Source organism: Erythrobacter sp. SCSIO 43205 (assembly GCF_019904235.1).
In the GTDB taxonomy this organism is placed as follows: domain Bacteria; phylum Pseudomonadota; class Alphaproteobacteria; order Sphingomonadales; family Sphingomonadaceae; genus Erythrobacter.
The window spans coordinates 2628693-2686363 of sequence record NZ_CP063202.1; the positions used below are offsets into that span (position 1 = coordinate 2628693).

A 57671-nucleotide genomic window follows, 5' to 3' on the forward strand; every position below is an offset into this window, starting at 1 on the left:
AGGCGCATCGACCAATACACAAACGCTAAGGGATTTTGCGCGTTGAGAGAGGCGAAAGCTTACATCGCTGGCGCTCGGTCGAGTTCGGCAAGGACTGCCATGATCGCTTTGGGATCATAGGTGAAGCCGGCATGGGTGCACCGCAGCGCTATAGCGCGGTCGCGTTCGCCCGGTTTGCCAGCCGCGCTGCGCGGGCCGATGGCGCCATCATTGGGGCTCCAGAAAGCGATGGTTTCAACCGCCGGCTTTTCCGAGGCGTCGGTATCGATCCCCGGCTCATCAACGCTCTCACCCGTGATGACCGAATAGAGCCGCCAGATATTGTTGCTGCGCCGGGAACCGGAAAAAGGCGAGCCCAGTGTAATGACTTTTGAAATGCAGTCAGGGTGCAGCTTGGCAAGCTCACGCGCGTAAAGCCCACCAAGGCTCCACCCGACGAGCGCGACCTGGCCGCCGCTTTTTTTACACACATCAAGCAGCCTTGCCTCAAGGCCCTGCAACGTTTCTTCCGCAACGCCCCAATTGCGCCCCTGCCCCCAATCCTTGGCCGTGTGCCCCGCCTCTTCAAGCAATTGCGCCATATAGCGCATTCGCGAGGGGCCATGGCCAAAGCCGGGGAAAAGGATCACGGTCTGAGGGCGTTCAGCTTTGGGCAAATCGAACTTGCGCAACCACCGGCGCGCAGGTTCGATCAAAAGGTCCGCCTCGCCCATGAACTTCAAGAAGCTGGGCTTGCCCATCTCCTCTTGCGTGTAGTCGCCAGAGGCCAATTGGATACGGCGCGCAAGCTCAGTCTGCGTGAGAGCCGCCTTGGATGAAGCCAGAAAATGTTCGATCTTCGACATGGCCGCTCAAACTTACAGGCGAGGCGTGAATAGGGTGTGAAGCCTATTCAGGGCAGTCACCCACACGTTTGCCCGCCGCTTTTGCATTGATTTTCATCGGGCCCATTTCCGATCCGTCCATGGAAATCTTCATCTCCATCGAATAGCTCGTCTCATCGTAAGACCCGGTGTTGGTGATGGTTGCTGTGCCCGACTGAGGATCTTTGCACACCATCGCCATGTCAATCGAGCCACCGCCAAATTCGAACTTGGAATATTCGCAGTCCGCCGCATCGCTGCCGGAGAACATTTCTGCAGCCGGCTCTTTGGCTTCGTCCTCGCTGATACATCTGTCGGTTGTCGTCTTTTGCCCGCGCATCGCATCAAGCATAGGCCCGACCATGCCGCGCGCTTCTGGTGGCAATTGGCTGTCATCAAATTCGATATCGACAAATTCGACCGTATTTTCCCATTGGCCCGGAGAGAGCGTCAGGTCAGAATTGGCGAGCACGCTTTCCACCTCGTCCTGCGTGATGGTGCCATCACCATCGGCATCGGCTTCCGGTTCGGTGCTGCACGCGGCAAGTGCGATTGCTGATGCAAGCGCGCCTGCGCCCACGAATTTGATGATCGACATTTCGAGTAATTCCTTCCCTCATTGCGTTGAAGAGGGGAATAGAGTGCGCAAGCGCGCTTCACAACAGCCATATTGGGCACCATATCTGTGCCTATGAGTGAGTTAGTCATCAGACGCGGGCTGGAAGAGCCTGAAACAGGCGAAGATTTCACCCCGCACCGCCCGGCGCGGCCTGAAAAGTCGATGCCGGGCAAGCCGTTCAAGCTTGTCTCCGATTACCAGCCCGCTGGCGACCAACCCACCGCTATCGCTGAACTCGTGGCGGGCGCGCGTGAGGGTGAGCAGACACAGACGCTTTTGGGTGTGACGGGTTCAGGCAAGACCTTCACCATGGCCAAAGTAATCGAGGAATTGCAGCGCCCTGCCCTGATCCTTGCGCCAAACAAGATCCTTGCCGCGCAATTGTATGGAGAGATGAAAAGCTTCTTTCCCGAGAATGCGGTCGAGTATTTCGTCAGCTATTATGACTATTACCAACCCGAAGCCTACGTCCCGCGCTCGGACACCTATATCGAAAAAGAGTCGAGCGTAAACGAGGCCATCGACCGGATGCGCCACTCGGCAACGCGCGCACTGCTTGAGCGCGATGATGTGGTGATCGTTGCCTCTGTTTCGTGCCTTTATGGTATCGGCTCGGTTGAGACATATTCGGCGATGATCTTCGACATCAAGAAAGACGAGAGCGTCGACCAGCGCGAGCTTATCCGAAAGCTCGTCGCGCTTCAGTACAAGCGCAATGATGCTGCTTTCACACGCGGGTGCTTCCGCGTTCGCGGCGACAATCTTGAGCTCTTCCCAAGCCACTATGAAGACATGGCATGGCGCATCAGCTTTTTTGGCGATGAGATTGAAGAGATTGCCGAATTTGATCCGCTAACGGGCAAAACCGGCGCAAAGCTGGACAAGGTTCGGGTCTATGCAAACTCGCACTATGTGACGCCGGGTCCGACCATGAAACAGGCGAGCGAGGCGATCAAATTCGAGCTTGCCGAGCGTTTGAAGGAGCTTGAGGCCGAGGGTAAATTGCTCGAACATCAACGCCTTGAACAACGCACCCATTTCGACCTGGAAATGATTGCCGCAACCGGCTCGTGCAACGGGATTGAGAATTATTCGAGGTTCCTGACCGGACGCCTTCCGGGGGAGCCGCCGCCAACGCTGTTCGAATATCTACCCGAAAATGCCCTCCTCTTCGTCGATGAAAGCCACCAAACCGTGCCGCAGATCGGCGCGATGGCGCGCGGGGACCACCGCCGGAAAATAACGCTCGCCGAATATGGTTTCCGCCTGCCAAGCTGCATCGACAACCGCCCGCTTCGTTTCAACGAATGGGACGCGATGCGCCCGCAAACTTTCTGTGTCTCGGCCACTCCGGGTCCGTGGGAGATGGAGCAAACGGGCGGCGTGTTCGCAGAACAGGTCATCCGCCCCACTGGCCTGATCGATCCGCCGGTCGAAATTCGCCCGGTCGAAGATCAGGTGCAGGACTGCATCCAGGAATGCCTTGCGACCGCCAAACAGGGCTATCGCACTCTCGTCACTACACTCACCAAGCGCATGGCCGAAGACCTCACCGAGTTCATGCACGAGGCGGGCGTGAAGGTCCGCTATATGCACTCCGACGTTGAGACGCTGGAGCGCATCGAGCTTATCCGCGATCTTCGGATGGGGGTTTACGACGTCCTCATCGGCATCAACCTGCTGCGCGAAGGCCTCGACATTCCCGAATGCGGCCTCGTGTGCATTCTGGACGCCGACAAAGAGGGCTTCCTGCGTTCTGAAACCAGCCTTGTCCAAACCATCGGGCGCGCCGCGCGTAACGTTGATGGCCGCGTGATCCTTTATGCCGACCGCATCACGGGTAGCATGGAGCGCGCGATGGCCGAAACCGACCGCCGCCGCGAAAAGCAAAAGGCCTATAACGAAGAACACGGCATCACCCCGCAAACGATCAAACGCGACATCGCCGACATCGTGGCGCACACCGCGTCTCAGGATGGGGTCACGGTCGAGACGGGCGATGATGAGGTCAACAATCTCGTCGGCCATAATTTGCGAAGTTATATCGAAGACCTCGAAAAACGGATGCGCGATGCGGCGGCCAACCTTGAATTTGAGGAAGCGGGACGCCTGCGCGACGAAATCCGGCGGCTCGAAAACGACGAGCTGGGCCTCCCCGACGACCAGAAGAAAGCGCCGCGCGTGGGCCGCAGCAACGAAGGCAAACCGGGCACGCGTAAAACCCGCTATGGCAAAACGCGATACAAGCGGATGGGTGGTAAACCTTGAGAAAAATCATCTTCGTAACCGCGTTAGCCGCTACCGCTTGCAAACCGCCTCCTACTGATGCGGATATGCTGCGCGAGGTGCCAGAGGCTAAAGATTTTGCCTCCGCCCCGCTGCCCTCTCCGGATGTGACGGGCGCATTATGGGCAGTTAGTCAGACAACGGAAAACCGGCTGATCTACGGCGTTCCTGGTGAAGCTTCGCTGATCGCGCTTGAGTGCACGGGCTCCTCAATCCAGATCACCCGCAATTCGCCTGCTGATGAGGGCGCGGGTGCGATGCTGGCATTGGTCGGGAATGGCCATATCGGGCGGCTTCCCGTCGATGCGACACGGATGGGCGGCAGATATTTCTGGGTCGGCGAAGTGCCGGCGATGAGTGATGTGTGGGAGCCGCTCGCAGGCCCGCGCGAGCTGATTGCAACGGTTCCAGGCGCTGGCACGGTGGAGCTTCACCCCAGCCCTCTTCCCGGCGCGCTCATTGAGGCTTGCCGCGCGGGCGAGCCTTTTGATCCTGCTTCGCTTGGCGAACCTGAAGAACCTGAAGACGAGCCCTCAACGGCTCCTTGAAGCCCGCTCGGTCAGCATTTCAGGGGTCAGAACCTGCGGCAATTGCTCCGCCTCTGCGCCCGGTTCGTACCACAGGTAGAGCGGCACTCCCGCCGCGCCTTGCTCGGTCAGAAATTGCGTAATCTCTTCATCACGCACGGTCCAATCACCGACAATTGCGACGACGCCCGCCTCATCGAAGGCCTCTGCGGTCGCCTCGCGCTCAATCGCGACGCTTTCGTTGACCTTGCAGGTGACGCACCAATCGGCGGTGAACCATACGAAGACGGGCTGGCCGGTGCTGCGCGCCTCGGCGAGAGTTTCTCGGCTGAAGGCTTGGGGTTCGAGCAAAGATGCGGAGAGGTCGCGGGCCTCAGGCGCATAGCTTGAGGGAAGCGCGAAGGCTCCGAAAATCAGGAAGGGCGCCGCGACAAGACCAAAGGCTGGCCACGCCATCTTGCCCGCCTGTTGCAGCCGTCCGACCACGAACAGCGCCAGCACGATGCCGAAGAGCATCACCAGCGCGAACAGGCCAAAGCCGCGTCCGCCAAGCTGAACCGTGAGCCAAAGCAAAGCCATTGCGGTCAAACCCATCGGGATTGCCATGGCGCGGCGGAAGGTGTCCATCCATGCGCCGGGTTTGGGCAGGCGCTCGCGGATCGCGGGGACGAAACCGATAGCAAGAAACGGCAGTGCAAGCCCCAACCCCAACATCGCAAACAACAATAGCGCCAGCGGCGTTGGCAAGAGAAGCGCGGCTCCCAATGCAGCTGCCATAAAAGGTCCGGTGCACGGCGTTGCTGCGATAGCGGCAAGGAGCCCCGAGGCAAAGGCGCTGCGGCCCTGCCCGCTGCCGGTGTCGACGCTGGGCAGCTCGAAAATGCCTGCAAAATTCATGGTGATGACCGTGGCCAGCACGAGAAGCAACACCACCACCGATGGGCTCTGCAATTGAAACGCCCAGCCCACTTGCTCTCCCGCCGCGCGCAATGCGAGCATAATGCCGCCAAGCGCAACGCAAGCCAAAACCACGCCAGCGGTATATGCCAACCCTTCCGCCTTGGCCTCTTTTTCGCTCCCACCAGCGCGAGCCAGCGAAAGCGCTTTGAGGCTCAGGATCGGGAAGACACAGGGCATTATGTTGAGGATGAGCCCGCCCACGAGCGCGCCCAAGATTAGCGTCCACAAAGGGGGCGTTACCCCATCGGAGCTGTTCATGGTGATGATCCGTTCACCGCTAACGGCGACCTCTCCTGCCTCCGCGACAAAGCGCACGCCTGTCTCATCGCCAAAGGAGAGAATGCCTTCAACCCGCTCCACTTCGCGCGAGCCAAACTCATTCAACGCAATTTCGACCACCAGTCTATCGCCATCGCGCCAAAAGCTTTGAAACGGTGCGTAATCGACCAGCTGTGTGTTAGCGATGAAGACGTAAGGATCGGACAGTTCCACACTTTCGGGAAGCGGAATACCAAGGCGCAAAACCTCGCCATCAATCGAAAAACGCGCAGCCGCATCCAGTAGAGGGGCGACTTGCGCGCGCCATTTGGCAAAATCGCCGCCAGATGCCCCCGCTTGCCCCGCGCTCAAAACCGCGCCTTGGGGCACGCAAATCTCGTCGGTGCAGGCGAGATATTCAACAAGGCCGGTCACGCTCGGTACGCCCTCAATCACCGCGTCTGCGGGCACTTCCACTGGCACGAGGACTGTATATTCGCCCTCGTAAATATGGTTCATCAGGTCAGCGATGAGCAGTCGCTTGGGAACAGAATAGAGCGGCTCACCCGCCTCCCAGCCTTGCGGAAGATCAAGGGTCAGCTGCATCCCCAGCCCCGCATCACCGGGGTTTTCCCAATAGCCATGCCATTCCGGCGCGCTTGGGGTGAAGCGCAGCGCCAGCATCCATGTCTTACCCGCTTTGGGTACGCCATCGGCGAAAAGATCGACTGAAATCCGATCATCGCCAGCCCGTTCGATCCGGGTGAGCGCACGCTCACGTTCGGCCTGCGCATCTTGCGCGAAAGCCGCCACGGGAAACGCGAGCAACGCCGCAATCGCGAGCATCAACACGCGAACCCATGCATGGCGCACAAGATGAGATGCAGCGAATGTCACGGAGTTTGGCTTGCCTCTGCGGTTTTGGTGTACCAAGTGAGTGCTCTAGCGAGCTAAATAGTCTTCGCAAAGAGCAGTTAAAGAGTTACACGAGCGACCATGAGCACATCAGCCGAAACCGAAACCCGCGATCTCCTCATTCTGGGCGGGGGCCTTGTCGGGATGGCTCTTGCGCTTGCGGCGGCAAAGCAGGGTATTTCCAGCCATGTGATTGACCGCGCGGATCCGGCTGAGCTTACCAAGGAAGGCTTTGACGACCGCGCGACCGCGATTTCAACCGCAAGCTGGCACTTGTTCGAAAACATCGGAATTGCCGATTATCTGGAACCCTTCGCCTGTGACATTGCAAGCATTGCGGTGACCGATCAGAATAAACCGGGTCGCCTCGATTTCACGCCTGAACCGCATAAGGGCACATTGGGACGCATGTTCCCCAATCGCCGGTTGCGCTTGGCGCTGTTCGAGGCTGCGGCTGAGGAACCGCTAATCCATTGGGTGGCCAAGGCCGAAATAGCGGAGCGGGAACGCAGCGAATTTGGCGTTGCCGCCGTGCTTGAAGATGGGCGTAAACTCAAAGGCCGCTTGATGATCGCTGCTGAAGGGCGTCAGTCGCCCACGCGTGACGGCGCAGGGATCACTATCGCCAAATGGGATTATAAACACCGCGCGATTATCGCCGGGCTCACCCATTCAAAGCCGCATAACAATGTCGCGTGGGAAATCTTCTACCCCGCTGGGCCATTTGCCCTTCTGCCGATGAACGATGACGCCGATGGCACTCACCGATCCAGCCTCGTGTGGACAGTGTCGGAGGAAGACGGCAGGGGCGTCACCAAGCTTGGCGACAGAGCCTTCATGGCCGAGGTGCAAAAACGCATGGGCGATTGCCTTGGCGAAGTGACCAGCGTTGGCGCGCGGTCAAGCTATCCGCTGGGCTTCCACCACACGGCAAAGATTACCGCAGAGCGCCTCGCTCTGATTGGCGATGCAGCGCACGGTATTCACCCGATTGCGGGGCAAGGCTTGAACCTCGGCCTTCGCGATGTGGGTGCGCTTGTGCAAGTCCTGGTCGAAGGCGCGCGCATCGGGCTTGATCCGGGCGATGCGGAAGTCCTCAAACGCTATGAGAACTGGCGCGGGCTCGACAGTTTTATGGTGGCGCTGGCAACCGATGGCCTCACCCGACTGTTTGGGGTTCCCACAGGGGCGGCAAGTGCGGTGCGGCGCCTTGGCATGGCAGCGGTTCAGCGCACGCCCATGCTCAAGACATTTTTCATGGATGAAGCGCGCGGCGTCTCAGGTGATCTGCCGGAATTGCTAAAGGCTTGAAAGCCTATTCCTCGCGGTCAATCGGGCTTGGTTGATTGACCACATTGCCCGCCCCATCACGCAGCCCGCTCTGGTCGAGCACGGCAGCGGTTTCGATCACTTCAAGCGCTTCCATCGCGGCCTTGTACCGTTCCGCATCGGCGATCCACGCCTCAGCCTGCGCTGCGCCGGGCATTCCTTTGATCTCATCAATCGCGTTTTGATAACGGCCCTGTTCCAAGGCAATGCGCGCGCGTTCAAGCCTGAGTTCAGGTTGCGGCGAAGGAGTGCTTTCGCGCCGCACGACAAAAAGCTCGCCCAGCTCACGCTGGATCCGCTCCCAGCTGATCCCCTCGTCCTGCTTGACCAATTGCGGAGCCAATCCGTCAAGCCGCGCAGTGAGATTGTCAATGCGCAGGGGATCGCGGCTAAAGGCAATGATTGTGCTCACCGCATTGGGCCATTGGTCAGAAAACCTGAGGCGCAATTGGTCGGCGAGATAGCCAAGTTCCGCCCCGCGTTCGACCGCGCGCCTTGTGGCAAAGGCAATCAGCAAGCCTTCCGCTCGCGCCGCATTTCCTGCAGCCGCCTGCGCTTGAAGGTCAAGACGCGCCAAACGCTGTTCAGCGGCAGCAAGTCGCTGGTCTATGCCGCCTTGCTGATCGACAACACCGCGCACAACCTCGGCTGCGCCTTCGGTGTCGCCTTCTTCCAATGCGGCAACAGCTTGCGCCAGTGGCGTAGGTGATGCTGAGGCAGCGGGGCTTTCCGGTAACTCACCGTCAACCGGCTGTGCAACGGGCAATTCAGGCGCAACAGGTGCGGCGACAGCGGCCGGTTCATCCGGTTGCAGATTATACCACACAATATAACCAACAAGCGCCCCGCCAAATCCGAAAGAGGCCATAGCGGCGAACAAAAACCGCCCCGTCGAGGCTGGCTTTCTGCGGCTGCCAAATTTTGAGTCCATACCAAGATTACCTTGCCTGCCCGTTCTTACGATTTCTCCGATCCTTATGGAGAAAATGCGGGTTCGTTACATCTATATGCACACCGAACGCGCCAATTCCAACATTGCGAGGTCATTTGGGGTAGGAGAGACGTGGATATTCGCCCATCCTTGCCCGGCAGCTTGAGCCACTCTCGGGCCGATCACGACCAGTTGGATGCGATCACGGTGAAGCGCCAAACGACGAGCTTCGGCATCAAACTGGCGCGCAGCGGCGGCAGAATGGAGAAGCACGGTGAGCCCCAATTCCTGGAGCGCGCGCAAGGGTTCAGGAAGTTCCAGCGGTACAGCTTCATAAGTGATGGCAGTTTGAATGGTGATCCCATCAGGAGCCTCAAGCGGCACGTGTTCGGCCCCCGCGAGCCGCAAAAGACGCGTGTCAGCGGGCACATTATTCAAGACATTCTGCAAGCCGCCTGCGCCGCTGTCTGCCACTTCGAAGCCAGCTTCGCGTGCAGCGCTCGCTGTGGTGGTTCCGACGGCATAGACAGGCTTATCAGTGAGCTTCGCCAGAGCCTCGCCTGCGTGACGAAAGACATTGGCGCTGCCGATCAGGAGAGCGTCCAATTGAGCCGGATCAGGGCAGTGCCAAGGGACAGGGCGAATTTCAAACAAGGGATAGCCGACCGCGTTCAGCCCCATGTCTTCAGCCGCCCCAAGCGTCGCACCAAGGCCCGGCTCCGGGCGAACCACAAGGATCATTGAGCCCACCAGCAAGCGCCCTAGGACGCGCCGCCAAAATGCTCAGCGATGCCGGGGGTTGCGCGGCTGAGGAGGTCTTTGGCAAGCGCTCTGACGGGTACAAGGTCCAATGGATCGAACATCGCCTCCCCTTCAATGCGCTCGCTGCCATCGGGGCTAAACAAGGCTGCGCGCATCGTCAGCCCCTCGCTGCCCGGTCGGCACAGTACCGCGACCGGCGAATGACACGTGCCGCCAAGCTCAGCCAATAGCGCGCGCTCTGCCTCAAGCTCTGCGCGCGTTCCATGGTCATCAATCGCCGCGAGCGCCGCTTTGGTGCTTGCATCATCCGCGCGGCATTCAAGCGTAATCGCGCCCTGCGCCGCAGCGGGTATCCATTCGTCAACTTCCAAAGGCGCGCCCACCTCGCTTTGGCCCAATCGTTCCAGCCCGGCAGCGGCCAGAAACGTCACATCCGCCTCGCCCGCTTCAAGCTTTCCAAGCCGGGTTGCGACATTTCCTCTGAAAGTCACAACGCTGCAATCGGGGCGAAGGTTCAAAAGCTGCGACGCGCGGCGCGGAGCCGAGGTACCGACAACTGCGCCTTTTGGAATATCAGCAATGCTCGCTGCGCCCACCAGACAATCGCGGCGATCAGCGCGCGGCAATACCGCGCCAAATTCAAACACATCGGGCCGGATCGTCTCCACGTCCTTTGCCGAATGGACCGACACATCAATACGCCCCTCGGCAAGCCACACATCCAATTCCTTGGTCCACAGCGCCTTGCCGCCAATCTCTGCCAGTGGCCGGTCGAGAACCTTGTCCCCGCTTGCCAGAACAGGCACCAATTCAACTTGCGTCTCAGCCCATCCATGCGCTGCGCACAGGCGTTCGCGCGTCTCATAAGCTTGCGCCATGGCAAGCGGTGAATTGCGTGTGCCAAGGCGCAGCTTCACCGCGCCTTCATCTTGAATACTCACCAATCATATCTCCCGTCATGCTTGCTCTAGCGGGCACACACACTAGATGGAAGCGCCATGAGCTCACGCCCGCATATAGTATTGGGGATCGAATCCTCCTGCGATGAAACCGCAGTGGCGCTGGTTACGTCTGATCGCCGTATTCTGGCAGAACGGATTGCGAGCCAGGAAGAAGAGCACGCGCCTTATGGCGGGGTCGTGCCCGAAATAGCCGCGCGCGCTCATGCCGAGCGGCTTGCCCCCATGCTCGAAGCGGTATTGAATGACGCCGGGATAAAATTGGCCGATGTGGACGCGATTGCTGCAACCGCCGGGCCCGGGCTGATCGGCGGGGTGATGGTGGGTCTTGTCAGCGGCAAGGCTCTGGCGATGGCATCGGGGAAACCGCTGATTGCGGTCAACCACCTTGAGGGCCATGCGCTGTCGCCGCGTCTCGCGGATGAAAGCCTTGGGCTTCCCTATCTCCTGCTGCTGGTTTCAGGCGGGCATTGCCAAATTCTGAGCGTCGAGGGCGTTGGCACATACCGCCGCCTTGCCACCACGATTGACGATGCTTTGGGCGAAGCGTTTGACAAGAGTGCAAAGATACTGGGCCTTGGCTATCCCGGCGGGCCCAAGGTCGAGGCGCTGGCATTGGAAGGCAATGCCAAGGCGGTGCCCCTACCCCGGCCTTTGAAGGGCTCAAAGGAACCGCACTTCTCCTTTGCCGGGCTTAAAAGCGCCGTGCTTCGTGCGCATGAAAGCGGCGAACACGCACCCGCCGACATCGCCGCCAGCTTCCAACAGGCCGCGATCGACTGCCTTATCGATCGCCTTCAAAAAGCGCTCTCCACCGCAGGCCCTCACCCCGCCCTTGTGGTCGCAGGGGGCGTTGCTGCGAACAAGGCCGTGCGCGGCGCATTGGAAGAGCTTGCCAGCCGCCACGCCATGCAATTTGTCGCACCGCCGATGAAACTATGCACCGATAATGCAGCGATGATTGCCTGGGCGGGTTGCGAGCGCCTTAGTGCCGAGCCTAGTTTTGCAGGCGATCCGCTGGACTTGAAAGCAAGGCCGCGCTGGCCGCTTGATCCAGAAGCAGAGCCGGTGCGCGGGGCAGGAGTGAAGGCATGACAACACAGCCAGCCATTGGCGTTATCGGCGCAGGAGCATGGGGCACGGCGCTTGCGCAAATGCTGAGCAGTGATGGGCGCAAGGTGTTGCTGTGGGCGTATGAAGCCGAGGTCGTCGATGCGATCAATAATCAACATGGCAACCCGCAATATCTGCCCAGCGCCAAGCTCTCACCCAGCATCCGCGCAACTGGTGATCTATCTGACTTTGATGATATTGACATCGTGCTCGCCGTAACGCCAGCGCAAGTGCTTGGCCGCGTGCTCGAAGGGCTCACCATGCCGCCCCAAGACTTGGTGCTTTGCTCCAAAGGAATTGAGGCGGGCACCGGCCGTTTAATGAATGATGTCGCACGCGCAGCGTCACCGGGAAGCCAGATTGCGGTGCTGTCCGGTCCCACATTTGCGCATGAGGTCGCAAGCGGCCTTCCCACCGCTGTCACACTGGCTTGCGAAGGGGGCCGCGCACAATGGGAACGGCTTTCGCCTGCCATCGCGCGCCCTGCTTTTCGCCCCTATTATTCCGACGATGTAACAGGCGCAGAGATTGGCGGCTCGATCAAGAACGTGCTCGCCATCGCTTGCGGGGTGGTCGATGGGCTTGGCCTTGGCCAGAACGCACGCGCCTCGCTGATCGCGCGCGGCTATGCTGAAATGCTGCGTTTTGGCGAGGCGTTGGGCGCGCAAGGAGAGACGCTTGCTGGCCTGTGCGGGCTTGGCGATTTGGTGCTCACCTGCTCTTCCACCTCAAGCCGCAATTTTTCGCTGGGCAAGGCGCTTGGCGAAGGAAAAAGCGCTGCTGAATTGATGGCCGACCGCACCACGGTGGCCGAAGGCGCGCATACAGCGCCCGTTCTCGCCTCACTTGCGAGCGAGCGAGAGATTGCCATGCCGATCGTAACAGCCGTGAACGCCATCCTCGACGGCGAAGCGCCGCGCGATATCGTGGCTCAGCTTCTCGCGCGGCCCCTCACCGCTGAAACCATCGGCGACCAGGCGGACCTGGACTAGGCAGACAGGGATTGAGCACGCTACCGCCTTCGAGCGCATCGGCACCTGCCGCGCCCCCTCCGCCGCCTGATAAGGGCGGGGATGATATGGCGACGCTTGCCAAAGGCGGGCGCACCAATACGCTTGGCTTTATCCTGCGCTTGCTTGGCGGGCTGCCGTTTCTGTTCGTGGGGTTTCGCCTTTACGGCGTGGATGAGATGGGCAAATTCGCCGCCGCTTTTGTGGTGGTCGAAATTTTCGCGCTGATTTGCGCGCTGGGTGAGAAACGCGGGCTTGCACAGCGCCTCACCGAAGGCATTCAGGACGAGGAGGACACGCCAGCAAACCTTGTGTTTGACGCTATGCTCGTCTCGCTGGTGTTTTCAGGGCTCGCCTGCCTTCTCCTGATCGCTTTTCCGGTCATTATATTCCCCAGTGGGGTGAGCAGCCCCTTCGATATGTGGATGATCGCGGCCATCCCTGCCTTTGCGCTCACCGAAATTCTTCTGGCTGCTCAAGCCTATAAATACGACATCGCAACCACGGTAAGAGCTCGCGCGCTGGTCGAGCCATGGGTGAAATCCATTCTCGTCGCCGCGCTTTTCTTCGTGCCAGCGCTTTCAAGCGGCGGGATTGCGCTTGCCTTTATCGGCGCGATTTACGCTGCATTCTTCACCGCGCTGTGGTCTTTCTTAAGGACGTACGGCCTGCCCAAATCATGGCGTCCGCGACCGCGTTATCTGGCCAAGATGACATCGCGCGCCTTCCCGCTGATCGGGGCCGATGTGATTGAGCGCGGCACGCGGCTCCTCGATGTGTTCCTGCTTGGCCAGTTCACATCCTCTGGCACAGTCGGCATCTACTGGTTTGCCAAGGAAGTCGTGAGCCTGCCGCAAAAGCTCAAAACCAGTTTCGAGCCGATCCTTGCGCCTGTCATCACCAAGAACCTGAAGACCGGCAATATGGAAGCGATTGCTGCACAAGTGCGCCAGGTTGGCTTTTGGATTATCGCCTTGCAATTTGGCATCGCATTGACGCTGGCGATCCCGGGTGAAGGGGTGATGGGGCTTGGCGGGCCAGCGATTGTCGGTGGCACGGGCGCGCTGGCGATATTGCTCGCCGCCGAAGTGATCGCTTCTATGGCGGTCGTCTCGGAAAGCGTGCTGGTTTATATTGCACGCAAAAGGAACCTTGCGATTTCCGTGGTCGTGATCACCTTGCAAGGCGCGCTAACGGTGGGGTTCATCCTCTTGGCGCAGCACCTCGGCTATCCCGAAGGATTTCAGGCAGCGGGCGCAGCAGCCGCCCTGTTTGTTTCGCTTGGCGCGGCAAGTTTCATCAAGGCAGCTGTTCTCAAAACGCTTTTGAAAGCACCGGTTTCGAACCTTCGCTGGGCGCTTGTCTGGGCGGCGGCTCCTGCGGTGATCGTGGGTTTCCTCTTCACCCGCTACACGCCTGAATGGGTCGAGCTTTTGATCGGTGGCCCGGCTATCATGGCGACTTATATGTGGGTCATATGGAAGCGCGGTTTCGACGAAGCGGACAAGGTGCTTTTTCGCAAGAAAGTGGTGCCTGATGAAGCACCTGAAAGCCTCGTGCCTTAAGGTGTAACGATCCGCTCGTCGGCACAGATTTCACTCCCCAAACACAATGTTCAGTCAACATTCACGGCCAATCGATGAACTTCACCACGGGTTATCCAAGGGGAGTTTTTATGCGTTTGGCGAAGTTGAGTGGACTGGCTGCTCTTAGCCTTCTGGTGGTTGGATGCGCGCAGCAAAGCGGCGATCTGACAAGCTCTGGCAATTCTGCTGGTGACAGGGTGGCCGATGCGCCGCCTCCTCCGCCACCGCCCCCTCCCCCGCCTCCTCCGCCACCGCCACCTTCGCCGACGTCCAGTTCCGACACGGTCGTTGTCACCGGTTCGCGTATCCGATCTGGCAAGCAGGAAAGCGCCGTTCCGATTACAGTCGCACCGCAGGCCTCCCCCAGCTATGGGACATCTGACCTGATGCGGGTTGGCCCGGTGGTCGTGCCTGGCGATCCGGGCCGCGAGCGCTATGACGGCGAGGAAGTCTCTCCTGTCAAACTGACCAATGCAGAACCTGTCAGCACCTTTAGTGTGGATGTCGACACCGGCGCCTATGCCAACACGCGGCGCTTCCTTCGCCAAGGCAATTTGCCGCCGCGCGATGCAGTGCGCACAGAGGAATTGGTCAATTACTTCCGCTATGATTACGAGCGGCCCACGGACACATCCGTGCCCTTCACCACCAATATCGATGTTGCCAAGACACCGTGGAATGATGACACTTACCTCATGCGCGTCGGGCTTCGCGGCTATGACATTGCGCGCGAGGAACGCCCGGCAGCTAACCTTGTCTTCCTGATGGATGTGTCCGGCTCAATGGGCCGCCCGGACAAGCTTCCGCTCGTTAAAACCGCATTGTCTGGTCTTGCAGGAGAACTCGGCGAAAACGACCGCGTCTCTATCGTGGTCTATGCGGGCGCTGCCGGCCTCGTGCTTGAGCCTACCAATGACACCGCCAAAATCCGCCGCGCACTCGACACCCTCAATGCAGGCGGATCAACCGCAGGCGGGGCAGGGATCGAGCTTGCCTATAACATTGCCGAAGACAACTTCATCGAAGGCGGCGTAAACCGCGTGATCCTCGCGACCGATGGCGATTTCAATGTCGGCGTTTCCAACCGCGATGCTCTGGTCGAAATGGTCGAGAAAAACCGCGACCGAGGCATCACGCTCACGACACTCGGCTTTGGCACGGGCAATTATAACGAAGCCCTGATGGAACAGATCGCCAATCACGGGAACGGCAATTACGCCTACATCGACAGCGCTCTGGAAGCGAAGAAGGTGCTGGGCGATGAGATGAGTTCAACCCTTTTCACCATCGCCAAGGATGTGAAGATCCAGGTCGAGTTCAACCCTGCTGTCATCAGCCAGTACCGCCTCGTCGGCTATGAAAACCGCGCGCTTCGCGAAGAGGATTTCGACAATGACAAGGTTGATGCAGGCGATATTGGCGCTGGCCACCAAGTGACTGCAATCTATGAAGTCGTGCCTACGGGCGCTAAGGGCTGGATTGCACCGCGCCGTTATGAGGATCAGCCAGCGCGCGCTGCGAATGACCGCGTTGCCGAGGCTGCGAACGTCAAGCTGCGTTATAAGCTGCCCAAGGGCACGACCTCGCGCCTCATTGAAAAACAGGTGATGGCGAACGCCTTCACTACCGCACGCGCACCAATGGGCGATTTCGCCTTCGCCGCAGCGGTCGCCGCCTATGGGCAATTGCTTCGCGGCGATGAGTTGATGATGGACTTTTCCCATGATGATGTGGGCAAGCTTGCCGGGCGTCAGAACAATTTCTGGCGGCAGGAATTCCTAGAGCTCAACGCCCTTGCAGGCGCCGCAAATCCAAGCGCGCGCGGCGGGGGATAAGCTCGCTCTACAGCTAGGGGCTACCCCTTGCCCCGTTCATCCTGCTAAGGCGCTGGAAATTCAATTTTCCACGCCTTACAGGAATGAACATCCATGACGATGCCTGCGACTTTTCAAGAAGCTCTCCCCCTAATTCTGCTCGGCCTTGCGCTTTTGGTCGTGCTGTTTGTCATTGTGCGTTCTTCGCGCAAGACGAAGATCATCGACAAGGTGGAAGGCGATGTCCTTGACGAAGGTGCGAGCCCGGCGGCCCGCAATCAGGCGCTGATCGATGCGCCGCGTTCGGTTGAGAATACGCTTGGCGAAAGCTCCGCTGCCGCCAATGCCGATACGCTTGCCGCAGCGACCGCTTCCGCCGATGCGGAAGCCGGCCCGCCAATCGCGCCAACCAAAGCAGCACCAGATGAGCTCAAAGAAACCGCTTCATCCGCAGGCGAAGCAGATGACCTGAAACGCATCAAAGGCGTAGGGCCCAAGCTTGTGAGCCTGCTCAATGAACAAGGCATCACAACCTTTGCGCAGATCGCTGCGTGGAGCGATGAAGATGTGAAACGTATCGATGCGACTCTGGGCCGTTTCAGCGGGCGCATTGAACGCGATCAATGGGTTAAACAGGCAAAACTCCTTAGCGCAGGCGACGAGGATGGCTTCGCTAAAACGTTTGGAAACAATGGCTAACAAGGAATATCGGATTTGATTTAGGTCAAGCGCCGATATTCTGATATAGTCATCACCTACGGGGTCAGAATCGAACGGGGAGGCGCGCTATGGGCCAAAGGATTTTGATTGCCGAAGACGAGGCCATTTTGGCCTATGATCTTGCTGAAACCGTCGAAGCTGCTGGTTACCGCGTCGAAGGCCCTCACCCGGGCATTTCGGATGCAATGTACGCGTTTCAAAAGGAAAAGCCCGATCTTGCCATCCTCGATGTGGAACTGAGCGATGGCAATGTCTTTTCCTTTGCCCGCAAGCTAAAGGCTGAAGATGTGCCGGTGATCTTTCACACTGGCAGTCTCTCCCAACGGGAGATCACGGACCGTTTTCCTGATGCGATTGTTCGCATAAAGCCGTGCCCTCCTACCAGTATACTTGACGCTGTTGGCGAGGCGTTGGAAGCGCAATAACGCTGGGCACCGCCAGTAAGTTTCAATTGAAACCATTGCTTTGCTGTCCTACATAAGGGCCTGCGCCTTATGGGGACACGATGAGCTTTACCGACCGCCTTTTCCCCTGCATTCAAAGGCGTTTTGCAGGTCCAAGGGTATTCCGCCTCTGGACAGTGTCTCAAGTGTCTCAAACTGGCGCTGGAAGAGAGGGAAACGGGTGAAACTTCACGGCTATTTTCGCAGTTCGACAAGCTACCGATTGCGCATCGCATTGGAGCTTAAAGGCATCGAATATGAGAATGTGCCGGTCAATCTCCTCAAATCTGAGCAGAAGGACAAAAGCTTCACCTCGCAAAACCCGTTTGGCAGCGTGCCCTTGCTTCAAGCCGATGGCCGCGACCGTGCACAAAGCATGGCGCAGATTGAATGGCTTGATGAAGCCTATCCTGAGCGTCCCCTCCTCCCTGCTAATATAGAAGATCGCTTCACCGCGCGCGAGCTTGCCTATGCAATAGCGACAGAGCTTCACGCGCCTTTGAACCTGCCTGTCTTGAAGTATCTCAAGGACGAATACGGCAAGTCGCAAGACGAGATCGCGTCATGGTATCGCCATTGGCTCACCCGAACTCTTGTGCCCGTTGAGGCGCGGCTTGCACAGCTTGGCACAGGCGATTTCCTGTTCGATGCGCCCGGCTTTTTTGAAGTCGTCCTGCTCCCGCAGATCGCCAATGCACGGCGGTTCGACTTCGACTTTAGCGATAGCCCGCATATAACCCGCATCGAGGCCGCCTGCCTTGCTCTGCCAGAGTTTCAGCGCGCTCACCCTGACAATCAAATCGACAATCCTGAGAGGACCGCTCAATGAAGCTTGCAACCCTGAATGATGGCACACGCGACGGCAAATTGGTGGTGGTTTCCAAAGACCTCACCCGGTGCTGCGCGGCAGGCTATATCGCGCCGACCATGCAGGCCGCTCTCGACAATTGGGAACGGGTTGCACCTGAACTTCAATTGCTGGCCACCGATGTCGAACACGAGGCGGTGCCGTGTGAACGGTTTCACGAACGGCAAGCGCACTCGCCGCTTCCGCGCGCCTATCAATGGGCCGACGGCAGCGCCTATATCAATCACGTTGAATTGGTGAGGAAAGCCCGGAACGCGGAGGTGCCTGAAAGCTTTTATCACGACCCGTTGATGTATCAGGGCGGCTCGGACAGCTTCCTGCCGCCGCGCGCCGACATCCCACTGGGCGACACCGCATGGGGCTGCGATATGGAAGGCGAAGTGGCTGTGATCGTCGATGACGTTCCGATGGGCGTCTCGGTTGAGGATGCGGCCTCTCACATCAAGCTGATTATGTTGGTGAACGATGTGAGCCTTCGCGGCCTTATCCCGGGCGAGCTTGCCAAGGGCTTTGGCTTTTTCCAGTCGAAGCCATCGAGCGCGTTCAGCCCGGTTGCGGTGACGCCTGATGAGTTGGGCGATGCGTGGCGCGACAATCTCGTGCACTTGCCGTTGATGGTGGATTACCGGGGCGAACCGTTTGGGCGCGCTGAGGCGGGCGTGGATGCGACCTTCAACATGGCGCAGCTTGTGGCGCACGCGGCGAAGACGCGGCCCCTTTGTGCAGGCTCGATCATCGGCTCTGGAACCGTATCGAACAAGGGTAGCGATGGCGGTCCGGGCAAACCCGTTGCCGAAGGCGGCCTTGGCTATTCCTGCATCGCCGAAATCCGCATGATTGAGACGATTGCCAATGGCGAGCCGTCAACACCGTTTATGTCACCGGGTGACACGGTGAAGGTCGAAATGCGCGATAAGGACAACCACTCCATCTTCGGCGCGATCGAGCAGACGGTTGTTCAGAGTTAGGGTCTTAGCCTTACGCCTTCAGCCGCTCTGCGTGCCATGCGATATGATCGGCCATGAATGTCGAGATGAAGAAATAGGAGTGGTCATAGCCCTCCTGCATCCGAATTTCGGCACTGATGCCAGCCGATGAGCACACGTCTTTCAAACGATGGGTTTGCAACTGTTCTTCAAGGAAATTGTCAGCCAGCCCCTGATCCACAAGGATTTCGTGCACCCGCTCACCGTCTTCAATAAGAGTGACTGCATCATATTCGCGCCATGCGGCCTTATCCTCGCCCAAATAACGCCCGAGCGCTTTCTCTCCCCAAGGAACTTGGGATGGGGCAACAATCGGCGCGAACGCGCTGACTGATCGAAAGCGATCTGGATTACGCAATGCAATCGTCAGCGCCCCATGCCCTCCCATCGAATGGCCAGTGATCCCTTGGCGCGCGATGTCGATTGGGAAATTCGCAGCGATGAGCGAGGGCAGTTCATCCTCGATATAGCTGCGCATCTGGTAATGCTGCGCCCAAGGCTCCTCTGTCGCGTTGACGTAAAACCCGGCACCTTTGCCAAAGTCATACTCATCCTCAGCGTCCGGCACATCGTCGCCGCGCGGACTTGTATCAGGAGCGACGAGAATAATCCCGTGCTCGGCACAAGCTGCACGATATTCGCCCTTTTCCATGACATTGGCATGGGTGCAGGTGAGACCCGAAAGATAGGTCAGCACAGGCAGCCGCTCGTCCGGCTCATGGTCCGGCACGAAGACCGCGAAGGTCATAGTCGTGCCCGTCGCTTCAGAAGCGTGCGAGCAAACCCATTGCGTTCCCCCATGTGAGCGCGTTTGAGAAAGCGTCTCCATCAAAAGACAACAACGCTGCGAATGCTTTCGCCTGCGTGCATCAAATCAAAGCCCTTGTTGATCTCTTCAAGAGACAGGCGGTGGGTAATCATCGGATCGATCTCGATCTTGCCGTTCATGTACCAGTCGACAATCTTGGGCACATCACTGCGGCCCTTTGCCCCACCAAACGCGGTCCCGCGCCAATTGCGTCCGGTCACTAGTTGGAATGGACGGGTCGAGATTTCCTTGCCCGCCTCGGCGACGCCAATGATGATGCTGGTGCCCCACCCTTTGTGACAGCACTCCAGAGCATCGCGCATGACATCGGTGTTGCCGGTGCAATCGAACGAATAATCCGCCCCGCCATCGAGCATCTCGACCAGATGCGCGACGACATCGGAGGTTTCTTTCGGGTTCACGAAATCGGTCATGCCGAATTTCTCACCCCACTCGCGTTTCGACGGATTGATATCGACGCCAACAATGCGGTTTGCGCCTGCCATTTTCGCACCTTGGATGACATTAAGGCCAATCCCGCCAAGACCGAAGACCACCACATTGTCGCCTGGCTGAACCTTTGCGGTGTTGGTCACCGCGCCAACGCCGGTCGTGACCCCGCACCCGACATAGCAAGTTGTGTCAAAGGGGGCGTCCTCACGGATTTTCGCAACAGCAATCTCTGGCAAAACGATAAAGTTCGAGAAAGTCGAGCAACCCATGTAGTGGTAAATAGTCTCGCCCTTATAACTCATGCGTGATGTTCCATCAGGCATCAGCCCTTGGCCCTGAGTCACGCGGATCGCTTGGCACAGATTGGTCTTGCCAGATAGACAGAACTTACACTTCCCACACTCCGGCGTGTAGAGTGGGATTACGTGATCGTCTGGAGCAACCGAGGTGACGCCGGGGCCCACTTCGCGCACTACGCCGCATCCTTCGTGGCCAAGAACGCTTGGGAAAATCCCTTCGCTATCAAGCCCGTCCAAGGTGTATGCATCGGTATGGCAAATGCCGGTCGCCATCAATTCGACCAGCACTTCGCCAGCCTTTGGCCCTTCGAGGTCAAGCTCAACGATCTCAAGCGGTTTTTTGGCTTCAAAAGCGACGGCAGCTCTGGTTTTCATGGACGTTCTCCTTGCTTGCCCATCCATTGGACAACAGGAGAAACGGGGTCAACGCCTAATCTAAGGCGCTAATCTCACAACCAGATCAAAGCAGTGCGGGCGGCGGAGTGCCGCCCCCTTGAACTGTGGCAGTCGCAACTTTGATGGTATTACTGCGCTGCAAAAATAGTATCAGCGAAAGCGACCCGCACTCACCTGTGAAAGGTCAAAACCCCAAGCTTTCAGACACGACCGAATTGGCAATTTTGCCCTTATGGACATTCAGGCCGAGCGCGAGGTGCGGATCATCGGCGCAAGCTTTCTCCACGCCCTTGTTCGCGAGCGCCAACCCGAACGGCAGCGTCGCATTGTTCAGCGCATAGCTCGACGTGTGTGGCACCGCGCCGGGCATATTGGCGACGCAATAGTGAATGACATCGTCGACAAGGTAAGTCGGATCTTCGTGCGTTGTCGGCTTCGACGTTTCAAAACACCCGCCTTGGTCAATCGCGACATCGACCAGCACCGCGCGGTGCTTCATCAGGCCGAGCATTTCGCGCGAAACAAGACGCGGCGCGCTCGCTCCGGGTACAAGAACGGCGCCAATAACAACGTCTGCCTGTGTGATCGCGTCTTCGATCGTGCCTGCATTGGAATAACGCGTGGTTGCACGGCCTTGGAACATATCATCAAGCTCGCGAATACGGGGAAGCGAGCGATCGAGGATTTCAACGTTCGCACCAAGACCCACTGCCATGCGTGCGGCCTGTGTCCCGACGACGCCCCCACCGATCACCACGACTTTCGCTGGTAGTACCCCGGGAACGCCACCCATTAGAATGCCGCGCCCGCCATTATTGGCGTGACTGGAATGTGCGCTGGCTTCGATTGAGAGGCGACCTGCCACTTCGCTCATCGGGGCAAGCAGCGGGAGCGAGCCATCGGGTGCGGTCACAGTCTCATAGGCCACGGCCGAAACACCGCTTTCCATAAGGCCTCGTGCTTGATCGGGGTCGGGTGCCAAGTGGAGGTAGGTAAAGAGGATCTGATCTTCGCGAAGTTGCACCCATTCGGATGGCTGCGGCTCTTTCACCTTCACGATCATTTGAGCCGATGCGAACACTTCTTCAGCGGTATCGACAATCGTCGCGCCAATTGCACGATAGTCGTCATCGGTCTTGCTGATGCCGAGCCCCGCCCCGGTTTGCACCATAACCTGATGACCGGCCGCGATATACTCGCGCGCAGCCTCCGGCGTGAGGCCAACTCGGTATTCGTGGTTTTTGATTTCCTTGGGCACACCGACGAGCATTGCTATCTCCACTTTGTAAAGGCGAAGCGCATAATACAAGCAAACTTGCGGATAATCCCGGCGAAGTTACGATTGCTTGGACTGGTTGTTGCAGCTATCCTGCATCATTCAATCAAAAAACGCTGGAACCTTGCATGGAATTCGACCAGGTTGATCGCAAACTTCTTCAAACTCTCTCCAAAGAAGGCCGCGCCAGCCATCAACAATTGAGCGAGCAGATTGGTCGCTCACCGACCTCCATCGCCCGGCGACAACGACAGCTTGAGGAAGCTGGAGTTATTCGCGGGTTTGGCGCTGATATTGATATGGCCGCGCTTGGCTTTGGCGTGACGGTGCACCTCAAGATCACGCTTGCATCGCAAAGCAATGAAGTCTTGAGCGCCTTTGAAGACGCCATTCGCAAAAGCCCCTCCGTCATCCAATGCGAGCTTATGTCGGGGGCCGATGATTACTATGTGACCGTTTTGGTCAGTTCTCTCGAACACTTTGAAAAAATCCACCGCGAGGAATTGTCCAAGCTCCCCGGAGTATCGCGGATGGAAACCGGATTCGTGCTGCGTAAAGTGGTCGAAAGACGCCTTCCCCCCGGTTGGCAGGATTGAAACGAGCGAGCGCGATGCTAACTTAGTTGCGACTGCAACTAATGCCCCCAAAAGGAAATGTTATGACCGCCTATCCCACAATCAAAATGCTCATCGGTTCTGACTGGGTTTCGGATGGCGGCGAAGGCGCGATGCCGATTATCAATCCCGCCGATGAACAGAAAGTGGGAAGCGCGCCCAAAGCTTCGAAAGAGCAACTCGACGCAGCGCTTGCGGCGGCGGAAGAAGCATTCCCGATCTGGTCAAACACCCCGGCGATTGAACGCTATCGCATCATCCGACGTGCGGCTGATCTTCTGCGCGAGCGGGCGGAAAAGATCGCGCGGGTAATGACGCTTGAGATGGGTAAACCCCATGCGCAAGCGCTGGGTGAAACCACGGGCGCGGCGGATTTGATCGACTTCCTCGCCGAAGAGGCGAAGCGTCAGGGTGGCCGTCTTGTCCCGGTGCGCAGCAACAATCTGCTGGAACAACGCGTGACGCAAGAACCAGTGGGTCCGGCAATCCTGCTGACCCCGTGGAATTTCCCGATTAACTTGCCCGCCAAAAAAATCGCCGGCGCGCTTGCCGCCGGGTGCAGCGCGATCTTGAAACCAGCTGAAACAACGCCAGCTACCGCGCAAATGCTAGCCGAGTGTTTTGTCGATGCTGGGCTTCCTTCGGGCGTTCTCAACGTCGTTTATGGTGACCCTGCAATGATTTCAGAGCACCTGATTTCATCGCCCATTCCTCGCAAAGTAAGCTTTACTGGCTCCACCGCCGTTGGCCGCCAATTGGGCGCGCTCGCGGCACAAGGGCTCAAGCGCTACACCCCGGAGCTTGGCGGTCATGCACCGGTGGTTATCGGCGAAAGCGCCGATTTTGAACGCACCGTCGCCGCCTGCGCTGCGACCAAGTTCCGCAATGCCGGGCAAGTGTGCGTCAGCCCTACCCGCTTTCTCGTGGCGCGCGGCATTTATGACAAATTCGTCGCCGAATTTTCCGCACGCTCGCAAAAGCTCAAAGTTGGCGATGCAAGCAAAGATGACAGCGTCGAGATGGGCCCGCTTGCCCACGCTGGCCGCGTTGCTGCGATGGAAGACCTCATGTCATCGATGGGCGGGGCGCAAGGGGAAATCGTTTCAGGCGGCTCAGCAATTGATGGGCCGGGCCATTTCTTTGCGCCCACTATCATCGCCTCACCTTCGCCTGAAAGCCGCTTGATGACCGAAGAACCTTTCGGTCCAGTCGCAGGGATCGTCCCCTATGACACCATCGAGGAAGCGGTGAGCATCGCCAACTCGCTGCGTTATGGACTGGCGGCCTACGCTTTCACCAGCTCGCTTGATGAAAGCCATTATTTAGGCAATTCGCTGCGCGCAGGCATGGTGGCGATTAATCACTTTGCCGTCGGCTCGCCAGAGACGCCGTTTGGCGGCACTGGGGACAGCGGGTTTGGCTCTGAAAGCGGAGTCGAAGGCTATCTCGGTTATACTGAGACGAAATTGGTCACGGTCGCCAAATCGGCACCGTGAGCCCTAACAGCGCGCGACAAAAATTATGCTGGACTTTTTCGGTGCGCGTTTAGCGTTTGCCAAACACGCCCGAAATAAAGCGTGCAACCGGGCTTTGGGTTGGCATGGGACGAATGCGTCCATACCGGGCCCGGCGTGAGCTTTCATCACCGAAGCAGACTGTGCGCCCCATGGCATCTGGGCCAGAAGAGATAATCGTTGGTCGTTCCATCAAAATCGCGTCCCCGAATCGCGTGTTTTGTCCCTAACAAGAGGCTAACACCGAATCTGTGGAAAACTGAGTCCGAATTTGACGATGGGCATACAATTTTACATTTGCTGTCAAGTCACTGAAGCATAAGTATTATTACTCAAGGTAGATCAGTGCGTTGTGCCCCTGCCTCGCGCACTGCGGCCAAATCGGGATAGCCGTTCACCGCCATCATGAGATCGGCTTCTGCCAAAATACAGCGAAGAACCCAGGCAGCACCCTGTGCGCCGCCAATGGCAAGACCGTAGGTGTAAGGGCGTCCCACACCCACAGCCGTCGCGCCAAGCGCCAGTGCCTTCACCGCATCCGAACCTGAGCGTACGCCGCTATCAAACAGCACGGGCGTATCGCACGATGCGGCGACGACATCGGCGAGCAGGTCAATCGTCGCAATGCCGCCATTGGCCTGCCGTCCGCCATGGTTCGAACAGTAAATTGCATCCGCACCGTGATCGATGGCCTTACGAGCGTCGTCGGGGTGACAAATTCCTTTAAGCACAATCGGCAGGTCGGTGACCGATTTGAACCATGCCATATCCTCCCATGTGAGGACTTGGCCGAAAATCGCCGCAAACATCATGACCGCGGCTTTGGGGTCCTCTTCCGGCGGCTTTTCCAGAAGGCTGCGAAAGACCGGGTCAGAAAAGTAGTTTTGCATCACTTTCCCACGCAATTGCGGGAAGTTCGAGGCATTCAAATCGCGCGGACGCCATCCGGTGAGCCAAGTGTCAAGCGTCACCACAATCGCCTTTGCGCCAGAGGCCTCCGCCCGCTTGATCAGGCTTTGTGCCAGTTCACGATTGCGCGGTGTATAAAGCTGGAAGAAAGCGGGCGTATCCCCGCAAGCCTCAAACACGTCTTCCATCGGATCATTGCCAAGGGTCGACACGCAAAACGGCACTCCCGTTTGCGCCGACGCGCGCGCGGCCGCCATGTCGCCGTGGCGGTCCTGCGTTGCCTCTCCGTTAAGGCCAATCGGCGCCATGAAAAGCGGGCTTTTCAGCTTCATCCCGAACAGTTCGATCGACAGATCACGCTCGGTGCAATCGACCATCATGCGCGGGATCATGCCCCAATGGTGAAACGCGCCTGCATTGCTGTTTTGTGTGTGCTCATCACCGCAACCGCCTGCGACATAATTTGTGAGCATCTCACCCAAGGCCTGCTGCCCGCGCTTTTCAAGCGTTGCGAAATCAACCGGATAGTCGGGCAAAATCCCCTGCAAACCAGCGTTGTAAATCTCGTTCTGCATCCCGCCAAAATTGTGCATCGGGCCTCTCTCTCCCTCAGTCTTGTTGTGCGAAAGAAGACCTTATGTACGCCTTGAGGGCAAGCCTTTTGTGCAGGCTCTTCAACTCACAAGCTTCTGCAAGCGCGGGCGCACGCGCAGGAAAGCGACATAAAGCCGCTCCAACACCGCCAGAACGAGCCGATTTTTCGCAATCAGGCCAAGCGGGCGCAAGGCAGGGATTGTCCGCCACATGGCCGCAAAGGCGGCTGCGCCGCTTAGCACTTTGCCATTCTCTTCAGCATGAAATCGGGCCAGCAACTCGGCTTGGTCGATCGGGCAGGACGGATCTCCCTTCCCCGATACGTCGATAAAGTCGATTGCTCGATTGCGATCAAGCCGTCGCATCACCGCGATCTCGCGAATGCATAAAGGACAGGCTCCATCGAACCATACTTTCAGGCGAGGAGATGTGGATGTGCTCATGCTAGTGGGAATGCGTGCCCTGGAGCTAAGTTCCATCCCGGCGCGCGGGCACAAAAAAGGGCGCCCCGCCAAAGCCGAGCGCCCTTAATCAATTGATGCGCGCAGATTAGGACGCTTCGGCTTCGGCAATATTGCCAAGCACGCCAAGCTGGCCCATGCAGCCATTCTCGGCGAGCGCGCCCGCAAGCGCGTCGGGCTGGCGATAGGTTTCGGTGAGCTGCACGATCTTTACATCAACCGAAGCCGGGCTTGTGCCCTCAGGCCCGGGGCCCGTGATCGTGTAGGTGGCGCCATCAGCGAGCTTCATCCCCTCAGGGTCAAGAGCGCGCATACTTTCAGTTTCAACGAAGGTAACACCAAGCGATCTGTCAGCGCCCTTCTGAGTGATCAAATAGGTTTGACCTTTGTCAGCAGCAGGGCGCCACAACTGAACATTTTCAAGATCATAAAGACAGGTCGTGCCAGCAGCGGCAACATTGACCATCCAAAGGTTTGGCATGGTCGCTGAACCGCTACCGCCGCCGCGCACTGCCCCCGTGCGTGCCCGGCTCGATGCACCCTGACGCGTCAGTCGCGCAAAGCGTGCACGCGTGCGGGTTGCGCCCTCGCCCACACGGAAAGTGCCCGGACCTTGCATTACTTTCGTGCCGCCATTGACCAGCACGGTAATCTTATCGCCTGGGCGAAGAGTAATCGTTGAACTGTCAGCGACTTTTTTGCCCACCGGATAGGTGGATGCCGAAGGGCCTGCTGATTTTACGACGACACCTGCCGAAACTGCACCTGGAAGTGTCATTGCAGCCGCAACAGCTGCGAGGCCCGCGATGCGAGCCTTGGATTTAACCGAGAACATATGCTCCCCCATCATTCAAATTGCGAATTCGGTATGCGTAGTTTTCTAGCGCCGAATCCTCGGGATGACCAGCGACCACTTGATCAATAATTTCGACTGCTAACTCAAGATTGCTATCTACAAGCTGAACGGCCTCTTCAAGTTTGCGTCTGTCTTCTTCAGGAAAGCCGGGTTTGGGGTGGTAGATATCGACCGGTTGCGCCCGCCCACGAAGGACAATGCGCCCCATCGGCACCCACCAGTCCGGATTAGCCTGTTCGATGATCTCGCGGCTTGCCGATACGTTGGATTGCAGTGGCTTATTTGCCGCTTCAAGCCGTGCAGCCGTATTCATGGAATCGCCAAGAGCGGTGTATTGGATGCGGGTTTCACCGCCAAAGTTGCCGACCACCGCTTCGCCATAGTGGAGCCCGACACGGGTTTTTCCGATTTTAGGAAGGTTAGGGTCCATTTCGGCGACCTCCTTGCGGAAATCTTCCCCTGCCTGCCAGATTGCATAACCCGCCTTGAGCGCGCGCTCTGCATCGTCTTCGCGAGCAATCGGCGCGCCCCAGAACGCGACCACCGCATCGCCCACATATTTGTCGATCACACCGCCATGGTCGAGCACCACCTTGCTCAGCATCTCAAGGTAGCGGTTCAATAATTTTGCGACCATTTCCGGCTCGATCGCGTGGCTCATCTTGGTGAAGCCCTCAAGGTCTGAGAACATGACGTAAATGTCGCGCTTTTGCCCACCCAGTGAAAGCAGATCAGGCTCATCAATAATCGCTTCAGCGATGTCGCGTGGGATATATTTGCCAAGCGCACCTTGCGCAAAAGAACGCTGCGCTGCGCCAGCTGAACGCGCGGCAGCCGTCACAACCGTAAAGGTGATGATCCACGCAACCAGCCATCCCACAGCGGGCAGGCCATAGGTGTCGACTTCATTGAAATGCAGCACAAAAGGCAAACCGATATAGATCGCACCCAGACCCAGCAGAATGGGCACCAGCCTTTGCGCAGGCGATTCAAGCAGCGCGACAACAATCGCGCTGCCAACCACAACCAGCGCCATGATCCAAAGGCTCCATTCAGGGATCTGCGTCAACCGCTTCCCGTCGAGCATCTGAGCGATCAGCTCACCATGGACCGACAGCCCGGATGGCTCAAACCCTGTCCACGAGGTGAAGGAGGTCACCACCCGGTCATAATCGAGAATATCGCCGCCGATGAGCACATACTTTCCCTCAATCTCCTGTGCGACAAATTCGGCCACCGCCGGGTCAAGATCGAGGAAAAGCTCGATGGAAAGCGTCAAAAACAAAGGCTCTTCGATTGCACCTTGAGCAGCCCCCTCGCCTTCCTGATCATCTTCGAAATCGGCTCTCAGAGCGCGCCTGTATTCAATTGCGCCTTCATAGCCTGCAAACTCCTCATAAGGGCCTCCTGCATCCATGAGCATTGAGCGGCCGAGCAGTGGGGGCAATTCAGGGACGATGTCAGGCCACACCCGCGTTGCACCAAAATCATCGCTCAGCCGGATGCTGGCCCGCTTGGCGTTGGTGTCGCCCTCTTCAACCGCCGCCATGAATTCATCAAGGAACTGCTGCTGCTGATAAACAATGTCTGCCTCGTTTGTGGCAACGGTCGCATAGGCCACTGAAGTCGGCGTCTCCATCGCGCGCAGGGTTTCGACAAGGTCAATATCTTCGGCTTGAGGCTGATCGAAAAGAATATCGATGCCGATGGCTTTTGCGCCCATCCCATCCAGATTGCGAAGCGCCTCTGCCAATGCGCCGCGCGGCAGGGGGGAGCGCTTTTCCAGATTGATCAGCGACTGGTCGTCAAAAACGACAAGAACAATACGGTCATCCTGCTCGACCAGATCGGCAGCAAGGTAAGCGCGCGTGTCATAAAGCGCGCGTTCGGCATCACTCGTGATAGCGGTGGGCTCCTCGCCACCGGGTAATGCCCAGCTGTAGCGGGCAATAAAGATCGAAAAGGCCACGAATATGACCATGCCGACAAGCTGCACCATGCCCGCTTCGCGAAGTCCGCGAACATTGCGAGCAAATGCGCCGCTGCGTTTTTTCTGAGGGCTTTGCCCCGCCATTACACAATCCCCCTTGGCCCGAACGAGGCTCTATCCGCCACAATTGAAAGCAGGTTTCATAGGGCCCGGCAAGCTCGAAGGCCCTCCATCGTCGTCAAAGGCGCGGTTAAACGCTGCGAGTGCGCGCAATAGGAAAAAATTCACAAAATTCTGATTTATTGGCGGTGCTAACCAAACCAAAAAGGTCGCTTATGCAATCGCTCGCCCAGATCGCTCCCATCCTTGGGAGTTACAACGAAGCCCCCGCGGCCGCGCAACTTGCCCCCAAAGCCCGCGCTGCTGCACCATTTGGCAATTCACGTAAGTCGCGCTATGCAAACGAAATGTCGGCGAGCGAACTGCAATGGAACGATGAAGTGCGGGGCAATGCGCTCGTGCTTTCGCCTAAGGGCAGAGTGGACGAGGCAACAGCCGATGCGTTCAAGGATCATCTGGTCGAATCGATGCAATCGAGCCCAGAGCGCGCCGTGATCGACCTTTCCGGCATTGACTATATGTCTTCGCGCGGCCTTCGCGGGTTCACCTTGGCACAGCGCGCGGCCACGCAAAACGGGACGACTATTGTACTTGCCGCTCCCAATGATACTCTGCGCGAAATTCTGCAGATCAGTCGGTATGATACGATCTTCACCGTCACCGAAACGGTAGAGGCTGCGCTGGGGAATTAGCTGCACTAACAGGGGGGGGTAAATGCAGATCAGGTTTTGGGGAACACGCGGGTCACTCCCCGTTGCCCCTCACGCGTCAACCGTCACCGATAAGATCGCAGATGCTCTTGTCGCAGCAAACGGCCAGAATTTCCCGGATAAACAGGCCGCCCTTCATTACGCCAAGGAACAACTGCCATTCGCAATCGGCCAAGGGTATGGCGGTGCGACAAGCTGCGTTGAGATTGATGTGGGCAAAGGCGCATTTGTCATTTGCGACATGGGTTCTGGCCTTCGCGAACTGGGCCTCGATACGCTCAAGCGTTTATCGCAAGGGGGGCGGGATAAGGAATGGCACTTCTTCCTATCGCATCTGCATTGGGACCACATCATGGGCTTCCCCTTTTTCGTGCCCGCTTTTGTCGAAGGGGCAAAGGTGATCATCCATGCAGGACACAGCGACGCTGAAACCGCGCTTCGCCGCCAGCAGGAAGAAATCTCTTTCCCCGTGCCCTTCGACTGGCTCAAGGCAGACATCGAATTTCGCACTTTGACACCGGGCGAAGAATACCAGATTGGCGAGCTTACCGTTGGCCTCACCCGGCAGGAGCACAGCCATGACAGCTATGGCTATCGCTTCACTGATGCCGCCGGGCGCAGCGCGGTTTATTCGACCGATGCTGAATACAAGATCGACAAAATGGGCGAAGAAGACGACATGGCCCAATTCATGTCAGGCGCCGATCTTGTCATCGCAGACACCATGTATTCGCTCGCCGATAGTGTCACGATGAAAGAGGATTGGGGACACTCCTCCAACATCGTCGCGGTCGATCTGTGTCGCAAAGCGGGCGCAAAGCGGCTTGCGCTGTTCCACCACGAACCGACATATTCCGATGCAGACATTGCCCGGATGCATGCGGAGACGGTGCGTTATGAAGAGCTCTTGCGTGAAGATGCCACCCCACTCGAAGTGCTGTGTTCCTACGATGGCCTTTGCCTTGAGCTTTAGGCTGCGTTGATGCCTGCCAAATCCAAGCGCCTTATCATCGCCGCTGTTCTGATTGGCGCTTTTATCGGCCTTGTGGTGAGCTTACTTGGCGGAGAGTTTCAACGCCGCCTTGTGTTTGACAGCTGGCAAGATCTGGCCCCGCGCGATAGCCGCAGTGATGATGTCGTGGTCGTGATGATCGACGATGCGAGCGTTGCGAAGAAGGGTCAATGGCCGTGGCGGCGCACCGACGTCGCGGCTCTGATCGAAAACATCGCGCAAACCGGGCCAAAAGTGATCGGTATCGACATCTATTTCACCGAACCCGACCGGATGCGGCCTGAAAACTTTGCGGATCTTTACACCGAGGACGCTCTCGATGCAGCGACGCGCGAGAAGCTTTTGACGCTGCCTTACGGCGACCAATATCTCGCCAGTGTGATCGAAATTGCGCCCACGGTGATGCCTTGGGTGACGACCGATTCAGGCGGGCGACCCTTGGCGGACCTCACCTTTGACGGTGTCGAAGGAGAGCCCCCCAAAGGCATTGCAACGACGAAGAAAATGCTCACCAGCATCAAGCTTCTGGATGACATAGCCTTTGCGCGTGGCGTTGTAAAAGGCCCCCCCGATGCCGATGGAATCGTCCGGCGAGTGCCCTTGGCAGTCAAAGCGGGCGATCAAATGGCGGCAGGCTTTGCCGTTCAAATAGCCAACATGGCGATTGGCGAGGATGCTCCCAGGTGGGTCGACGGGGGCATGAAAATTGGTGATCGGATCGTGCCTACCGATGCCAAAGGCAATTTTGAATTCAAGATGGCCCCTGACTGGGACGAGCAGGCGCTCTCAGCCATCAACGTGCTTGAAGGCGATTTTGTCGATGTCGAGGAATTGCAGGACAAGATCGTGCTTGTCGGCTTCGGCGCGACGGGCACCACGGATATTGTCGCAACCCCTGTCGAAGCCGAAATGCAAGGCACATTGATTCAGGCGCAAGCGGTGGATGCGATTTTGAACGGCCACTGGCTATCGCGTCCCGTGTGGGCAAAGGCGCTGGAATGGGCGCTTGCCCTTGGCCTTGTAGCCATGCTCTTGATCGCAGGACTGAGCATCGCGAAATGGTTGATTGTGCCAGTCTCGGCGAGCGTCGCAGTGCTGCCTTCAGCATCCTATATCGCCTATGACGCTGGCGGCATATTGTTCGACCCGGCGCGTCCATTGGTCATCGCAGTTTTCGCCGCAACTGCGCTGGTCGCGGTGCGTTACGCCCTCGCCTTTCGCGAGTTGGTCGAAAAGCGCATTGTCACCGCCGAACAGGAAAAAGAAAACGAAAGCGCGCGAAAGCTGCAACTGACCATGGTGCCAAGCGCTGCGCGGCTCGCGCGATTGGGCACGCGCACAGAGATCGGCGCGGTGCTGGAACCTGCCAAATCGGTCGGCGGCGACTTCTACGACGCGATGGAATTGGAGGGCAATCGTCTCGCCTTCCTCGTGGGGGACGTCAGCGGCAAGGGGCTTCGCGCCGCGCTCTTCATGGCGCTTTCCAAATCGGTATCCAAGAACAACCTCATGCGCTCAAGCGGTGACCTTGAGGCAGCCGTACGCAAGGTGAACGCGGACCTGATGGCCGAAGAGGATGAGGAGATGGACCTCACCATGCTCGTTGGCATCATTGATTGCTCTACGGGCATGGTCGAAATGGTCAACGCTGGCCATGAAGACCCCATGCTGGTGCGCGCCGATGGCAGTGTCGAGGTCGTCAAAATGGTCGGCGGGCTTCGCCTGCGCACGCTTGACGATTTTCCCTACAGCGTTGAAACCCTGCAGATGAAACCAGGCGAAAGCCTTGTCATTATCACTGATGGCGCGACCGACGCCATGAATGTGAAGCAAGATCGTTTTGGATTGGACCGCGTAATGAAGGCGATCGGCGACAATACCAAGGCCAGCGCCCCTGAGCGCGCAAAGCATATTGCCGTCAAAGTGCGCGAGTTCGAGCGCGGGATGGACCCGGCCGATGATCTGACGATTTTGACGCTGCGTTATCTTGGCGCTGAGGCGAGCAATTAGCGGACAGTAACGACCACCACGCGGTAAGCGCGATTGGGCTGGCCTTCTTGTCCAGGTTGCAAGCTTGAGCGTGCCCAGTGCCAGGAGCTTGCAACCGCCTCGATGTCGTCCTCTTTGATCGGGAGATTGGACTCGCTCACGCGCTTGCGCACTTGGCCAAGAACAGTTTGTGCACGCTCAGCCGATACACGGTTATTCACTGCCTCATTGCCGGTTGCATCGGTGTGCGCCGCAATCTCGATTTCTGCTCCGGGCCGGTTTTCAATATTTTGCGCAAGAAACGCTTGAAGCCGGTCCATTTCAGATTTGCTAAGCGTCCCTTCGCCGGTTGCAAAATAGAAAAAATCGCGGGCAAAGTGCTTAGGCAAAAAGCCCATGATCTCGGTGTGAACCGGGTCGGCCTCATCAAGCTGATCGAAGCGCGGTTCTTTTTCGCCCCTAAGCTTCGCCTGTTGGTTCGCCGCAGTTAAATAAGCTTCGCTCCCATCGGCATATTCAACAACAACTGCGCCTGTGCCCTTACCCGGTATTGCCGGCGACAGAAGCGTCACGCGCTCCTTGGAAGACGCACACCCTGCCAATGCCAGAGCGCCCCCCAGCGCGATCAATCCAAGTGTTTTTCGCATTATTCATCCACCTCAATCACAAAAGTGGTCCCCCGAACACCCAGCGTCGATGTGGGTGTTCTGAATTTCATTCGGCCAGAACGCGACAACTCCCCGCTATCAACGCCGACCTTGCCGCGCTCGATTTTCATAGAGCTTTCGCCTGTGCGCCGCGCGCGGTCAAAACGATAGCGCGAGATAATCATCCGGCTTCCCGGAGCGACAACAAGCCTTGTGTTATCAACAAAGGTGATGCCTGCTCTTTGGCGCGCAGTGGTCACGACAATATCGCCTTCGCGCAGCTTGAACCCGGAATTGCCCGTAAGCTTAGCACCGCCCCGTATGACTTCGATCCCGCCAGCGGTCACATTCTTGATCCGCCCGATCTCATTAGCGAGTGCAGGCTGCGCCATCATGGCCATCAGCGCTGCAATAAAAATGGTTACATTTCGCATATATACTCCCCAGCCTGGGCTGTGGTAGCACAATTTCATGGAACACAGGAGCCGATTTTCCGCATTCGCTGCAAAAGAATGTAACACTGCCCCCGTGATCCGCGCCGCAATGCGATTTGCGCGTGATTTTCTGGCTGCCTATGAAGTCGAGCCACGCCTTCAGGTGAAGCTTGCCATTGTGGTCGAAGAGCTGGTTACAAACGCGCTTAATCACGGCAGAAAGGGCCACGACCTCACCCTTTCGCTTGAACTTTTACAGGAGCGCGAGGCCATCCGCTTAGTGATGGAAGACAACGGTATCGCGTTCAATCCACTGGTCGTACCGCCTGTTAAAGCGCCGGACCCGGAAACAGGGGGTGGGATCGGCCTTGCAATCGTCCACGCCTGGGCACGTGATACCCACTACGCAAGGGTTGGCGAAATTAACGCGTTGGCCCTGACATTATCATAAACCCTGCGCATGAGCGCTAAGGAGCGAGCTTGAAAAGCGGCATGGGACAGGATTTCACCTGGCCTGTGCCCGCAAAAGCTGCGACATCGCGCATCCGCGAAGGGTCGCGGACCAGCACATAATCTACGCGCCAAGCGCTGAGGAAATCTTCTCTACTTGCCGCATCAACCCGACCTTGCGCGATGTTGCGCGGCTCCATCATGGTGTGCAATCCGCCCAAAGCACCCGCTTTTGCTGCGAAAAGGTCGTCGCCCATGACCAGTACCCGCGCCTTGTTATCGCCGCCCAGGCATTCATGCAGCTGCTCAACATCTTGAGGCGCTTCAAACGCGGCCCAGTGCTGCGCATCAAGGTCGCCATTATCGAGCGCAGTGCCGAAGCTGATGAGCGCAAAGCCAGCCGCCCAAGGCACGGTGAGAGCTGCAAAAAGGAGGCCATAGCCCCGCCTCTGCGCGATATTCCCGCCGCGAGCGGTGAGCCAAATGGCCGCGCTCAAGTACGCTGCCCAAACGAGCGGTGAGTAATAGCGATTGTCGAGATAGCCGGTCACAATCTGCGGTGCCATCAAAAGCGCAAAAACGCAGGCCATGGCGATTACGATCACGTTTCTTTCAGCCGATCCATCCGATCTGTGCGCAAGGCTGGGCGCGCGTCCATCAAGCCAGTTCACCGCGCCCAGCCCCGCCAAGCCAACCGCGCACACCGCGCCAAAAGGACTGGCCACAATGGCGAGAGCGTTGACCAGCCATTGGCTTGCACCGCCAAAGACTTTGAGTGCCCATGCACCGGGATCATCGCGCAAAGATGGGCGTCCCTCAGGCCACCAATCGGTGACGAACGCGCGCGGGTCGAGCGAGGTCGCTATCCCTGCATTGTCGGTGGCAAAAACTGTACCGAAGGTGGTGAGCGAATAGGTCACCCATGGCGCAATCGCGATGGATGATGCAGCGAGCGAAACAGCAGCGCGCACCGGGCTGCGGGTGATCCATCCGACCAGCACGCTTACCAAAATCGGCAAGAGCGCGGCATCGAAGCGGTTCATTACCGCAAGTCCTGCGACAAACCCGACCATGCCAGCGCCCGCAAGGCTCATGGCGCGACTTGCAAGTATTCCTCGAACAAGCAATGCAAAGAGCAGCAATTGCAAGGGGATCGTGCGCCCAGCGCTGAGTTCGTCCCAAACCATGCCGGGCGCAAGGAGCAGCACCAGCGCAGCAGCCAGCCCAACCCAAGCCGCGCCCGTGACTTGTCGCGCAATCTGTTCCGACACGATTGCGAAAGCGAAATAGCAGGCAAAAGCGAGATAAAGCCCGGTCCGCGCGCCCGTTCCTGCAAGCGCGTCCACACACGCAATCAAACTCGGCCACAGCGGCGCGAAGGCGGCTGAATATGGCGATGCGCTGGCGTAGCTGCGAAAATGGGTAAAGCGATAGAAATCGCCAAAAACCGTCTTGCTGAGCTCGTACAAAGCCCAGCTATCGGGCGAGTATTCTGGCGAGGCGATGACGCTGAACAAAAGCGGGAGGAGCACCGCTGCGGCGAGGAAAGCTGGCCATAGGAGAGAGGGCAGCGCGCGAGCGGCATGGTCGGGCGTATACCCCCCGGTTGCCGCGCGCACTGTTTCCCCCAAAAGCGCAAGCTTGGAGGAAAGCCCGCCGATCTTGGTGGGCACTTTGCCGTCTTGCGGATAGCGACGAATGACGGGCACGTGATCGACCTTAAGGCCCAACTGCCCCGCTCTCACCGTCATGTAGAAAAGAAGGTTGTAAACCTCGAACTCGGCTCGGAACGGGGCAACATCGGGATGGGTCAGATAGCGCGCCGAATAGGCTCTGAACCCATTGGTCGTGTCGGTGAACCAGCGCTTTCCCGCAACGCTCAAAAGCGGCGCGTGGATCAGGCGGTTGGCAATCGTGCGCTCTAGCGGCGTGTTCTCAGCTTCCCCGCCGGGCAAATAGCGCGAGCCTTGGACATAGTCGAAGCCCTCTTCGAGCTTTGCCACGAAGTCCCCAACAGCCTCGACCCCGTCTTTGCCATTGCCATCAATCGTGACAATGCCCTCATACCCTTCGCGAAGCGCCCATGCGTAAGCCATGCGAAGCTGCGCTGAAAGTTTGCCCGGCCCCGTCTTGGTCAGCACCGCCCGCACGCCCACTGGCTTCACAAAATCGGCGTCGAGCGAGCCATCGGTCGAGCCGCCATCGGCGATGATGACATCAACAGCAAGCTGCGCGGCTTTAATCCGCGAAAGCTGGCCCCGGATGCGTTCGCCTTCGTTGATGACGGGGATCACCAGCGCGTATTTGTGCGCCTTGGGAGAGTAGATCGCCTCTTTGTAAGAAGGCACCTGCCAATCGCTGTCATTAAGGGGGAGAGGCGCTGCGTTTTTGGTCATGCGCCCTCTCGCGTGGAAGCGTGCGCGAAGACGAAGAATTTGCTTAAGGCGAAATTGACGAAGAAGGAGACGCCCGCTCCGCAGATAAGGATGAGAAGCGCAAATGCGCCCGCAAGCCAAGCGTCGAGCAGTGCGACAACGCCCACCCGAACCACCAGTGTAAGCGCTGCAACTGCGCCATATTTCACTGCGCGATTGGCTGAAAGGCTCCCCGCCCCGCCACTAAAGCTCCAGACCTGATGAGCCACATAATTGGCGCTTGCAGCGCATACGAAACCGATGACGGCGGCCAGCGTCAAGGGCACTGAGCCAAGCTCGTGCAAGCCATAGGCAATCGCGAGATCGAGGAACACGCCAAGCACGGTAACGACAAAGAAGCGCACCATCTCAACCATCACTGCCACCGCGCAATCTGTTGGTCCACGCCTTCGGAAAGGCTCGGTAGCGCATCAAATTCAATCGGTGGATAGAGTTGCGCGACGCACTGTGCAAAGCCGATGGGCGAACCGTCCAGCACTTTCAACGTTAGCCGCGTTTCTTCTCCTGCCGTGACCGGTGCAGGCACCTCGACGACTTGGGTGTTGGCAATACCGTAGCGTGGGAAATCTGTCCACGGGGCCCCGCGCGCAGATCGCGTGAAAGGCGAATCTTCTGTAACCGTCAAAAGCGCGGTGCGCGGCTCGCTATCGAAGGCTTCGCGCTCGATATAAAGCGATGCAAGCCCGCCGACATCGCTTCGTACCACCACGTCAAAGCGGTCGAGCGTCTTGTGGATGACTTCGCAGGTCGCGCTGTGTTTGGGCGTAACACCGCCGCGCCGGACCCACACGATGTTCTGATCGCTTTTCGCAATCGGATCGTAGAGGTCGCGCAAGGTCTTGAAAAAAGTCCAATTGGCTCGCGTGTTCCATCCTTCCCAACCGGTGTAGTCAGGCGCAATCGTACTCACCGCAATGACCTTGCCGAACAAGAGCTTGTTGAAATCGGCGCGGGTTTCCGGCCCCAAAGCATGGATCAGCGAGCCGACTGGCGCAGGGCTCTTGGTGCCAGCCGCAATATCGAGCGTGGACGTATAGACAGAGAGCAATCGTTCATCATTTGGGACGCCGCGCGCCTCTAAAAAGGCGGAGAAGCGCTTTATTGCAGCAAGGTCTTCGGCAGTCTGGGGCGTCACATAGAAACCGAGAGGTTCAGCATACACGGTGCGCTCGGTTTGGCCGGCGACACTAGCCAGCGCGCTTGCCTCTATCGCGACCATCGCCAGCGAAGCCAGACCAGCCACGGCAGGGACGCTTTTCGATGAGGCGGCGCGCAAGAACGGTTTGAAAAGCCGCAAAAGCGATCTCTGAAACAGGATAACAGGCGCGCTTAGTCCAAAGACGAAAGTGATCGCCTTATATTCTGAACCGATATGGCCGCCTATTTGCGGCAGGGTAGCTGTGCCGATCAGCGCTGCACCTACGAAGACAAAGGCGCTTAATCGAACAGGCGAGCCGCGTCCTCTCAATCGCTGCCAAATCGCGAAGCAAACCGACGCGGTGAGAGCGATCAGGCTCATCGCTGTCAGCGGTTCACCTGCATAAAAGACGCGCGGCAAATCAAGGATCGAGAGAACGCGCGCCTCTGCTCCCCAAGGCCCAAAGTACCAGAATTGGTCGCTGGCTACCTCGACAAAATTGTACTGGAGCCAGCCTGAAGGGTCGCCGTGGGTGACGAGCATGAGCATCGCAAAGGCTGAGGCGGCAACTCCAACCGCAAAAGCGGCAAAAGCCTTTGCAAGCAGTGCCATCTGCTGATGCAAAGCGCAGATAAGCGCCATCACAGCGGCAATTACCAGCGGAATGCCAGCATCGTTTGACCATAGAAGCGCAAGCCCGGTTGCAAGTCCAAACCAAAGGGTCGGCACCCAGTTGGTGTCGCGCATGATGGCTCTTAGCGCGAATAGGAAAACCGGCAGAACAAAGGACGGCAATGCGCCGCGAAGGGGGCGCAATGATACGCCCGGATCAAAGGTCGCAGGATAAGGAAAGTGGCTGAACCCCGCAGCCGCGTTGCCAACGTAGTAGAACGCGAAGACAAGCAGGATCGTGAACGCCCACCTCATAGTGCCTGGCACCGCACGCAGCATCCAGACAACACTGTAAGCGCCGGCAAAACTGCCGACGGTCACCATGGCAAAGGCCGCAAAAGTCGATGCCCACAGCGTCTCACCAAACGCCATGAAGATCGGCAAAAGCGAGAGGATCATGGTGATCCCCAGGTAGGATTGAAAGCCTTCGCCCAGCTTTGCTCCATCAGCGAAATTATCAAGCGCGAACCACGTCTGCATCGCCCCGTCGATCGAGTTGAGACTGTGATCGTAAAGCAAAGTCCAACCACGCAGCGCAATGATCGCCGCCATAAGCGCAGCGATCAGCAGCCAGCCGCGCTGCTTTGCACCCGCATTCTCAGGCATATTGCGCCCCCAGCACAAAGCCCGAATGCGCAGCGCCAAATTCGGGCGCGGTGCTCTTCACCGCCTCGAACAGGTCGTAAATATTGTCGATCTTGCCGCCTAGAACCGAGATCACACGGCTACCCTCGGGCTTCTGGTGATAGAGGATCGGACGGCCATCGTCGGCCTCGTTCTTCACCAGAACCGTCTTCACATCATAGATCGAGCGGCGATAGGTCGCAGCGCCAAGGCAGGGCAAATACCGCTGAGCATCGCGCAGCATGAAGGCGTAGCGGGTGTCAAATGCACGCGCGGCGAAATGGGCGTAGGGGGCGCTGATGGGTCCACCGTCGCTCCAGCTTTCATGCGGGGTGTAGCGCACATGGGTGAGCGAATAGAGCCCAGCCGAGGGGTATGGCATGGCCGAGAAGAACGGCCCGTCCATCACCGTCACGCCGCGCGTGGAAAGCTCTTGCGGCGGCTCGATCAAGGCAATTTCAGCGACCTCATATTTGAGCGCGGCCTTGGGCAAATCCGCCATCTCGAGCACGGAATTGACCTGCGCATAGGTGATGTTGAAGGCGTATCTTGCCGTGACTTCCTGTCCATCTGACAGGCCCGCCACCACGAGCCCGCTCGCATCCTTGAGCGCCTCGAGCCTGGTGTTCAACCGCAGTTCGACGCCCGCTTCATTGAGGCGCTCGGCCATTTGTCTGGCGAGCACCGAGTAGTCGAAAGCGGTCTCGTAACAGGCGAAGACTTCCTCCACCATATCGCTGTCAAACAGCGCGCGGTCATTGGGAGAAGCAACCTCAATAGGCGCGCCCATCTCGCTGAACATTCGATGAAATTTCTTCGCTGTGACCTTCGAGCGCCGCTTTGCAATCGCATAAAGCATCTGAAACTCATCGACGACGGCTTCAGGGAAATCTTCGAGAAATTTTCGGTGCAGCAGCATGGATTTGACTGCTGTCACAGCTGATCGTGGATAGTGGAAACCGGTGTGCACTCGCGCTTGGTTCACCCGGCTTGCGCGGGTCATAAGCGCATCGGACGCCTCAACCAATAAGACCTTGTCCGAAATCGAACGCAGATACAGCGCCAGGCAGCAACCGTAAAAACCGCCGCCAATCACGACATAGTCAAATTGAGTGGAAAGGGGCGCCCTCATCACTCACCATCGCGCTCGGTCGCGTTCTTTGCCCAAGCCTCGCTTTCAAGCTCGACGTTGAGGTCAGCTGAAACTTTGCCGAACAGGTCGATCCGGTTCACCTCTTCGGACACTTTTTCACCCTTGTCGCGCGCATTTTGGCGCATCAGGTGCTGTAAACCAAGGCTCAGCCCAAGGGTCGATATGCCCATGAACACCGCACTCACCGCAAGCATCGTGTTAGTGGTGAGCCATCCGGGCGCAAGATTATCAACCACGATCAGCGCGCCGATAATCCATGCCGCATAGGCGAGCCCCACAAGCATGAGGAACGTCGAGGAAATCGCCACTACCCCAAGGATTGTTGGCGTCAAAAACACAAGCAGCGTTTGTAATAGCTGCATCCGGCGGCCCAAGTCTTTGAACGCGCTGCGCGATGTGACATTCGTATCGGCCCTGAACCCGGCCAGCGGCACGCGCGGATCGCGCGGCGGATAGCGCAGCGCCAAGCGTGGTTCATCATGCGCAAGAATGTGATTAAGCAGCGTTCGCGGCATGGCAATGGACTGCCAATCGCTGGGGTAAACCGCAAAGCCTGCAAGCCTTCCCAAGGCCACAAATGGCCAGCTCAAAAACGCCTTCATCGGATGCTTTTTGTCCTGACTGGCGATGGCAATTGCATTGGCGCTTTCCGCGCGCTCGAGAAATGCAAGCACATCCAATGCAGCCGCTTCATCCTCATTGGCGATCAACACCAGATCACCAATGGCCTCTTCAGCGGCAATAACGCGGCGCTCGTAATATTCGGTGCCCTTGCGCACGAGGAACAGCCGCACATCGCTAACCTCATCAACCAGTGGCAGGAATACCTCGCGCTCATGGGTTTCGACGACGAGGATAATCTCGCGAAAGCGGAAAGTCGTATCGAGGGTTGCGGCGACTTTGCGGATCGTCTCGAATGTCTTCTTGCTTGGCCGGGGCGTTGCAAAACAAACAGATACGACCGTGTCTTCGCGCTGTTTGACAAAGCTTTCTGGCGCGGGTTCATGCATAAGTGCACTCCCCCATTCTGGCCGCCTCAGCGAGTGCCGCGATAGAGGCACGCACGCCTTGCACTCCGTTATCGGGCCGGCGCATCTCGATGGACACCGCCTTTGTGTAACCGTGCTGTGTAAGCCCTTTAAGAACGGGGGCGAGACGCTCTGGATCAGCGGGCGCTGGTGCCAGTTCCGGCTCGCTCACATGAACATGATTGAGGCTAGAGGAAAGATCGGGCAGCGCTTCAGCAACCGCGTTAAACTCGCCATTCATATGCATCGCGCCAAGATCAAGGATCGCTGCGATAGCGGGGTGGTCGACCATCTCAATAAAGCGCCGCGCGTCGCTGAAGGTGTTGAGGAAATTGGTGCCATAAGCCGCCGGATTGGCCTCAACAGTGATGGTCGTACCAGCACTTGCCGCAGTGTCGCCAAGTGCGCGAAAGACCTGCGCCGCCTCATCCCAAGCCTGCTCCATCGCCATGCCATCAGGCACACGGCGCTGTGCGGGGGAGCCGAAAACGAGGTTCGCAATGCCAAAACGTCCCGCCAGATTAATCGCTCGCGTTACACCGTTGACGAGAGCTTTGCGCGCGCCCTCTCCATCGAAAAGCCCAGCGCCATCGACACCGAACAAAAGCGACTGCATCGACACAAGGTGGAGCCCCTGATCGGCAATTTCAGCGAGCGCCTCGCGCGCTTGGGTTTCGCTTGGCACGAAAGGATCATCGCTCGCATGGAAGAACAATCCCGGCGCGATTTCGAGCCCGCGAAAGCCCGCTTGTGCCATTGCCGAATAGGCATCAAGCCGCTCCTGCGGAGCCCAGGCGATATTGGACATGGACAAGATCATACGCCCGCCCTTTCGCTGATGTAGAATTGTTCCAGCCGATCCAAAGTCGCCTCGCCGCTGAAGAGGTAAGGCCCGCTCGCACCCCACAGGTTTCCATGGGCTGAGTGCATATCCTCGCAGTGCAGGCGCGCGGATGTTTCCGGCATCGCCATGTTCGTCAGGCGTTGGTGAATGACAGCGGCCTGCAATGGCTCGCTGGTCAGGTGCAGATGGGTGAGCCCTGCCTCCAAAGCCATTCCGATATCGCGCCAAAGGCGGTCAATTTCGTAGTATTGATACGTCGTTTCACGGTTGTGAAACTGGGTCGCCGACAGCCCCAAATCGCTTACCGCCTGATCGAGCGCCATCCGACGCTCATCGCGATTGAGCGCCTCGCGATCGAGCTTGAACAGCCCCGTCGCTGCGTCCTTAGTGTAAAGTTCGCTCGTCCACTGGGAAAGCGCGTCTCTCAATCCGTCACGCAAGATGGCAAGCTTTTCAGCCGCCAGCATAGACGGCACAGGGTTCATCAGATCGAAGATAAAATTCTTGCGCAGACCTTTTCCGAACAATGCGGGCAAGCGCACGATCAGATAGTTTTCAAAATGCTCCTCAATGAAGGCTTCAAGCTCGCGGCGGTGGTGGCCATAGGCGAGGCTTTCCTGAAATTTGTTTGTCGTCTCATCGTCTCCGCCAGCAAAGTCTGCGAGCACGGCAATAGAGGAAATCAGAACAAACCGCTTCGCATCAACCTTCGACAAGTGATTGATAAGCGATTGAATTTGCGCACGGTCGCGCTCTGGTGCGGTGTTCGCCTCGATCATCGAACCGGGGGCAGCCGCGCACACCAAAGTGTCAAAACTCTGCCCTTCGATCTCATTTATTGTGCGGCTGTTGAACTGGGCGTCGAAATCCGTCTGGCGCAGCAAAGCGCCGCCGACAAAGCCGGTCGCCCCGATGAGGCCTGATTGCCCCTCGCAAGAGTTCGTCACAGCCATCTAAAAAGCGTCGCTTTTCCTATCCATCAAAGTGAAAGATTTGCTCGCGGGAAGCCTTAGAAAAAAATGCTAAGCATAGCGTTAATCATAGCCCGAAGATCGAACCGGCCATCGCCGTGGTATATGCGAGCGTGAATACGATTTCGGCTCCCCATTTTGCGCTCGCCCCGCTTCGCGCATCGCCCTATAGTTTGCGCAAAGGCCAGATGGAGATGGACCGATGAACGACACGAGAAGCTTTGACCCCAACGAGATTGAGCGGGTGATGAAGACAGCGCCGGTCATCCCGGTCCTCGTGGTGAAGGACGCTGGCAAAGCGCGTGAACAGGCGGAGGCTCTGGTCGATGGGGGTCTCAAAGTGCTCGAAGTGACATTGCGCACGCCGGATGCTTTGGAAGCGATCAAGCGGATGAACCTCGTGCCCGGCGCGATTGTTGGCGCTGGTACGGTAATCAACCCGCGCCAACTGGAAGAGGCGCAAGCCGCTGGCTCTGAATTCATCGTCTCCCCTGGCCTCACGCCGGCATTGGGTAGCGCAGCGCTTTCAAGCGGGCTGCCGTTCTTGCCCGGTATCGCCAATGCAGGTGACATCATGCTTGGGCTCGACATGGGTTTATCACACTTCAAATTCTTCCCTGCCATGGCATCGGGCGGCATCCCTGCGTTGAAAGCTTTGTCGGGGCCCTTTGGTCAGGCAAAGTTCTGCCCCACTGGCGGGATCACTCTGGAAACGGCACCCGACTGGCTCGCCCTTCCACAAGTGCTGTGCGTTGGCGGCAGCTGGATTGTGCCGGAAGGAGCAAGTCTTGCACAGATCAATGCAAACGCAAAACAAGCCGCCAGCCTCGCCCCTTAAGCCGGGTTTGCACTGGGCGCACCAGCGAGGCTCGCTGCGCGAAGCCGTTCATACAAAAGTCGCGTTTCCAGCAGGTTGGAAATTCTAAGGCCCACTTCGATCACATCGAAGGGTTTGGCTACGAAATCCTTCGCGCCCAAAGCAAGCGCCTTACGCCGCGCCTGAATGGTTGTGTCTGCCGTCAGCACAAGAACGGGTCGAAACTCATCGGCAGCATCATGGCGCGAAAAGGCTTCCAGCAGTTGAAACCCGTCCACTTCAGGCATCATCAAATCGAGCAGCACAAGGTCAGGCTGCAGATCCATATAGGTGACAAGCGCCTCTTTTGACTGGGTCAGGCAATGCACATCGCTGTAGCCTTCACGCTGCAAAATACTGCGCAAAAGCATGACGTTGGCTTCCTCATCGTCGATCACCAAAATCCGGCGGGCGAGGATTTCTTCAGGATCGATTAGCTGTGGTGGCATGATGCGTCCTATTGCGCGCTTTGCTTGGCGGTGGCTGATGCGGGTTTGGCGGCGAGGGTGAAGGAGAAGCGGGCCCCGCTTTCATGGCCGTCTGGATCGCGGGGGCTGTAATCAAGCGTGCCACCCATCGATTCAACAAGACTTTTTGAAAGCGCAAGCCCAAGGCCGGTCCCCTCGCTGCGCGAAAGCTTTTGCTGGCCAAGGCGATCAAAGGCCGTGAACAGCCGCGAGCGGTCAGCAGGGGCAACACCGGGACCATCGTCTTCGACAAAAACGGTCACAGTATCGCTGTGGACTTCAGCCCCAAGCCGCACAAAGTCGCCTTCAACATTGTATTTCGCTGCGTTGCTGATGAGGTTCAAGATGACCTGAGTGGTGCGACGCCGATCAGCCTGAACCGTTGTATCCTCGCTCGGCAGATCAATTTCAAATCGTAAGGCTGCTGCGCGCACAATGGGGTCGGCCAGACGGCGCGTTTCTTCGATTAACTGCGCGATGTTCACCGCCTCTATCTCGACCTCTTGCGCGCCGGATTCGATACTGGAGATGTCGAGCAAATCATTGATCAAAGAGAGCAGATGCCGCCCCGCCCTGGTGATCTGTCGCACCGCATCGCGATGAGGGTCGGCGAAATCCTCTTCGTCGATTTCAAGCAACTGGCCAAAGCCAAGTATGGCATTGAGCGGCGTGCGCAGTTCGTGGCTCGTGCGGGAGAGAAATTCAGACTTTGCAAGGTTTGCCGCAACCGCCTCTTCGCGCGCCAGTCGAAGTTCCTCTTCGCTGCGGCGGCGCTCTGTCATATCGCGCGTGACCTTGGCAAAGCCTTGAAGCTCGCCCGCCTCATCGCGAAGCGCGGTAATGACCACGTTCGCCCAAAAGCGCGAACCGTCCTTGCGAATGCGCCAGCCTTCGTCTTCTGCCGCGCCTTCGACCCGCGCCCTTTCAAGCAATGTATCTGGCAAGGTATCGCGCGTGTCGGCGGGATAGAAGCGGCTAAAATGTTCACCCACAATTTCATGAGTTCGCCAGCCCTTGATCCGTTCAGCGCCAAGGTTCCAACTGGTCACAATGCCGTGGTTGTCGAGCGTGAATATGCCGTAATCGCGCACCCGTTCGATCACGAGGCGAAAACGCTCTTCGCTCGCTTTGAGATCATCTTCGCGTTTGCGCAAAAGAGCGCTTGCCCGCGCCATGCGCTGTGCCAACCGACCAAGCTCATCGGCCTCTTCTGGAGGAGCGTCCAATCGCTCCCCTCGCGCAAGAAGCTCCGCATCGCCTTCAAGCTTGCTCACTCGGCGCACAATCCCGGTGGAGAACAGATAAACGGCAGCAAAACTGCCCAACAGGCCAATGATCGCACTGACCGCCGTCAATGTCAGGAACCGTGTGCGCACATCCTCGACAAGCGCGCGCCTGCGATCAAGGACAATCCCCTCAAGCTCCTGAATATTTTCAATTTCCTGCCGAACTGCATCGAGCGCCAACTTGTTCGTGACAAGCAAGTCCTCAATCTCATCTGGCGTTGGCTCGTTTGAGCTTTGAGCAAGTGAAATGGTTGTGCGCAGCCCTTCGCGTTTGTCCTTGGTTATCTGCAGCAATTGGAGGAAACGCGGGCGCACATCTTCGTCCTCAATCGCCACATCCAATCGTTCAAGCGTCGCCGGAAGGTCGCGTTCGGCGGTGTAATATGGTGCCAGAAAGCGCTCTTCGCGGGTCAAGGCATAACCGCGCACGCCCGCTGCCGCTTCTGCCAGAAGCGCGTGCACCTGATAAACGTCGCGCTGGATGGCAAAGGCGCGGCGCACATCGTCTTCAGCGCGCGTCTCAGCGCTCGCCGCAAGGTAGAGCGACACCAGGGAGCCCAGCAGCACCGCCAGCGGCAAGGCCACCACGACAAGCCCTTTGAAAGCGAGCGGACGATCAGTCCAGAATAGGGTCGAACGCCTGCTCACACGCCGCTTGACCCTGCAGATTTCAACTGGGTTGCCACCACGGCTGCCTGTGTGCGGTCGGCAACGCCCAGCTTTGCGATCAGGCGTTCGACGTGAACCTTTACCGTTGCCGGACTGATTTCGAGTTTGCGCGCGATTTCTTTATTCGTGAGGCCTTGAGCCACGTGCTCGACCACTTCCTGCTCGCGCTCGGTCAGGATTTTGCCAAGGTCACCTGTCGCGCTCGATACCGGGTCGCTTTTCATGGCCGCGCTGACCAAGTCCAGCGGAATGGCAGAGCGCCCGTCGAGCACTTGTGCGATAGCGGCGCGAAGATCGCCGATTTCGGTGTCTTTCAGGACATATCCCGCAGCGCCCGCCGACAATGCGGTGCGCACATAGCCCGGCATATCGTGAAGGGTAAGCATGATGACTTTGGTAGAAAGGCCAAGTGCCGCGATCTGGCGGGTGGCCTCAAGTCCATCAATGCCCTCGCCCAGGCGAACATCCATCAAGACAATGTCAGGCTCTATCTCACGCACCATTTCAATGGCTTGCTCGCCAGTGGATGCAAGATGAATATCACCAAAGCCATCACCTGAAAGGACCGCGCGCAGCCCTTCACGGGCCAGTTGGTGATCATCAACGATGAGGATGGTGGGGGTGGTGGATGGTGAGGACATATAGTGCAGCTTTCAGCTATCAGTTTTCAGCAGGCAAGCGCGCTTCGACAAAGACACCGCGCTCGGCGCCCGCGCCCCATTCCAGCGTACCGCCAATTGCGCTCATGCGTTCTTTCATCACTTCAATCCCCACATTGTTGCCGCTTTGCGCGCCTGCTTTTCGGGTTTCTTCGGACGGACCTTCACCGTGGTCTTCGATGCGCAAGGTGAGAGGGTCGGTGTCAAAACGCGCTTCGATCAAGACATCGCAGGGTGCGCCGGCGTGCTTGCGAATATTGGCTACGGCCTCTTGCGCCACCCGAAACACTGCGGTTTCGACCAGCGGCGAGAGGCGCTTTGGGCTGGCGACCAGTGTTTGCGTGACGCGATAGCCATCGGCTTCAAGCCCTTCTCCCAGCGCTTGAAGCGCGGGCAGAAGTCCAAGGTCATCGAGCATTGTCGGGCGAAGGCCAGCAATCACTCGCCGCAATTCCGAGACGAGCGAGCGCGCAACGTCAGCAGGATTAATCGCGCCCTCATCGGCATCGTCTGTCAGCTTTGCGCGTTGCGCCGGATTATCCAGAATGCGCACCAGCGCGGTCGCGGTTTGCGCCACACCGTCGTGGAGTTCATGGCTTACCCTGCGGCGCTCTTCCTCTTGCGCGGTAAATATCCGCTCCAGCAGCATCGCCAGTGTCTTCTCGCGGCTTTGCAGCGCGCTCACCAGATCGGCCCGCTCACGCTCGCGCCTGATGCGGTCGATGGCAAGCCCCATCTGCTCCAGTTCCATCCGGAAAGCCTCGCGATCTTCGGGGTCGGAGATATCCGCGAGCCTCTCAAGACCATCGACCACCAGCCACGCAAGGGTAACGTCCTCCTCGCCCGGCGCCTGAATGGGAATGCCCGCCTCGCCCTTTTCCAGCTTTTCCGCCTCGCGCACAGACGCAGCCCGGCAGCCGACAAAGAAAGCAAGACGCATGGCGCAGCGCTTAACGATCTCGTCCAACGTATCGCTTGTCGCAGCTGCCAGTTCGCGTCCGGAAACCGACAAAAGCCGCAGCCTTGCCGAACGCGCTTCGGCGGCACGGTAAAGCTCGCGCAGTTCGGCAATGGTTTCGCCATCTGAAGGCAAAGTAGAAAGCGTATCAGGCATTGGCGCAACATAGTGCCCCTTGCGAAAACTGCATAGGCCACACAGCGTAGGCCGGGAAGCTCGCCAGTTGGCAGATTTTGCCGTCGATCGCTTCGTCTATCTCTCCAATCACTCGGCGAGGCCGGGTTGTCGAAGGTTTTTCCTACGGGGTTTTTCCCTCCACCATCCCGTAAGGGGGCCGTCGCGAAAGAAGGCAAAACTTTGATCGACTTTCGCAAAGCAGCCCGGTTCTCACCGATACGAAATTGAACATCGAGCATGACACCGCGCGATCCGCCTTTTCCCAATCGGCTGATTGCAACTTCCCCCAAGAGCAGGAGAGCCCTGCTCCAATCCTTCCGGCGGGCGACATCTTTCTTGCAAGGCGTCGCCCGCCAATTTTTGTTTGAACGAATGTAAGAGATCGATGCAAAGCACCAAATTGGCCCTTGTTGCCGCAGCCGTAACGCTTCCCCTCGCCACCCCGGCGTCTGCGACCGAAGATGATCTGAACGTCTGGACGGGCCAGTTCGTCACAATTGATCTTGGGGAAGATAGCAATTGGTACATTCGCGGCGAAGCGCAGGAGCGTTTTACCAATGACGCGGACCGGCTGGGCCAGCTGCTTTTGCGCAGTTTCGTAGGGTATCGCATCACCGACAAGGTCAACATTGGCGGGGGCTATGCCTACATCCTCACCGATCCGGTGGGCCCGGCAAAGACCAATGAGCACCGCTTTTACCAAGAGCTGAACGTGCGTTTGATCGAGAAAGACGGCGTGACGCTGGATTCGCGCACCCGGCTTGAACAGCGCACCTTTGAAGAGGGCGACGGCACTTCCTGGCGCTTTCGCAATTTCGTGCAATTGCGCGTGCCGATCACCGAGAACAACAAGCTCAACCTCTACACCGAGCCATTTATTGAGCTCAACGATACGCAGTTTCAATCGGGCGGGCTTAGCGTGTGGCGCAATTTCGTAGGCGTAACTGTACCGCTTGGCGATGGGATCACCATGGTGCCGGGTTATCTCAACCAGACCGTGTTTCGCGAAGGCCGCGAAAACCGCATGGATCACGTCGCCAATGTGAATGTGTTTTTTGCGTTCTAGGCCAAGTGAGCGCGCCCGCGTTTGAGACACTTGAGACACTGTCCAAAGGCAGAAATCCCAAAGACCCCTTACACCCTTGGAAATCAGTCTAAGCAACTGAAAAATGGAAAATTTTTGGGCGGGCATTGCGCCAGTTTAGCGACCACCCGGCGTGTAGGAAACGAGCAGGCCAAATCCTACATTTGCCCTGCCCGTTAACCTTACATCAGGCCTTTCTCTTTTTTCTCGGCAATCTGCGCCTCGTCCCATCCCAAAAGCTCGCTCAAGACTTCTGCGTTGTGCTGTCCGGGCGTTACCGGAGCGGTTCTGCGTACGCCGCTTTGGGATTTGGAGAAACGCGGGAAAGCGTTCTGCATCTTCAAGGGGCCATGGCCTTCTGTATCGACTTCGATAATCGCCTCACGGTCCTTGAAATGAGGGTCTTGAAGCATATCCTTGGCGGTGTAGACGCGCCCTGCGGGGATCGAATATTCGATCATCAGCGCATCCAGCTCATCAATCGTGAGCGTGGCTGTCCATTCATTGATGAGATCATCAAGCTCGGTCTGATGCACCCCGCGCGCCAAATGAGTCGCATAGCGTTCATCTTCAGCCAGTTCCGGCCGCCCCATCGCCTGTGCCAAGCGCTTGAAAATCGCATCGTTGTTGGCACCGATCATAAACGGACCATCGCTGCATGAATAGACATTGCTCGGCGCAATTCCGGGGAGGATTGAACCGGAGCGTTCGCGGATAAATCCGTTATAGTCATATTCGGGGACCAGCCCTTCCATGACCTGCAAGACCGCTTCGTAAAGCGCGGTGTCAATCACCTGACCCTCACCCGTTTTTTCGCGGTGGTGTAATGCGGCGAGCACGCCCATCGTGCCGTAAGTCGCACAAAGAGTGTCGCCGATGGAAATGCCCATGCGCGCAGGTGGTCTGTCAGGGTCACCCACGATGTAGCGCCAGCCGCCCATCGCCTCGCCAATGCCGCCAAATCCGGCGCGGGTGGAGTAGGGGCCAGTCTGGCCATAACCCGACATTCGCGCGATGATGAGGCCGGGGTTGGTCTTGTGCAGCTCTTCAGGAGAAAGCCCCCATTTCTCCAGCGTTCCGGGCTTGAAATTCTCGACCAGAATATCGGCTTTCGCGATCAGTTGCCGCGCAATCTCCTGACCTTCGGGTACGCGCAAATTGCAAGTGACCGAGCGCTTGTTGCGCGCAATCACTTCCCATTGGACCTTTTCCTCGCCCTGCCCCCATTCGCGCATGGGGTCGCCTTTTCCGGGAGGCTCCAGTTTGATGACATCCGCGCCCATATCGCCCAGCAGTTGTCCGCAAAAAGGCCCTGCGAGAAGCTGGCCCATTTCAACTACGCGCAAGCCAGCCAGCGCGCCGGGGCTGGCTCCTGTGTCGAGCGGCTTACCCATGACGCCCCCCCAGCTTTTGTGCATCCCATGACGGCTGGATCGGCGCGGCAAGCCCTGTTTCCTCCTCGCATTTCTCGCGCAAAGCCTCGATGCCGGGGCCATAGTCGAAAAGCGGTAGCTCGCCGCGCGATGCCTTGATCTCTTCGCGCAGCGCCTCTGTCGCCGATGCGTCGACCGTGTGGTCGTCTGTGATGACAACGCCGTAATCGCGCGCGCCCTCGACGGTGACGAGGCCTTGGCGCACTTCGAGCGCGACGAGTTCGGAATCACGTGTCAGTGGGTCGCCCCAGCCCCCGCCGCCCCATGTGATGAAGTGGAGTTGCTCGCCCGCTTTCACCTCGACATCTTCGACCTTGTTGCCGACGATCTCGGTGGTGCCATCGAGCCGCTCAATCAGCTTGGTTGCGCGCTTGCCCGGGTGGCCGCCATTGACGCCCCACGGGGGCACAAACCAGCGGTCATCGTGGATCGCAATCGCGCCGTCGGCGAGGAAGCGGTAGGTCATGTGAATACCATTACCGCCGCGGTGGAGGCCAGCGCCGCCAGAATCCTTCTCGGTTTCATAGCGTTCAATCCGCAGTGGGAAGTAGCGCTCCAGAAACTCGTTGGGCACATTGGTGAAACCCGGCCAGAGCGAGTGTCCATCGGGACCATCGCCAAGAGGCCGACCGGGAATGCCGCCAAAACCGATCTGGAACAGCTGGAACCAATCCGCCTTCTTGCCTTCTCGGTTGTCCCAGCCAGAGTAGAAAAGGTGAGGCGAAGAAGAGAAGCCAGCGGCGTTCAGGAACTCCGGCGTGCCCTGCCCCAGCAGACCGCCCAGAATGTCGAAAATCCGGCCCAAAGCATGAGTGCGGCCTGACAAGGCTGCGGGGAACTTGGGCTTCAGCAATGAGCCTTCGGGAATGCGGACTTCGATGAGGTCATAGAAGCCATCATTGAAGAGGATCTGCGGGTCGAAGACCATGATCATGTAGATGCCAAAGAACATCTTGAACATATTCTCGTTCAAGTAGAAATTGATCGAGGCGGCTGACTGCGGGTCGGTGCCGTCGAAGTCGAGGATGACCTTATCGCCTTCGCGCCACATGGTGCATTTGATCTTATAAGGGCCATAGCCCTTGCCATCGTCGCAAATGAAATCTTCAAAGCTCGCCTTGGCTTCAGGGATTGCCTGACCGATAAGCGCCTTCATCGCGCGGTGGTTGCGGGCGAGGAGTTCCTGCGTGGCTGAGTAGTATACATCGTCGCCAAAGCGCTCCGCCATTTCGACGAGGCGGTTGGAGGCGACGCGGCAGCTGGCGATGAGCGCGTTGAGGTCAGCCTGACACCAATCGGGTTTGCGCGTTTGGTGCATGACGAGCTTCATCAGGTCGTCGTTGTATTCATGCCTTTTCCAAATCTTTACCGGCGGAATGCGTACGCCTTCCTGAAAGATCGAGGTCGCCTCAATCGGCATGGAGCCGGGTACCATGCCGCCAATATCGGACTGGTGGCCGAACATGGCGGTGTAGGCGATAAGACGCCCGTCCTTAAACACCGGCAGCATTACGAGCCAGTCGTTCGAGTGGCTGATCGCGCCTTCGCAACTGTAAGGATCGGAGAGGAAGATCATGTCCCCGTCCTCGATCGTTCCGTCAAAGCTCTTGAGGAAGCCGCCGATGAAGCTGCCGAATTGTCCGACGATCATCTTGCCCGACGGATCAGCGATCAGCGGAAATGCGTCGCCCTGCTCGCGTATGCCGGGGCTCATCGCGGTGCGCACAAGGGTCGCATCCATCTCGATCCGGGCATTGCGCAGCGCGTTCTCGATGATGTCCAATGTGACCGGATCAATATCGAGCCTTTTGAAGGGCGCAGGATTGGTTTCGATGATTTGTGCTGGCATTGGGAGAAACTCCTCAGAAATCTCTGTTGCGCTTCCCCGCGAAGGCGGGGATCGAGGGGCAATCGGGCGCAGAGTTTTTCGGCTCTGGGCCCCCGCCTTCGCGGGGGAGCGGAAAGGCAATTGAAACGATCACGACGGATTAATCAAAATATTGCCGACCGCGTCGATTGAAGCGGTGCAGTCGTGTTCGACGAGCGTCGTTGAATCCATCTCGGTGATGATCGCAGGGCCGGGAATGGTGTCGCCTTGCAGCAGCTTTGAGCGGTCGTAGATAACAGCCGCGCGCTCTTCGCCATCCATCCACAGCGTGTGATCTTTTATCTTCGCATGGGCGGGATCGCCATTGCCTTTGGGAAGTTCAGCAGCCTCCAATTCGAGCGCCTCGCCAAGAGCCACCGCCCGCAGGTTCACGATCTCATGCGGGGTATCCATGTTGAAGGTGAAGAGGCGGCGGTGCTCTTCATCAAAGCGTTCAAGGATGCCTTCGATGCCTTTCTCTTGCAAGGTGGCTTGGTCAATTGTGAGTGGGACTTCAAAGGCTTGTCCGGCATAGCGCACATCGACTTCGAACTCGCTTGTGATGGTGTCCGAAGGGATGCCGTCAGCCTCAAGCTCAGCGCGGGTCTGCGCTGCCATCTCATCGAGCAGCGCGATGAGATCGCTCACATCGGTTTGGCCTGCAAGCTTGCTGAAAGACCGCGCCGTCTCAGTCCGCATCCGCGTTGTTGCATCGCCAAGTGCACACAAAACACCCGGCGAAACGGGCGAAACTGCGGGCCAACTTCCCATCAGTTTCGCAACAGCGTTGACGTGCAAAGGCCCCGCCCCGCCAAAGCCCATCAGGGCAAAGTGGCGCGGGTCGTAGCCTTGCTGAACGCTGATCATGCGAAGCGCGCCGAACATATTCTCGTTCACAATGTCGATGATCCCGCGCGCTGCATCCATAAGGCTGACCCCAAGCGCATCGGCGATGGTCTGCACCGCCGCTTTCGCACCTTCGCGGTCGAGCTTGAACGAACCACCAAGAAGATCTTCGGGAAGGTAGCCCAGCACCACATTGGCATCAGTCACCGTCGGCAATTCGCCGCCCTTGGAATAGGCAACCGGCCCCGGCACAGCGCCCGCGCTTTCAGGGCCCACACGCAGCGCTCCTGTGAGCTCAGGAACGTGAGCGATAGAACCGCCTCCTGCGCCAACCGTCTTCACATCGAGAGCCGAAGCGCGCACTGACAAGTGCCCGACTTCGGTCGTGCGCACCCGGCGCGGTTCGAGGTTTTCGATAAGAGCAACGTCGGTCGAGGTGCCACCGACATCAAGAGTGAGGATGTTTTTAAGTCCAGCGTTCTTCGCCACCCAGACAGCACCCGTCACCCCGCCAGCAGGGCCGGACATGAGGATGTTGACGGGATGCTCTTCGGCCTTCTGGCTGCTCATAAGCCCGCCATCAGAGCGCAGCAGCGAAAGCTTACCCTTCACCCCCGCTTCAACCAGCTTGTCGCGCAGGTTCGAGACATAATTGCCAACCACCGGACGCACGGCAGCATTGGCGACCGTCGAAAGCGTGCGCTCATATTCCTGCATTTCGGGAAGCACTTCGTGGCTCAAGGAAATCGGCACCGAGCCGCCGAAGACTTCCTCGGCAATCGCGCCGATTTGCTTCTCATGCGCGCCGTTTACATAGGCGTTGATCAGGCTGACCGTGATCGCCTCAACCCCTTGCGCTTTCAATTGCTCCAAGGCCGCGCGGGCGCCTGCCTCATCGACGGCACGCACTTCATTGCCATCGGCGTCCATGCGCCCGCCCACGGTGAGCGTGTCCTCAAGCGCGGCGAGCGGCTGAGGCTTGGGCCATACGATCCACGCGGCAAGGCCCCCGGGCACAAAGCTGCGCGCGATCTGCATGATGTCGCGGTAGCCCTCGGTCGTGATCAGCCCGACGCGCGCGCCTTTGCCTTCAAGCACCGCATTGGTTGCAACCGTCGTGCCGTGGAGGAAAAACTCAATATCGCCCGGATCAACGCCCGCCTGCTCGGTGATAGCCAGAACGCCGTTCAAAATTCCTTCCGAGCTATCGTGCGGGGTCGAAGGCGTTTTGTGCCGCCAAAACCCGCCGCTTTTTTGGTCAAACAAGAGCAAGTCGGTGAACGTACCCCCCACGTCCACTCCAAGACGATAGCGCATCAGGCGAGTTCCTTTTCTTGATTGTGCGGGGCGGGAAAGCCGCCCGATTTGGCAACCATCGCAGGCAGTTGCTTGCCCATAATGGGCGCAAGCCACGCGTTGGTTTCGATCAGTTTTGCGAGGTCTAATCCGGTTTCGATCCCGGCCCGCTCCAGCATATACTGGACATCTTCAGTAGCGACATTGCCCGCAGCACCCGGCGCGAAAGGACAGCCGCCGAGCCCGCCGATGGAGGCATCGATATTCGATGCGCCCGCAAGGATCGCAGCCCAGACATTGGCAAGTCCCGTCCCGCGCGTGTTGTGAAAGTGGACCCGAATGGGAATGTCGCCAACGACTGATTTCACGCCTGCAATAAGGCGGGTCACGTGCGCAGGGTTACCCACTCCGATTGTGTCAGCAAGCGCGATTTCGACAGGGCCCGCCTCTGCCACGGCCCGCGCCATTTCGATGACGCGGCCTTCCGCAACTTCGCCTTCGAAGGGGCAACCAAAGCTTGCAGCGATTGTGGCCTGAGCAGTTTTGCCAGCTTCTCTCGCCGTTTCGATAATTGCCTTTGCCGCCTCGACCGAGCCATCCGAAGTCTGCCCTTGGTTACGCATGGCAAATGTATCGGTGGCAACACAAACAGCGCCCAACTGGTCAATGCGCCCCGTCGCAAGCGCCCGGTCAGCGCCGCGCTGGTTCATTACAAGACCGATGTAGGTGACGTCATCGCGGTCCGGTAGCCCGGCGCACACCGCGTCCGCATCCGCCATCTGAGGCACAGCGCGCGGATTGACGAAGCTGGTAACTTCAATGCGCCGCACACCCGCATCAATCGCCTTTGCGATCAACCCCAGCTTGTCGTCGGTGCCGACCGGCACTTTCTCGTTTTGAAGCCCGTCCCGCGGGCTCACTTCGACGATCTCGACGCTTTTTGTATACACTGTTGCCATTACGCCGCACCTCGCTTTGGCTGATCATGCGCCGTTTTCAGGCCCTTGTGCGCATCACAATATGCATGAAAGGCGCGCCTGATGTGCCCTGCCATAATGCTCTCAGCCCATGCGCCATCGCGCCGCTCAAACGCAGCCAGGAGATCGGCGTGCTCGCGGTGCGAACTCTTGAACGCTTCGGGGTCATAATGCTGCGCTGTACGCCACACGACGGGCTGCTCAATCAGCGATGTCAAAAGGCCCGTCAAACGCGGTGAACCTGCCGTTGCAAGCACCAGAGCGTGAAAGTCCCGGTTTCGATCAAGGAAAGTCGCAACGTCGGGCGTAGGCCTAGAAACCGCCGCTAAAATTGCTTTATTACAGAACTTTAATTCCTTCACGACTTGATCCGTCATACGCTCCGCCGCGCGCCGGGCGGCGTGCCCTTCAAGCATCGCGCGAAGTTCAAACGCATCTTCCACATCGTCCAGCGACCAGTCAGCAACATAGCTGCGCTGCGATTCGGTGCGGCGCACGAGGAGGTCAGCTTCAAGCTGGCGCAAAGCCTCGCGAATGGGCGTGCGCGACACGCCACAACGCTCTGCCAAAGCCTCCTCACGCAAAGCATCGCCCGACGACAATTCGCCCGAAAGGATCATGCTTCTGATCGTTTGATAGGCGCGGTCAGACGCTTTGGTCATGGGATGGCTTCTTGGTTTGTTTCAAGGTGGGGTCGGGAAACTTGACTTGTGCTAATTGTATACAATAAAGCTCAAGCAACGCAAGGCGGAGGAAAAATCCGTCCTGGGGCAGTGGCGGGAACCACTTTGGCAATGGTCTTTGTGTCCAAAGCCAGCGAACCGAGTGATGATAAAATCGATGAGACACCAGATCGTTCCAGTGCGGGTGAACGAGTTAAAGAAGGGAATTCAAATGCGTCACGTATCCTTGCTGAGTGCAGCCTCATTCATGAGCCTCGCCATCGCCGCCCATGCCGCCCCGGCCCATGCACAAACAGCGACCGGTGCCGATGCGGCTGAGGATGACAACGCGATCATCGTCACCGCGCGCCGTCAGGATGAGCGTCTTCAGGATGTACCCGCATCGGTTTCGGTTCTAACCGCTGACGCGCTTGAAAAAACCGGCGCTCAGAACGCAGCCGACTTCTCCCAGCTTACCCCGGGCGTCACCATTGTGACCGGCACAGCGGAAGCGGGCGACACGCAGATCAACATTCGCGGCATTAACGGCGCGCGCGATGCGGAAAGCTCGGTCGCTCTCGTTGTCGATGGCATCTTAAAAACCAACACCGCGCAATTGAACCAGAACCAGGGCACGCTGCGCCAGGTTGAAATCCTCAAAGGCCCGCAAGGTGCGCTTTATGGTCGTAACGCGGCTGCCGGCGCAATTGTCCTTCAGACGGTGAAACCCGGCGACTTTGTTGAGGGCGGCGTTCGCGCATCCTATGCGAATGAAAACACGTTTGAGGGCACAGCTTATGTTTCGGCACCGCTCGGTGAAGGGATCGGCATTGTTGCCTCTGGCTATTACCGCACCACCGACGGCTTTTTCTTCAACGAGTTTTTAAACGATGATGTGGTGGATGACCAAGAGGTGTGGTCGGTTGACGGGCGTCTCGTTGCCAATCTGAGCGAGGCGACCGAGCTTGATGTCAAGGCGCGCTATTCGCAGCTTCGCGGCGCCTCAATCAACTTCAACTCATCCTTCCACATCCCTGCCTTTGGCGCGACCAATCCCGCCTTTTTCGAGGATGTGAACGAACACCCCTTTGTCTACAACGGCAATATCCGCCCGACTAACGAGCAGGACAGCTTCGACATCTCGGCCA

General features: G+C 58.2%; 52 protein-coding genes (1 of these 52 only partly in view). 20 read left to right on the plus strand and 32 right to left on the minus strand.

The features are described 5' to 3' along the window. Positions 1–59: 59 nt before the first annotated feature. Positions 60–845 (minus strand): triacylglycerol lipase, encoded by a 786-nt coding sequence (locus tag INR77_RS12530; protein WP_223071368.1) that lies wholly within the window; start codon positions 843–845, stop codon positions 60–62. Between the two features lie 43 nt (positions 846–888). Continuing rightward, positions 889–1461, minus strand: a complete 573-nt coding sequence (locus INR77_RS12535) for a DUF3617 domain-containing protein (RefSeq protein WP_223071369.1) — start codon at positions 1459–1461, stop codon at positions 889–891. Positions 1462–1554: 93 nt separating this feature from the next. On the opposite strand from INR77_RS12535, the gene uvrB reads away from it, so the two are divergent. Next, complete coding sequence (gene uvrB / locus INR77_RS12540) at positions 1555–3750, plus strand: excinuclease ABC subunit UvrB (RefSeq protein ID WP_223071370.1); 2196 nt, start codon at positions 1555–1557, stop codon at positions 3748–3750. Next, on the plus strand, positions 3747–4316 hold the full coding sequence (locus INR77_RS12545) for a hypothetical protein (RefSeq protein WP_223071371.1): 570 nt from the start codon (positions 3747–3749) through the stop codon (positions 4314–4316). The genes uvrB and INR77_RS12545 overlap by 4 nt, the downstream gene beginning before the upstream one ends. Here INR77_RS12545 and INR77_RS12550 read toward each other — a convergent pair. Continuing rightward, positions 4302–6410, minus strand: coding sequence for a protein-disulfide reductase DsbD (locus tag INR77_RS12550; RefSeq protein WP_255573777.1), 2109 nt, complete (start codon positions 6408–6410; stop codon positions 4302–4304). The two genes, INR77_RS12545 and INR77_RS12550, sit on opposite strands and share 15 nt — an antisense overlap. 99 nt (positions 6411–6509) lie before the next feature. On the opposite strand from INR77_RS12550, the gene INR77_RS12555 reads away from it, so the two are divergent. Beyond that, positions 6510–7739, plus strand: coding sequence for an FAD-dependent monooxygenase (locus tag INR77_RS12555; RefSeq protein ID WP_223071372.1), 1230 nt, complete (start codon positions 6510–6512; stop codon positions 7737–7739). A 4-nt stretch (positions 7740–7743) separates the two neighbouring features. On the opposite strand, the gene INR77_RS12560 is transcribed toward INR77_RS12555, so the two are convergent. The 3 genes from INR77_RS12560 to hemC all read right to left on the minus strand — a co-directional run bounded on the left by INR77_RS12560 (position 7744) and on the right by hemC (position 10385). After that, positions 7744–8688, minus strand: coding sequence for a hypothetical protein (locus INR77_RS12560; RefSeq protein WP_223071373.1), 945 nt, complete (start codon positions 8686–8688; stop codon positions 7744–7746). Positions 8689–8760: 72 nt separating this feature from the next. After that, positions 8761–9429, minus strand: a complete 669-nt coding sequence (locus INR77_RS12565) for a uroporphyrinogen-III synthase (RefSeq protein WP_255574020.1) — start codon at positions 9427–9429, stop codon at positions 8761–8763. Positions 9430–9449: 20 nt separating this feature from the next. Beyond that, positions 9450–10385, minus strand: coding sequence for a hydroxymethylbilane synthase (gene hemC, locus INR77_RS12570; RefSeq protein WP_255574021.1), 936 nt, complete (start codon positions 10383–10385; stop codon positions 9450–9452). Between the two features lie 63 nt (positions 10386–10448). Between hemC and tsaD the strand changes: the two genes are divergently transcribed. From tsaD to INR77_RS12610, 8 genes are all read left to right on the plus strand, one after another. Next, a complete protein-coding gene (gene tsaD, locus INR77_RS12575; protein ID WP_223071375.1) occupies positions 10449–11504 on the plus strand; it encodes a tRNA (adenosine(37)-N6)-threonylcarbamoyltransferase complex transferase subunit TsaD in 1056 nt (351 codons plus the stop codon). Further along, positions 11501–12514, plus strand: a complete 1014-nt coding sequence (locus tag INR77_RS12580; protein WP_223071376.1) for an NAD(P)H-dependent glycerol-3-phosphate dehydrogenase — start codon at positions 11501–11503, stop codon at positions 12512–12514. Before tsaD ends, INR77_RS12580 begins: the two co-directional genes overlap by 4 nt. An 86-nt stretch (positions 12515–12600) precedes the next feature. Further along, positions 12601–14097, plus strand: a complete 1497-nt coding sequence (locus tag INR77_RS12585; RefSeq protein ID WP_223073560.1) for a lipopolysaccharide biosynthesis protein — start codon at positions 12601–12603, stop codon at positions 14095–14097. Between the two features lie 110 nt (positions 14098–14207). Next, on the plus strand, positions 14208–15953 hold the full coding sequence (locus INR77_RS12590; protein ID WP_223071377.1) for a von Willebrand factor type A domain-containing protein: 1746 nt from the start codon (positions 14208–14210) through the stop codon (positions 15951–15953). 93 nt (positions 15954–16046) lie between these two features. Beyond that, positions 16047–16631 carry a helix-hairpin-helix domain-containing protein gene (locus INR77_RS12595; protein WP_255573778.1) on the plus strand — a complete coding sequence of 195 codons (585 nt, stop codon included), beginning with the start codon at positions 16047–16049 and terminating at the stop codon, positions 16629–16631. 89 nt (positions 16632–16720) lie between these two features. After that, positions 16721–17077: a response regulator gene (locus INR77_RS12600; RefSeq protein ID WP_223071378.1), complete on the plus strand. Its 357-nt coding sequence runs from the start codon at positions 16721–16723 to the stop codon at positions 17075–17077. A 199-nt stretch (positions 17078–17276) separates the two neighbouring features. After that, positions 17277–17924, plus strand: a complete 648-nt coding sequence (gene maiA / locus INR77_RS12605; protein ID WP_223071379.1) for a maleylacetoacetate isomerase — start codon at positions 17277–17279, stop codon at positions 17922–17924. After that, complete coding sequence (locus INR77_RS12610; RefSeq protein WP_223071380.1) at positions 17921–18931, plus strand: fumarylacetoacetate hydrolase family protein; 1011 nt, start codon at positions 17921–17923, stop codon at positions 18929–18931. The genes maiA and INR77_RS12610 overlap by 4 nt, the downstream gene beginning before the upstream one ends. 10 nt (positions 18932–18941) lie before the next feature. On the opposite strand, the gene fghA is transcribed toward INR77_RS12610, so the two are convergent. The 3 genes from fghA to ald form a co-directional block, all read right to left on the minus strand. Continuing rightward, positions 18942–19778 carry an S-formylglutathione hydrolase gene (gene fghA, locus INR77_RS12615; protein WP_223071381.1) on the minus strand — a complete coding sequence of 279 codons (837 nt, stop codon included), beginning with the start codon at positions 19776–19778 and terminating at the stop codon, positions 18942–18944. Then, positions 19778–20884 (minus strand): S-(hydroxymethyl)glutathione dehydrogenase/class III alcohol dehydrogenase, encoded by a 1107-nt coding sequence (locus INR77_RS12620; protein WP_223071382.1) that lies wholly within the window; start codon positions 20882–20884, stop codon positions 19778–19780. Before INR77_RS12620 ends, fghA begins: the two co-directional genes overlap by 1 nt. Before the next feature lie 205 nt (positions 20885–21089). Next, positions 21090–22175, minus strand: coding sequence for an alanine dehydrogenase (gene ald, locus INR77_RS12625; RefSeq protein ID WP_223071383.1), 1086 nt, complete (start codon positions 22173–22175; stop codon positions 21090–21092). Positions 22176–22309: 134 nt separating this feature from the next. Here ald and INR77_RS12630 point away from each other — a divergent pair, with 134 nt between their 5' ends. Both INR77_RS12630 and INR77_RS12635 read left to right on the plus strand, forming a co-directional pair. After that, positions 22310–22777 (plus strand): Lrp/AsnC family transcriptional regulator, encoded by a 468-nt coding sequence (locus tag INR77_RS12630; RefSeq protein ID WP_223071384.1) that lies wholly within the window; start codon positions 22310–22312, stop codon positions 22775–22777. Between the two features lie 62 nt (positions 22778–22839). Further along, entirely contained in the window at positions 22840–24291 is a 1452-nt protein-coding gene (locus tag INR77_RS12635; protein WP_223071385.1) for an NAD-dependent succinate-semialdehyde dehydrogenase, read from the plus strand. A gap of 49 nt (positions 24292–24340) precedes the next feature. On the opposite strand, the gene INR77_RS12640 is transcribed toward INR77_RS12635, so the two are convergent. From INR77_RS12640 to INR77_RS12660, 5 genes are all read right to left on the minus strand, one after another. Next, complete coding sequence (locus tag INR77_RS12640) at positions 24341–24502, minus strand: hypothetical protein (protein WP_223071386.1); 162 nt, start codon at positions 24500–24502, stop codon at positions 24341–24343. Positions 24503–24641: 139 nt separating this feature from the next. Beyond that, complete coding sequence (locus INR77_RS12645) at positions 24642–25811, minus strand: alpha-hydroxy-acid oxidizing protein (RefSeq protein WP_223071387.1); 1170 nt, start codon at positions 25809–25811, stop codon at positions 24642–24644. An 81-nt stretch (positions 25812–25892) separates the two neighbouring features. Beyond that, entirely contained in the window at positions 25893–26255 is a 363-nt protein-coding gene (locus INR77_RS12650) for a thiol-disulfide oxidoreductase DCC family protein (RefSeq protein WP_223071388.1), read from the minus strand. A 106-nt stretch (positions 26256–26361) separates the two neighbouring features. After that, positions 26362–27108, minus strand: coding sequence for a hypothetical protein (locus INR77_RS12655; RefSeq protein ID WP_223071389.1), 747 nt, complete (start codon positions 27106–27108; stop codon positions 26362–26364). Next, complete coding sequence (locus tag INR77_RS12660) at positions 27095–29203, minus strand: adenylate/guanylate cyclase domain-containing protein (protein ID WP_223071390.1); 2109 nt, start codon at positions 29201–29203, stop codon at positions 27095–27097. The genes INR77_RS12655 and INR77_RS12660 overlap by 14 nt, the downstream gene beginning before the upstream one ends. Before the next feature lie 191 nt (positions 29204–29394). On the opposite strand from INR77_RS12660, the gene INR77_RS12665 reads away from it, so the two are divergent. From INR77_RS12665 to INR77_RS12675, 3 genes are read left to right on the plus strand one after another with little or no spacing between them, the layout of a single operon-like run. Next, positions 29395–29871 carry an STAS domain-containing protein gene (locus tag INR77_RS12665; RefSeq protein WP_255573779.1) on the plus strand — a complete coding sequence of 159 codons (477 nt, stop codon included), beginning with the start codon at positions 29395–29397 and terminating at the stop codon, positions 29869–29871. Positions 29872–29893: 22 nt separating this feature from the next. Further along, positions 29894–30862, plus strand: coding sequence for an MBL fold metallo-hydrolase (locus tag INR77_RS12670; RefSeq protein WP_223071391.1), 969 nt, complete (start codon positions 29894–29896; stop codon positions 30860–30862). Positions 30863–30871: 9 nt separating this feature from the next. After that, positions 30872–32911 (plus strand): CHASE2 domain-containing protein, encoded by a 2040-nt coding sequence (locus tag INR77_RS12675; RefSeq protein WP_223071392.1) that lies wholly within the window; start codon positions 30872–30874, stop codon positions 32909–32911. On the opposite strand, the gene INR77_RS12680 is transcribed toward INR77_RS12675, so the two are convergent. Then, a complete protein-coding gene (locus INR77_RS12680; RefSeq protein WP_223071393.1) occupies positions 32908–33537 on the minus strand; it encodes an OmpA family protein in 630 nt (209 codons plus the stop codon). The genes INR77_RS12675 and INR77_RS12680 overlap by 4 nt on opposite strands. Beyond that, positions 33537–33971, minus strand: coding sequence for a FecR domain-containing protein (locus INR77_RS12685; protein WP_223071394.1), 435 nt, complete (start codon positions 33969–33971; stop codon positions 33537–33539). Before INR77_RS12685 ends, INR77_RS12680 begins: the two co-directional genes overlap by 1 nt. A 94-nt stretch (positions 33972–34065) precedes the next feature. Here INR77_RS12685 and INR77_RS12690 point away from each other — a divergent pair, with 94 nt between their 5' ends. Then, a complete protein-coding gene (locus INR77_RS12690; protein WP_223071395.1) occupies positions 34066–34422 on the plus strand; it encodes an ATP-binding protein in 357 nt (118 codons plus the stop codon). Positions 34423–34438: 16 nt separating this feature from the next. On the opposite strand, the gene INR77_RS12695 is transcribed toward INR77_RS12690, so the two are convergent. From INR77_RS12695 to INR77_RS12725, 7 genes are read right to left on the minus strand one after another with little or no spacing between them, the layout of a single operon-like run. Further along, positions 34439–36817, minus strand: a complete 2379-nt coding sequence (locus INR77_RS12695; RefSeq protein WP_223071396.1) for a glycosyltransferase family 2 protein — start codon at positions 36815–36817, stop codon at positions 34439–34441. Further along, entirely contained in the window at positions 36814–37212 is a 399-nt protein-coding gene (locus tag INR77_RS12700; RefSeq protein WP_223073563.1) for a GtrA family protein, read from the minus strand. Before INR77_RS12700 ends, INR77_RS12695 begins: the two co-directional genes overlap by 4 nt. After that, a complete protein-coding gene (locus tag INR77_RS12705; protein ID WP_223071397.1) occupies positions 37212–39272 on the minus strand; it encodes a hypothetical protein in 2061 nt (686 codons plus the stop codon). Before INR77_RS12705 ends, INR77_RS12700 begins: the two co-directional genes overlap by 1 nt. Then, on the minus strand, positions 39265–40422 hold the full coding sequence (locus INR77_RS12710; protein WP_223071398.1) for an FAD-dependent oxidoreductase: 1158 nt from the start codon (positions 40420–40422) through the stop codon (positions 39265–39267). The genes INR77_RS12705 and INR77_RS12710 overlap by 8 nt, the downstream gene beginning before the upstream one ends. Then, entirely contained in the window at positions 40422–41453 is a 1032-nt protein-coding gene (locus tag INR77_RS12715; protein ID WP_223071399.1) for a hypothetical protein, read from the minus strand. Before INR77_RS12715 ends, INR77_RS12710 begins: the two co-directional genes overlap by 1 nt. Continuing rightward, positions 41446–42291, minus strand: a complete 846-nt coding sequence (locus tag INR77_RS12720; protein ID WP_223071400.1) for a sugar phosphate isomerase/epimerase — start codon at positions 42289–42291, stop codon at positions 41446–41448. The genes INR77_RS12715 and INR77_RS12720 overlap by 8 nt, the downstream gene beginning before the upstream one ends. Then, a complete protein-coding gene (locus tag INR77_RS12725) occupies positions 42288–43268 on the minus strand; it encodes an NAD-dependent epimerase/dehydratase family protein (protein WP_223071401.1) in 981 nt (326 codons plus the stop codon). The genes INR77_RS12720 and INR77_RS12725 overlap by 4 nt, the downstream gene beginning before the upstream one ends. 220 nt (positions 43269–43488) lie before the next feature. On the opposite strand from INR77_RS12725, the gene eda reads away from it, so the two are divergent. Next, positions 43489–44124 carry a bifunctional 4-hydroxy-2-oxoglutarate aldolase/2-dehydro-3-deoxy-phosphogluconate aldolase gene (gene eda, locus INR77_RS12730; RefSeq protein ID WP_223071402.1) on the plus strand — a complete coding sequence of 212 codons (636 nt, stop codon included), beginning with the start codon at positions 43489–43491 and terminating at the stop codon, positions 44122–44124. Here eda and INR77_RS12735 read toward each other — a convergent pair. From INR77_RS12735 to INR77_RS12750, 4 genes are read right to left on the minus strand one after another with little or no spacing between them, the layout of a single operon-like run. Next, positions 44121–44591, minus strand: a complete 471-nt coding sequence (locus INR77_RS12735) for a response regulator (protein ID WP_223071403.1) — start codon at positions 44589–44591, stop codon at positions 44121–44123. The genes eda and INR77_RS12735 overlap by 4 nt on opposite strands. Positions 44592–44599: 8 nt before the next feature. Further along, complete coding sequence (locus INR77_RS12740; protein ID WP_223071404.1) at positions 44600–46543, minus strand: ATP-binding protein; 1944 nt, start codon at positions 46541–46543, stop codon at positions 44600–44602. Next, positions 46540–47205: a response regulator transcription factor gene (locus INR77_RS12745; protein WP_223071405.1), complete on the minus strand. Its 666-nt coding sequence runs from the start codon at positions 47203–47205 to the stop codon at positions 46540–46542. The genes INR77_RS12740 and INR77_RS12745 overlap by 4 nt, the downstream gene beginning before the upstream one ends. A 19-nt stretch (positions 47206–47224) precedes the next feature. Beyond that, positions 47225–48337, minus strand: coding sequence for a sensor histidine kinase (locus INR77_RS12750; RefSeq protein WP_223071406.1), 1113 nt, complete (start codon positions 48335–48337; stop codon positions 47225–47227). A 406-nt stretch (positions 48338–48743) separates the two neighbouring features. On the opposite strand from INR77_RS12750, the gene INR77_RS12755 reads away from it, so the two are divergent. Beyond that, positions 48744–49424, plus strand: coding sequence for a DUF2490 domain-containing protein (locus INR77_RS12755; protein WP_223071407.1), 681 nt, complete (start codon positions 48744–48746; stop codon positions 49422–49424). 200 nt (positions 49425–49624) lie between these two features. Here the strand turns inward: INR77_RS12755 and INR77_RS12760 are convergent, their stop codons facing one another. The 5 genes from INR77_RS12760 to INR77_RS12780 form a co-directional block, all read right to left on the minus strand. Next, entirely contained in the window at positions 49625–50836 is a 1212-nt protein-coding gene (locus tag INR77_RS12760; protein WP_223071408.1) for a CaiB/BaiF CoA-transferase family protein, read from the minus strand. After that, the gene (locus tag INR77_RS12765) at positions 50829–52724 is read right to left on the minus strand and encodes a hydantoinase B/oxoprolinase family protein (protein ID WP_223071409.1); all 1896 of its coding nucleotides are present in this window, start codon (positions 52722–52724) and stop codon (positions 50829–50831) included. The genes INR77_RS12760 and INR77_RS12765 overlap by 8 nt, the downstream gene beginning before the upstream one ends. 129 nt (positions 52725–52853) lie before the next feature. Beyond that, positions 52854–54905, minus strand: coding sequence for a hydantoinase/oxoprolinase family protein (locus INR77_RS12770; RefSeq protein ID WP_223071410.1), 2052 nt, complete (start codon positions 54903–54905; stop codon positions 52854–52856). Next, entirely contained in the window at positions 54905–55843 is a 939-nt protein-coding gene (locus tag INR77_RS12775) for a hydroxymethylglutaryl-CoA lyase (protein ID WP_223071411.1), read from the minus strand. The genes INR77_RS12770 and INR77_RS12775 overlap by 1 nt, the downstream gene beginning before the upstream one ends. After that, entirely contained in the window at positions 55843–56523 is a 681-nt protein-coding gene (locus tag INR77_RS12780) for a GntR family transcriptional regulator (RefSeq protein WP_223071412.1), read from the minus strand. The genes INR77_RS12775 and INR77_RS12780 overlap by 1 nt, the downstream gene beginning before the upstream one ends. 232 nt (positions 56524–56755) lie before the next feature. Between INR77_RS12780 and INR77_RS12785 the strand changes: the two genes are divergently transcribed. Beyond that, a protein-coding gene (locus INR77_RS12785; protein ID WP_223071413.1) for a TonB-dependent receptor crosses the window boundary here: on the plus strand, positions 56756–57671 show its start. It continues 1601 nt past the right edge of the window; only the first 916 of its 2517 coding nucleotides appear in the window; it begins with the start codon at positions 56756–56758; its stop codon lies off the right edge, out of view.

Bases quoted from the DNA above. Each gene is read 5' to 3' on its own strand.
- INR77_RS12530 (WP_223071368.1), bottom strand. From the start codon at position 845: ATGTCGAAGATCGAACATTTTCTGGCTTCATCCAAGGCGGCTCTCACG.
- INR77_RS12580 (WP_223071376.1), top strand. From the start codon at position 11,501: ATGACAACACAGCCAGCCATTGGCGTTATCGGCGCAGGAGCATGGGGC.
- INR77_RS12775 (WP_223071411.1), bottom strand. From the start codon at position 55,843: ATGGCAACAGTGTATACAAAAAGCGTCGAGATCGTCGAAGTGAGCCCG.
- INR77_RS12695 (WP_223071396.1), bottom strand. From the start codon at position 36,817: ATGACCAAAAACGCAGCGCCTCTCCCCCTTAATGACAGCGATTGGCAG.
- INR77_RS12640 (WP_223071386.1), bottom strand. From the start codon at position 24,502: ATGGAACGACCAACGATTATCTCTTCTGGCCCAGATGCCATGGGGCGC.
- INR77_RS12735 (WP_223071403.1), bottom strand. From the start codon at position 44,591: ATGCCACCACAGCTAATCGATCCTGAAGAAATCCTCGCCCGCCGGATT.
- INR77_RS12760 (WP_223071408.1), bottom strand. From the start codon at position 50,836: ATGGGTAAGCCGCTCGACACAGGAGCCAGCCCCGGCGCGCTGGCTGGC.
- INR77_RS12560 (WP_223071373.1), bottom strand. From the start codon at position 8,688: ATGGACTCAAAATTTGGCAGCCGCAGAAAGCCAGCCTCGACGGGGCGG.
- INR77_RS12755 (WP_223071407.1), top strand. From the start codon at position 48,744: ATGCAAAGCACCAAATTGGCCCTTGTTGCCGCAGCCGTAACGCTTCCC.
- INR77_RS12680 (WP_223071393.1), bottom strand. From the start codon at position 33,537: ATGCGAAAAACACTTGGATTGATCGCGCTGGGGGGCGCTCTGGCATTG.
- INR77_RS12620 (WP_223071382.1), bottom strand. From the start codon at position 20,884: ATGAAAACCAGAGCTGCCGTCGCTTTTGAAGCCAAAAAACCGCTTGAG.
- INR77_RS12655 (WP_223071389.1), bottom strand. From the start codon at position 27,108: ATGTTCTCGGTTAAATCCAAGGCTCGCATCGCGGGCCTCGCAGCTGTT.
- INR77_RS12765 (WP_223071409.1), bottom strand. From the start codon at position 52,724: ATGCCAGCACAAATCATCGAAACCAATCCTGCGCCCTTCAAAAGGCTC.
- INR77_RS12675 (WP_223071392.1), top strand. From the start codon at position 30,872: ATGCCTGCCAAATCCAAGCGCCTTATCATCGCCGCTGTTCTGATTGGC.
- INR77_RS12635 (WP_223071385.1), top strand. From the start codon at position 22,840: ATGACCGCCTATCCCACAATCAAAATGCTCATCGGTTCTGACTGGGTT.
- INR77_RS12770 (WP_223071410.1), bottom strand. From the start codon at position 54,905: ATGCGCTATCGTCTTGGAGTGGACGTGGGGGGTACGTTCACCGACTTG.
- INR77_RS12645 (WP_223071387.1), bottom strand. From the start codon at position 25,811: ATGCACAATTTTGGCGGGATGCAGAACGAGATTTACAACGCTGGTTTG.
- INR77_RS12745 (WP_223071405.1), bottom strand. From the start codon at position 47,205: ATGTCCTCACCATCCACCACCCCCACCATCCTCATCGTTGATGATCAC.
- INR77_RS12705 (WP_223071397.1), bottom strand. From the start codon at position 39,272: ATGCCTGAGAATGCGGGTGCAAAGCAGCGCGGCTGGCTGCTGATCGCT.
- eda (WP_223071402.1), top strand. From the start codon at position 43,489: ATGAACGACACGAGAAGCTTTGACCCCAACGAGATTGAGCGGGTGATG.
- INR77_RS12660 (WP_223071390.1), bottom strand. From the start codon at position 29,203: ATGGCGGGGCAAAGCCCTCAGAAAAAACGCAGCGGCGCATTTGCTCGC.
- uvrB (WP_223071370.1), top strand. From the start codon at position 1,555: ATGAGTGAGTTAGTCATCAGACGCGGGCTGGAAGAGCCTGAAACAGGC.
- INR77_RS12600 (WP_223071378.1), top strand. From the start codon at position 16,721: ATGGGCCAAAGGATTTTGATTGCCGAAGACGAGGCCATTTTGGCCTAT.
- INR77_RS12630 (WP_223071384.1), top strand. From the start codon at position 22,310: ATGGAATTCGACCAGGTTGATCGCAAACTTCTTCAAACTCTCTCCAAA.
- INR77_RS12715 (WP_223071399.1), bottom strand. From the start codon at position 41,453: ATGCATGAACCCGCGCCAGAAAGCTTTGTCAAACAGCGCGAAGACACG.
- INR77_RS12750 (WP_223071406.1), bottom strand. From the start codon at position 48,337: ATGCCTGATACGCTTTCTACTTTGCCTTCAGATGGCGAAACCATTGCC.
- INR77_RS12700 (WP_223073563.1), bottom strand. From the start codon at position 37,212: ATGGTTGAGATGGTGCGCTTCTTTGTCGTTACCGTGCTTGGCGTGTTC.
- INR77_RS12780 (WP_223071412.1), bottom strand. From the start codon at position 56,523: ATGACCAAAGCGTCTGACCGCGCCTATCAAACGATCAGAAGCATGATC.
- INR77_RS12670 (WP_223071391.1), top strand. From the start codon at position 29,894: ATGCAGATCAGGTTTTGGGGAACACGCGGGTCACTCCCCGTTGCCCCT.
- INR77_RS12720 (WP_223071400.1), bottom strand. From the start codon at position 42,291: ATGATCTTGTCCATGTCCAATATCGCCTGGGCTCCGCAGGAGCGGCTT.
- INR77_RS12595 (WP_255573778.1), top strand. From the start codon at position 16,047: ATGACGATGCCTGCGACTTTTCAAGAAGCTCTCCCCCTAATTCTGCTC.
- INR77_RS12665 (WP_255573779.1), top strand. From the start codon at position 29,395: ATGCAATCGCTCGCCCAGATCGCTCCCATCCTTGGGAGTTACAACGAA.
- INR77_RS12710 (WP_223071398.1), bottom strand. From the start codon at position 40,422: ATGAGGGCGCCCCTTTCCACTCAATTTGACTATGTCGTGATTGGCGGC.
- ald (WP_223071383.1), bottom strand. From the start codon at position 22,175: ATGCTCGTCGGTGTGCCCAAGGAAATCAAAAACCACGAATACCGAGTT.
- INR77_RS12610 (WP_223071380.1), top strand. From the start codon at position 17,921: ATGAAGCTTGCAACCCTGAATGATGGCACACGCGACGGCAAATTGGTG.
- INR77_RS12725 (WP_223071401.1), bottom strand. From the start codon at position 43,268: ATGGCTGTGACGAACTCTTGCGAGGGGCAATCAGGCCTCATCGGGGCG.
- INR77_RS12685 (WP_223071394.1), bottom strand. From the start codon at position 33,971: ATGCGAAATGTAACCATTTTTATTGCAGCGCTGATGGCCATGATGGCG.
- INR77_RS12555 (WP_223071372.1), top strand. From the start codon at position 6,510: ATGAGCACATCAGCCGAAACCGAAACCCGCGATCTCCTCATTCTGGGC.
- tsaD (WP_223071375.1), top strand. From the start codon at position 10,449: ATGAGCTCACGCCCGCATATAGTATTGGGGATCGAATCCTCCTGCGAT.
- INR77_RS12565 (WP_255574020.1), bottom strand. From the start codon at position 9,429: ATGATCCTTGTGGTTCGCCCGGAGCCGGGCCTTGGTGCGACGCTTGGG.
- INR77_RS12590 (WP_223071377.1), top strand. From the start codon at position 14,208: ATGCGTTTGGCGAAGTTGAGTGGACTGGCTGCTCTTAGCCTTCTGGTG.
- INR77_RS12535 (WP_223071369.1), bottom strand. From the start codon at position 1,461: ATGTCGATCATCAAATTCGTGGGCGCAGGCGCGCTTGCATCAGCAATC.
- INR77_RS12650 (WP_223071388.1), bottom strand. From the start codon at position 26,255: ATGAGCACATCCACATCTCCTCGCCTGAAAGTATGGTTCGATGGAGCC.
- INR77_RS12585 (WP_223073560.1), top strand. From the start codon at position 12,601: ATGGCGACGCTTGCCAAAGGCGGGCGCACCAATACGCTTGGCTTTATC.
- fghA (WP_223071381.1), bottom strand. From the start codon at position 19,778: ATGGAGACGCTTTCTCAAACGCGCTCACATGGGGGAACGCAATGGGTT.